60 protein-coding genes, 2 pseudogenes and 1 riboswitch (1 of these 63 cut by a window edge) are annotated in these 57,671 nt (G+C 37.7%); of the genes and pseudogenes, 17 read left to right on the top strand and 45 right to left on the bottom strand.

All coding sequences use genetic code 11. The features are described 5' to 3' along the window. From ABC228_RS06995 to ABC228_RS06985, 3 genes are all read right to left on the bottom strand, one after another. On the bottom strand, positions 1-1,138 hold the 5' portion of the coding sequence (locus ABC228_RS06995) for a malate:quinone oxidoreductase (protein ID WP_345824391.1). It extends 365 nt beyond the left edge of the window; 1,138 of the gene's 1,503 nt are visible here — the first part of the coding sequence; the start codon lies at positions 1,136-1,138; the stop codon falls past the left edge of the window. 270 nt (positions 1,139-1,408) lie between these two features. After that, entirely contained in the window at positions 1,409-2,284 is an 876-nt protein-coding gene (locus ABC228_RS06990; RefSeq protein ID WP_345824390.1) for a hypothetical protein, read from the bottom strand. Positions 2,285-2,421: 137 nt separating this feature from the next. Then, on the bottom strand, positions 2,422-3,069 hold the full coding sequence (locus ABC228_RS06985) for a hypothetical protein (RefSeq protein ID WP_345824389.1): 648 nt from the start codon (positions 3,067-3,069) through the stop codon (positions 2,422-2,424). Between the two features lie 302 nt (positions 3,070-3,371). Between ABC228_RS06985 and ABC228_RS06980 the strand changes: the two genes are divergently transcribed. Continuing rightward, a complete protein-coding gene (locus ABC228_RS06980; protein ID WP_345824388.1) occupies positions 3,372-4,202 on the top strand; it encodes a GNAT family N-acetyltransferase in 831 nt (276 codons plus the stop codon). 20 nt (positions 4,203-4,222) lie between these two features. Here the strand turns inward: ABC228_RS06980 and ABC228_RS06975 are convergent, their stop codons facing one another. The 3 genes from ABC228_RS06975 to ABC228_RS06965 are packed head-to-tail and all read right to left on the bottom strand — an operon-like array spanning position 4,223 to position 6,187. Beyond that, entirely contained in the window at positions 4,223-4,714 is a 492-nt protein-coding gene (locus ABC228_RS06975; protein WP_345824387.1) for a methylated-DNA--[protein]-cysteine S-methyltransferase, read from the bottom strand. Next, positions 4,704-5,615, bottom strand: a complete 912-nt coding sequence (locus ABC228_RS06970; protein ID WP_345824386.1) for a DNA-3-methyladenine glycosylase family protein — start codon at positions 5,613-5,615, stop codon at positions 4,704-4,706. The genes ABC228_RS06975 and ABC228_RS06970 overlap by 11 nt, the downstream gene beginning before the upstream one ends. After that, the gene (locus tag ABC228_RS06965) at positions 5,612-6,187 is read right to left on the bottom strand and encodes a bifunctional transcriptional activator/DNA repair enzyme AdaA (RefSeq protein WP_345824385.1); all 576 of its coding nucleotides are present in this window, start codon (positions 6,185-6,187) and stop codon (positions 5,612-5,614) included. Before ABC228_RS06965 ends, ABC228_RS06970 begins: the two co-directional genes overlap by 4 nt. A gap of 305 nt (positions 6,188-6,492) precedes the next feature. On the opposite strand from ABC228_RS06965, the gene ABC228_RS06960 reads away from it, so the two are divergent. From ABC228_RS06960 to ABC228_RS06940, 5 genes are all read left to right on the top strand, one after another. Then, entirely contained in the window at positions 6,493-7,971 is a 1,479-nt protein-coding gene (locus ABC228_RS06960; RefSeq protein WP_345824384.1) for a methyl-accepting chemotaxis protein, read from the top strand. 554 nt (positions 7,972-8,525) lie between these two features. Next, a complete protein-coding gene (locus tag ABC228_RS06955; protein WP_345824383.1) occupies positions 8,526-9,548 on the top strand; it encodes a serine hydrolase domain-containing protein in 1,023 nt (340 codons plus the stop codon). A gap of 146 nt (positions 9,549-9,694) precedes the next feature. Then, on the top strand, positions 9,695-9,958 hold the full coding sequence (locus ABC228_RS06950; RefSeq protein ID WP_345824382.1) for a hypothetical protein: 264 nt from the start codon (positions 9,695-9,697) through the stop codon (positions 9,956-9,958). A gap of 216 nt (positions 9,959-10,174) precedes the next feature. Then, positions 10,175-10,786 (top strand): YdcF family protein, encoded by a 612-nt coding sequence (locus tag ABC228_RS06945; RefSeq protein WP_345824381.1) that lies wholly within the window; start codon positions 10,175-10,177, stop codon positions 10,784-10,786. A 162-nt stretch (positions 10,787-10,948) separates the two neighbouring features. Continuing rightward, on the top strand, positions 10,949-11,455 hold the full coding sequence (locus ABC228_RS06940) for a hypothetical protein (RefSeq protein ID WP_345824380.1): 507 nt from the start codon (positions 10,949-10,951) through the stop codon (positions 11,453-11,455). A 203-nt stretch (positions 11,456-11,658) separates the two neighbouring features. Here the strand turns inward: ABC228_RS06940 and ABC228_RS06935 are convergent, their stop codons facing one another. Continuing rightward, positions 11,659-12,099 carry a hypothetical protein gene (locus ABC228_RS06935; RefSeq protein WP_345824379.1) on the bottom strand — a complete coding sequence of 147 codons (441 nt, stop codon included), beginning with the start codon at positions 12,097-12,099 and terminating at the stop codon, positions 11,659-11,661. Between the two features lie 3 nt (positions 12,100-12,102). Then, positions 12,103-12,225: pseudogene (locus ABC228_RS19095) on the bottom strand (TetR/AcrR family transcriptional regulator); the annotation flags it as partial. A 433-nt stretch (positions 12,226-12,658) separates the two neighbouring features. Between ABC228_RS19095 and ABC228_RS06930 the strand changes: the two are divergent. The 6 genes from ABC228_RS06930 to ABC228_RS06905 all read left to right on the top strand — a co-directional run bounded on the left by ABC228_RS06930 (position 12,659) and on the right by ABC228_RS06905 (position 16,711). After that, the gene (locus ABC228_RS06930; protein WP_345824378.1) at positions 12,659-13,195 is read left to right on the top strand and encodes an ATP-binding protein; all 537 of its coding nucleotides are present in this window, start codon (positions 12,659-12,661) and stop codon (positions 13,193-13,195) included. A gap of 92 nt (positions 13,196-13,287) precedes the next feature. Further along, positions 13,288-13,662, top strand: a complete 375-nt coding sequence (locus ABC228_RS06925) for a hypothetical protein (protein WP_345824377.1) — start codon at positions 13,288-13,290, stop codon at positions 13,660-13,662. 132 nt (positions 13,663-13,794) lie between these two features. Beyond that, positions 13,795-14,232, top strand: a complete 438-nt coding sequence (locus ABC228_RS06920; RefSeq protein ID WP_345824376.1) for a hypothetical protein — start codon at positions 13,795-13,797, stop codon at positions 14,230-14,232. A gap of 102 nt (positions 14,233-14,334) precedes the next feature. Continuing rightward, positions 14,335-14,745, top strand: coding sequence for a DUF3888 domain-containing protein (locus ABC228_RS06915; protein ID WP_427902212.1), 411 nt, complete (start codon positions 14,335-14,337; stop codon positions 14,743-14,745). A 578-nt stretch (positions 14,746-15,323) separates the two neighbouring features. Then, positions 15,324-15,749, top strand: a complete 426-nt coding sequence (locus tag ABC228_RS06910; RefSeq protein WP_345824374.1) for a hypothetical protein — start codon at positions 15,324-15,326, stop codon at positions 15,747-15,749. A gap of 164 nt (positions 15,750-15,913) precedes the next feature. Continuing rightward, entirely contained in the window at positions 15,914-16,711 is a 798-nt protein-coding gene (locus ABC228_RS06905) for a LysM peptidoglycan-binding domain-containing protein (RefSeq protein WP_345824373.1), read from the top strand. Positions 16,712-16,768: 57 nt separating this feature from the next. On the opposite strand, the gene yeiL is transcribed toward ABC228_RS06905, so the two are convergent. Continuing rightward, positions 16,769-17,440: a transcriptional regulator YeiL gene (gene yeiL, locus ABC228_RS06900; protein ID WP_345824372.1), complete on the bottom strand. Its 672-nt coding sequence runs from the start codon at positions 17,438-17,440 to the stop codon at positions 16,769-16,771. 80 nt (positions 17,441-17,520) lie between these two features. Here yeiL and ABC228_RS06895 point away from each other — a divergent pair, with 80 nt between their 5' ends. Further along, entirely contained in the window at positions 17,521-18,699 is a 1,179-nt protein-coding gene (locus ABC228_RS06895; protein ID WP_345824371.1) for an MFS transporter, read from the top strand. Between the two features lie 89 nt (positions 18,700-18,788). Here the strand turns inward: ABC228_RS06895 and ABC228_RS06890 are convergent, their stop codons facing one another. The 3 genes from ABC228_RS06890 to ABC228_RS06880 form a co-directional block, all read right to left on the bottom strand. Beyond that, positions 18,789-19,424, bottom strand: a complete 636-nt coding sequence (locus ABC228_RS06890; protein ID WP_345824370.1) for a FusB/FusC family EF-G-binding protein — start codon at positions 19,422-19,424, stop codon at positions 18,789-18,791. Positions 19,425-19,595: 171 nt separating this feature from the next. Continuing rightward, the gene (locus ABC228_RS06885; RefSeq protein WP_345824369.1) at positions 19,596-19,859 is read right to left on the bottom strand and encodes a CD3324 family protein; all 264 of its coding nucleotides are present in this window, start codon (positions 19,857-19,859) and stop codon (positions 19,596-19,598) included. 296 nt (positions 19,860-20,155) lie between these two features. Then, the gene (locus ABC228_RS06880) at positions 20,156-21,028 is read right to left on the bottom strand and encodes a TetR/AcrR family transcriptional regulator (RefSeq protein WP_345824368.1); all 873 of its coding nucleotides are present in this window, start codon (positions 21,026-21,028) and stop codon (positions 20,156-20,158) included. A gap of 179 nt (positions 21,029-21,207) precedes the next feature. On the opposite strand from ABC228_RS06880, the gene ABC228_RS06875 reads away from it, so the two are divergent. Both ABC228_RS06875 and ABC228_RS06870 read left to right on the top strand, forming a co-directional pair. Continuing rightward, positions 21,208-22,827, top strand: coding sequence for an MDR family MFS transporter (locus tag ABC228_RS06875; protein ID WP_345824367.1), 1,620 nt, complete (start codon positions 21,208-21,210; stop codon positions 22,825-22,827). A 92-nt stretch (positions 22,828-22,919) separates the two neighbouring features. After that, positions 22,920-23,114 (top strand): hypothetical protein, encoded by a 195-nt coding sequence (locus ABC228_RS06870; RefSeq protein WP_345824366.1) that lies wholly within the window; start codon positions 22,920-22,922, stop codon positions 23,112-23,114. An 84-nt stretch (positions 23,115-23,198) separates the two neighbouring features. Here the strand turns inward: ABC228_RS06870 and ABC228_RS06865 are convergent, their stop codons facing one another. The 5 genes from ABC228_RS06865 to nagA form a co-directional block, all read right to left on the bottom strand. Further along, on the bottom strand, positions 23,199-25,592 hold the full coding sequence (locus ABC228_RS06865; RefSeq protein WP_345824365.1) for a penicillin acylase family protein: 2,394 nt from the start codon (positions 25,590-25,592) through the stop codon (positions 23,199-23,201). A 341-nt stretch (positions 25,593-25,933) separates the two neighbouring features. After that, positions 25,934-26,566, bottom strand: coding sequence for a copper homeostasis protein CutC (locus ABC228_RS06860; protein WP_345824364.1), 633 nt, complete (start codon positions 26,564-26,566; stop codon positions 25,934-25,936). Positions 26,567-26,592: 26 nt separating this feature from the next. Then, on the bottom strand, positions 26,593-27,615 hold the full coding sequence (locus ABC228_RS06855) for an asparaginase (protein WP_345824363.1): 1,023 nt from the start codon (positions 27,613-27,615) through the stop codon (positions 26,593-26,595). A 140-nt stretch (positions 27,616-27,755) separates the two neighbouring features. Next, positions 27,756-28,481 (bottom strand): glucosamine-6-phosphate deaminase, encoded by a 726-nt coding sequence (nagB, locus tag ABC228_RS06850; RefSeq protein ID WP_345824362.1) that lies wholly within the window; start codon positions 28,479-28,481, stop codon positions 27,756-27,758. A 5-nt stretch (positions 28,482-28,486) separates the two neighbouring features. Continuing rightward, entirely contained in the window at positions 28,487-29,656 is a 1,170-nt protein-coding gene (gene nagA / locus ABC228_RS06845) for an N-acetylglucosamine-6-phosphate deacetylase (RefSeq protein ID WP_345824361.1), read from the bottom strand. Positions 29,657-29,777: 121 nt separating this feature from the next. Here nagA and ABC228_RS06840 point away from each other — a divergent pair, with 121 nt between their 5' ends. Next, the gene (locus ABC228_RS06840) at positions 29,778-30,509 is read left to right on the top strand and encodes a GntR family transcriptional regulator (RefSeq protein ID WP_345824360.1); all 732 of its coding nucleotides are present in this window, start codon (positions 29,778-29,780) and stop codon (positions 30,507-30,509) included. Positions 30,510-30,577: 68 nt separating this feature from the next. Here the strand turns inward: ABC228_RS06840 and nagE are convergent, their stop codons facing one another. The 11 genes and pseudogenes from nagE to ABC228_RS06785 all read right to left on the bottom strand — a co-directional run. Continuing rightward, positions 30,578-32,029 (bottom strand): N-acetylglucosamine-specific PTS transporter subunit IIBC, encoded by a 1,452-nt coding sequence (gene nagE, locus ABC228_RS06835; protein WP_345824359.1) that lies wholly within the window; start codon positions 32,027-32,029, stop codon positions 30,578-30,580. 151 nt (positions 32,030-32,180) lie between these two features. Next, positions 32,181-32,909 (bottom strand): SIS domain-containing protein, encoded by a 729-nt coding sequence (locus tag ABC228_RS06830; RefSeq protein ID WP_345824839.1) that lies wholly within the window; start codon positions 32,907-32,909, stop codon positions 32,181-32,183. Between the two features lie 23 nt (positions 32,910-32,932). Next, positions 32,933-33,415 (bottom strand): PTS sugar transporter subunit IIA, encoded by a 483-nt coding sequence (locus tag ABC228_RS06825; RefSeq protein ID WP_345824358.1) that lies wholly within the window; start codon positions 33,413-33,415, stop codon positions 32,933-32,935. A 486-nt stretch (positions 33,416-33,901) separates the two neighbouring features. Continuing rightward, a complete protein-coding gene (locus ABC228_RS06820) occupies positions 33,902-34,285 on the bottom strand; it encodes an immunity 22 family protein (protein WP_345824357.1) in 384 nt (127 codons plus the stop codon). Between the two features lie 5 nt (positions 34,286-34,290). Beyond that, the gene (locus ABC228_RS06815) at positions 34,291-34,932 is read right to left on the bottom strand and encodes a hypothetical protein (RefSeq protein ID WP_345824356.1); all 642 of its coding nucleotides are present in this window, start codon (positions 34,930-34,932) and stop codon (positions 34,291-34,293) included. Continuing rightward, on the bottom strand, positions 34,932-35,099 hold the full coding sequence (locus tag ABC228_RS06810) for a hypothetical protein (RefSeq protein WP_345824355.1): 168 nt from the start codon (positions 35,097-35,099) through the stop codon (positions 34,932-34,934). The genes ABC228_RS06815 and ABC228_RS06810 overlap by 1 nt, the downstream gene beginning before the upstream one ends. A gap of 371 nt (positions 35,100-35,470) precedes the next feature. After that, complete coding sequence (locus ABC228_RS06805; RefSeq protein WP_345824354.1) at positions 35,471-35,980, bottom strand: ankyrin repeat domain-containing protein; 510 nt, start codon at positions 35,978-35,980, stop codon at positions 35,471-35,473. Further along, a complete protein-coding gene (locus ABC228_RS06800) occupies positions 35,973-36,359 on the bottom strand; it encodes an AHH domain-containing protein (RefSeq protein ID WP_345824353.1) in 387 nt (128 codons plus the stop codon). The genes ABC228_RS06805 and ABC228_RS06800 overlap by 8 nt, the downstream gene beginning before the upstream one ends. Positions 36,360-36,723: 364 nt before the next feature. Continuing rightward, positions 36,724-37,332: a hypothetical protein gene (locus ABC228_RS06795; RefSeq protein ID WP_345824352.1), complete on the bottom strand. Its 609-nt coding sequence runs from the start codon at positions 37,330-37,332 to the stop codon at positions 36,724-36,726. A gap of 13 nt (positions 37,333-37,345) precedes the next feature. Beyond that, entirely contained in the window at positions 37,346-38,233 is an 888-nt protein-coding gene (locus ABC228_RS06790; RefSeq protein ID WP_345824351.1) for a TNT domain-containing protein, read from the bottom strand. A 300-nt stretch (positions 38,234-38,533) separates the two neighbouring features. Then, positions 38,534-38,728: pseudogene (locus tag ABC228_RS06785) on the bottom strand (recombinase family protein); the annotation flags it as partial. 164 nt (positions 38,729-38,892) lie between these two features. On the opposite strand from ABC228_RS06785, the gene ABC228_RS06780 reads away from it, so the two are divergent. Then, positions 38,893-39,093, top strand: a complete 201-nt coding sequence (locus tag ABC228_RS06780) for a helix-turn-helix domain-containing protein (RefSeq protein ID WP_026089141.1) — start codon at positions 38,893-38,895, stop codon at positions 39,091-39,093. A 318-nt stretch (positions 39,094-39,411) separates the two neighbouring features. Here the strand turns inward: ABC228_RS06780 and ABC228_RS06775 are convergent, their stop codons facing one another. The 17 genes from ABC228_RS06775 to ABC228_RS06695 form a co-directional block, all read right to left on the bottom strand. After that, complete coding sequence (locus tag ABC228_RS06775; RefSeq protein ID WP_345824350.1) at positions 39,412-39,978, bottom strand: imm11 family protein; 567 nt, start codon at positions 39,976-39,978, stop codon at positions 39,412-39,414. Further along, positions 39,975-41,525 (bottom strand): AHH domain-containing protein, encoded by a 1,551-nt coding sequence (locus tag ABC228_RS06770; protein WP_345824349.1) that lies wholly within the window; start codon positions 41,523-41,525, stop codon positions 39,975-39,977. Before ABC228_RS06770 ends, ABC228_RS06775 begins: the two co-directional genes overlap by 4 nt. A gap of 295 nt (positions 41,526-41,820) precedes the next feature. Beyond that, positions 41,821-42,522: an ECF transporter S component gene (locus ABC228_RS06765; protein ID WP_345824348.1), complete on the bottom strand. Its 702-nt coding sequence runs from the start codon at positions 42,520-42,522 to the stop codon at positions 41,821-41,823. Next, the gene (locus ABC228_RS06760) at positions 42,498-44,180 is read right to left on the bottom strand and encodes an ABC transporter ATP-binding protein (RefSeq protein ID WP_345824347.1); all 1,683 of its coding nucleotides are present in this window, start codon (positions 44,178-44,180) and stop codon (positions 42,498-42,500) included. Before ABC228_RS06760 ends, ABC228_RS06765 begins: the two co-directional genes overlap by 25 nt. Beyond that, on the bottom strand, positions 44,162-45,040 hold the full coding sequence (locus ABC228_RS06755; protein ID WP_345824346.1) for an energy-coupling factor transporter transmembrane component T: 879 nt from the start codon (positions 45,038-45,040) through the stop codon (positions 44,162-44,164). The genes ABC228_RS06760 and ABC228_RS06755 overlap by 19 nt, the downstream gene beginning before the upstream one ends. 74 nt (positions 45,041-45,114) lie before the next feature. Beyond that, positions 45,115-45,957 (bottom strand): DUF4430 domain-containing protein, encoded by an 843-nt coding sequence (locus tag ABC228_RS06750; RefSeq protein WP_345824345.1) that lies wholly within the window; start codon positions 45,955-45,957, stop codon positions 45,115-45,117. 22 nt (positions 45,958-45,979) lie between these two features. Beyond that, positions 45,980-48,817, bottom strand: a complete 2,838-nt coding sequence (locus tag ABC228_RS06745; protein ID WP_345824344.1) for a DUF4430 domain-containing protein — start codon at positions 48,815-48,817, stop codon at positions 45,980-45,982. A 199-nt stretch (positions 48,818-49,016) separates the two neighbouring features. Further along, positions 49,017-49,203: riboswitch (cobalamin riboswitch) on the bottom strand. Positions 49,204-49,336: 133 nt separating this feature from the next. Then, complete coding sequence (locus tag ABC228_RS06740; RefSeq protein ID WP_345824343.1) at positions 49,337-49,783, bottom strand: hypothetical protein; 447 nt, start codon at positions 49,781-49,783, stop codon at positions 49,337-49,339. Between the two features lie 174 nt (positions 49,784-49,957). After that, positions 49,958-51,118 carry a D-alanyl-lipoteichoic acid biosynthesis protein DltD gene (dltD, locus tag ABC228_RS06735; RefSeq protein ID WP_345824342.1) on the bottom strand — a complete coding sequence of 387 codons (1,161 nt, stop codon included), beginning with the start codon at positions 51,116-51,118 and terminating at the stop codon, positions 49,958-49,960. Then, positions 51,118-51,354, bottom strand: a complete 237-nt coding sequence (gene dltC / locus ABC228_RS06730; RefSeq protein WP_042147926.1) for a D-alanine--poly(phosphoribitol) ligase subunit DltC — start codon at positions 51,352-51,354, stop codon at positions 51,118-51,120. The genes dltD and dltC overlap by 1 nt, the downstream gene beginning before the upstream one ends. Positions 51,355-51,369: 15 nt before the next feature. Next, positions 51,370-52,527, bottom strand: a complete 1,158-nt coding sequence (dltB, locus tag ABC228_RS06725) for a D-alanyl-lipoteichoic acid biosynthesis protein DltB (RefSeq protein ID WP_345824341.1) — start codon at positions 52,525-52,527, stop codon at positions 51,370-51,372. Beyond that, positions 52,524-54,026, bottom strand: coding sequence for a D-alanine--poly(phosphoribitol) ligase subunit DltA (dltA, locus tag ABC228_RS06720; RefSeq protein WP_345824340.1), 1,503 nt, complete (start codon positions 54,024-54,026; stop codon positions 52,524-52,526). The genes dltB and dltA overlap by 4 nt, the downstream gene beginning before the upstream one ends. Positions 54,027-54,044: 18 nt before the next feature. Beyond that, positions 54,045-54,191 (bottom strand): teichoic acid D-Ala incorporation-associated protein DltX, encoded by a 147-nt coding sequence (locus tag ABC228_RS06715; protein ID WP_345824339.1) that lies wholly within the window; start codon positions 54,189-54,191, stop codon positions 54,045-54,047. A gap of 13 nt (positions 54,192-54,204) precedes the next feature. Further along, complete coding sequence (locus ABC228_RS06710) at positions 54,205-54,876, bottom strand: response regulator transcription factor (protein WP_345824338.1); 672 nt, start codon at positions 54,874-54,876, stop codon at positions 54,205-54,207. A gap of 73 nt (positions 54,877-54,949) precedes the next feature. Continuing rightward, the gene (locus ABC228_RS06705; protein ID WP_345824337.1) at positions 54,950-56,692 is read right to left on the bottom strand and encodes a sensor histidine kinase; all 1,743 of its coding nucleotides are present in this window, start codon (positions 56,690-56,692) and stop codon (positions 54,950-54,952) included. Positions 56,693-57,002: 310 nt separating this feature from the next. Then, entirely contained in the window at positions 57,003-57,305 is a 303-nt protein-coding gene (locus tag ABC228_RS06700) for a PTS sugar transporter subunit IIB (protein ID WP_345824336.1), read from the bottom strand. Further along, positions 57,302-57,640: a PTS lactose/cellobiose transporter subunit IIA gene (locus ABC228_RS06695; protein WP_345824335.1), complete on the bottom strand. Its 339-nt coding sequence runs from the start codon at positions 57,638-57,640 to the stop codon at positions 57,302-57,304. The genes ABC228_RS06700 and ABC228_RS06695 overlap by 4 nt, the downstream gene beginning before the upstream one ends. Positions 57,641-57,671: the final 31 nt, after the last annotated feature.

Genomic DNA, 57,671 nt, shown 5'->3' with positions numbered 1-57,671 from the left:
TAAACTCACGTAATTCAACCATGCGCTTTTCATTGGATAACAGTACTTGCTGAATCAGATATTTTGTCAGCGACATGTTCTTTACACCCGCTGCTAACATGGTAAAGAGATTATTTGGTTTTACTGAGCGTATTAAGTCAAGATATGATCCTGTTTTAAGAAACTTAGGTGTGAATCCAGCAAACGGACCAAACAGCAATGTTTTTTTGTTGTCGATATATCTAGTATCAAGGTGTGGAACAGACATTGGAGGAGCACCGACCTTGGCTTTTCCGTACACCTTTGCCTGATGCTGCGCTACCACTTCTGGATTGTTACATACCATAAATAAACCACTAACTGGAAACCCGCCGATATGCTTAGACTCTGGGATACCTGTTTTCTGTAGCAATGGAAGACTTCCGCCACCACCACCGATAAAAACAAATTTAGCAGTATGGGTTTCCGTTACACCGCTTTCAATATTACGAACTTTTACTTCCCAAGCTCCATCTTTCGTACGTTTTAAGTTCTTCACACTATGGTTGTAGTTAACCGCAACATCTTGTTTCGTTAAGTGGTCAAATAGCATGCGTGTTAATGCACCAAAGTTTACATCGGTTCCAGAATCAATCTTCGTTGCCGCTATCGGTTCATTTGTATTTCGGTCTTCCATGATAAGCGGAATCCATTCCTTCAGCTTCTCAGGATCCTTCGAATACTCCATCCCTTTGAATAAAGGGTTTATGGATAACGCTTCAAAACGCTTCTTCAAAAAGTCTACATTATCTTCTCCCTGAACTAAACTCATATGAGGCAATGGCATGATAAAGTCCTGTGGGTTTGAAATTAAATTGCTATTGACTAGGAAAGACCAAAATTGTCTAGAAAGCTGAAATTGCTCATTTATTTTGATGGCTTTACTAATATCAAGTGTTCCGTCCGGTTTTTCCGTTGTGTAATTTAATTCGCACAGCGCGGAATGACCTGTACCAGCATTATTCCATTCATTCGAGCTTTCTTCTCCTGGCTGCGGGAGTTTCTCAAATACTTTAATCTCCCATTCCGGTGCCAGTTCCTTCAATAAAGCTCCCAATGTTGCGCTCATGATTCCAGCACCAATTAAAATTACGTCTGTATTACTCTTTGTGTTGTTCACGATATCCTACCCCATCCCTAATATTCCAAACACTGAGAGCACTCCTGCATAGGTAAGCAATCTACCATGGAGGAGTGCACCTTTTTACGCTTATCATAATCATACCATAATCTATTAGAAATATTGATAATATTAAAGTCTACTATTCTATAATTATAAACTAATTATTGTCGATAATAAAATGAGAAATATTTCTAGAAATCTAGAATATACAAAAAAGAGCCATATCTCCGCTTCTCGCAGAAGTTATGGCATTAAGCCTGCTACATGCTATCTCGCTGCCTCCAGCTTAAATTCCTCGTATTTCTGATTAAATTCTTCTTCTGTTACTACTTGAAATAATAACTTCTTGTCTGTCTCCCAAAATGACAATTCGAAGCTAGCTGCAGACTCATGAAAATCCCCTTCTAGCTTAGTTGATTTTCCATCTACAGTCGTATACAACTCTAAGATAACCCCATCTGTAATACCGTTCAGTTCATACGTAGTTTCCTGATAGGGATCACTTTCGTTACCCGTTTCTTCCATGACAAGAAGAGAGCCTGTTACCTCCCCTTCAAGAAGCGCTTCATCCACCTTTAAAAACAGCTGAAACGACGCATCCTCCTCGGAATACAGATACCCATAAGCATGATTAAACGCTGAAAAGAATTCCCTCAGCCGATCCTGTTCCTTTTTCTCTGCATGGTAGATTGCATTTTCGAGATTATCTTGTAATGCTACGATATAGTCATCAAGCTCTTCTTTATTAACAGCCTTAAACAAGAGTCTGTTGTTCTTCTCATGTGTTTGTACATAAAGATCCTTCCCTGAAATCCAGGAATCATAGGTGATCACTTCCCCGTCAATGGTTACCGTTAATTCATACCCATTATCCGTTAATTTCCCCGTAACTGGATAGGTTCTTTCTTCCAAAAACGGTACTCCACCTATTTCTTCGATTATTTCTTGTTGATAGAGCTTCCCTTCCACTTTTCCATTTCGACTTTTTAACTCAAACCAATACAGTGCGCTTTCATCACCGTAAACATATGCATCTGTTTTATTCAGTGGGTCCTTTGAATCTGCTACCTTGGTCGAAATCCACCAAATACTAATCAATACAACTACTAGCACAGCTATATGCCAATATTTTATGCTTCTCAATGTTTCTCCCCTACTTTCAAGTTATTCCAGATAACAAATTTTCACCGAGAAGAGTAAATCAAACTAAATTTAACTTTTACTTAAAATATACCTTCGTTGTATGGATTATGATAGTTATTTTTAACCTGTTTGGTAGGTTATGACTGGTATTCTGTTTCTTCTAAATCAATTAGCACTCCCCAATGATTTCCAATATACCAAGTCGTATCCCCCTGCATTTGATAGAGCTCAAGATCATACCCCACGTTACCGGTTACACCGTCCTCAGTAGTACCTCTCACATTTCCTGTTACCCATACTATTCTCATATCCCCTTCAGGCTTATCATAGTCTGATATATTATAAATCTCTTTATCCGAAGTCACCTTATTTTCAGTAATCTCCCAGTCTTTTAACCCTTCTTGCTTTGCCATTTCTTGGAAGACCAATTCCCTGGCAATCTTCTGGGGTTCTATCTCGTTATCGCTAACAGGCTTTTCTGTTGTTTCTACCTGTTGGTTAGTTGTTTCCACCTGCTCTGTTTGATTGGTAGACTCTTCTTTCTGGTTATCCGTTACATCTTCCTTAATACCTTCATTCTCATTAGGATTATCCATACTGCTTTCTGATTGGTTCATCTCCATCAATGTATTCGTCAAACTCCCTGCTACAAGTAGTAGACTCATGAGGAGTAAACTCACCGATGAAAGTGCAAACGCACGCTTCTTATTCAATAAGACGATGAAAATATAAATGATAAAAATTGCTAATCCTGCTACCAAAAGAATTAATGTTAAATGACTCATTTCGTTCCCTCGCATCCCATGATGTTCTCATATGTTTTTGTCTATTGATTTTACCATAATAAATTCATTGCAATAGATAAAGAAGCATCGAACTAATAAATGTATTCTTTTTGCTACCAGAATTCTTGATACAACCGTGCTGCTAAAACAGAAGTATACTACTAACGTTAAGTCGCCAATCAAGCGACCGCAATATCCATATGACTATTCCACATTTCGACCTTACTATCACGCTAAAACTGATATAATGATTAGCAAGTCAGCCTGGATTAGACAGCAAATCGTTAACCAGAGGTGATAACATGTTAAGCGGTAAAGAATTGCATGCAATCAAAACATTAAAGGAAATTTGCGAGAAGGAGGATGGTTTCGACCTGAAGTTGAATTTCGATATGCTTGAAAATCGAACGGAAGGTCTAAAGGAGGATTTTTTCCATTATGAGGAGGAGAGACTTGTAGGCTTTTTGGGAAGCTACCGTTTTGGCAGTAAAGTAGAGCTATGTGGCATGGTACATCCAAATTACCGGAGAAAAGGTATTTTTACGAAGCTGCTACAATCGGCTTTAGAAGAAATGAATAAACAAACGGTCGAAACAATCTTATTAAACGCTCCAACAGGCTCTACATCTGCAAAAGGATTTTTAAAATCGATTCCATGTGAATTTTCATTCGCTGAATACCAAATGAAATGGTTGGAGACTTCCTTGACAGAAAATCCAACTGTCATCATTCGTCCAGCACGTTCAAAGGAGGACATAGAAGCTGTCATACAGCTTGAAGTACTGGGTTTTGGTCTTCCAGAAGAAGATGTACGAATGATGAATCAAATGATCAAGGAGACACATAATGATCGCACTTTTTTAATTGAAGTTGATGGAGATATTGCAGGAAAAATACGGGTATCCGAATCAGATGGTGAGGCATGGATTTATGGATTTGCTGTTTATCCAGAGCTTCGTGGAAGAGGGATTGGAAGAAACGCATTGTCTAATGTGGTTAAAATGGAACATGAAAAAGGCTTTTCCGTCTTCTTAGAGGTTGAAGCCAAGAACAAAAGAGCGTTACAGCTTTATGAATCATGTGGGTTTCAAAGCTATCATTCGCAGGATTATTATACGTATCATAGGGAATAGACTAGCTGGACTATAGAACTTTAATCTATAGTCCTTTTATACGTCCTCTCGTGGTTTAACAGCCATTCCTTTCTCCATAAACCTCCTGCATAACCGGTTAACTTTCCATTGGAGCCAATTATTCGATGGCAAGGGATTACAATACTCAACCTATTTTTACCATTTGCGCTCCCGACAGCTCTAATGGCCTTTTCATTCCCTATGGAAACCGCAATATCCTTATAAGAACCTATTTCAGCATAAGGAATCCCCTTTAATGCGTTCCATACTGTTTTTTGGAATTCTGTCCCTTGAAGTTCAATTGGAAATGTAAATTCATACCGCTTCCCATTAAAATACTGATCAAGTTGTTCTGCGCATTGTCTTAAAACCAATGGCGTTTCATCTTGGATCGGATTGACTATCTGATCTTGCTCAGCGAACATAATGGAGCAAATGACATCTTCTGTTCCCATTATTTCTAATACGCCAATTGGTGATTCGTAATTTAGCTTATATATTCTACCACTCATACAAGGACCTCCATAGATAGAAGGTAGCATATGCTTGCCAACCTTCCCAATATATTGACATCTCTTCTATTTCTGCTATTGTCGGCTTCCGTTCAAGTCCTAATTGATGCTTTATTGCCTGGTGAAGCCCGACATCCGCTATTGGAAATGCATTGGGATAATGTAAGCATTTCATCATGACATAATCTGCCGTCCATGCTCCCACACCTCTGATTGCCATTAACGAATCATGCACCTGCTGATAGTCTTGCTGATGAAGCAATGCTTCCTTCGTTAGCTGTCCACTCTCCATCGCTTTCGCAACACCAATCACATACTCTGCTTTTCGTTTGCTAAACTGAAGCTTCAATAATTCATCTTTATCTATTTTGGCAATTGTTTCTGGTTCAGGGAATAACCAGAAGGTGTTCCCTTCATAGGTAAGACTCTCCCCATATTGCTCCACAAAGCGCTTCTTTAACGTATAAGCAAAGGTTAGATTGATTTGCTGACCGATTATCGCCCAAGCCATCGCCTGAAATAACTCAGGAATACCAATGATACGTAACCCAAAGTGGTTGTGAACAATATCCTTCAAAAGCTTATCCTTATTAGCCATATCATAGAACCCTTCCAGCTCCTGATCCAAATCAAACCATTTCCAAATGTAGGCGGCTGCCTGTTCCTTTATGCTTTGTGCTGGAGTTCTGATTGGAAATTCCACTTGAATGGATTGCTCGTTTTCTCCAATCTTTAATAAAACGAATTCTCCATTAATTTTTAGCAACTTGTAGAGATAATCACCCATTATATGATGTAGTATTTCTTGATCGGACCTGGCTAAAAACACGAGACACTCTTGGAAGTTGAAATCTAATGGTGGAAAGATTTTAATAGATGAACCTTGATCATCCCATTTCATTGTTTCATCTCCTTTTTCATCACCCTTCGATATTCACTTGGCGAACAATTTTTTATACGACGAAACACTTTATAAAAATTAGAAGGACTTTGATACCCAACTTCATAACAAATCTCAAGGTTGGTTCGATTGGTGTTTTTTAGTAGATGGGCCGCTTTATCAATTCGAACCTTTTCCAAATAGGTACGAGGGGTTTCTGAAGTCTCCTGCTTAAACAACCGCTCTAGATAATAGGGACTTACACCTACATTAGTGGCTATATCGTGTAATACTAACTTCTGATTGTATTGGTTCACTAAGAGGGCGATGACCTTTCTAACAAGCTCTATCTGTGGCGAATATTCAGCCTCTGGCTGGCATCTCTTACAAGCACGATAGCCTGCTTTTTCTACTTCTTCGATGTCATGAAAGAATTCAACGTTTATTTTCTTTGGCTTTCTTGATCTACAGGAAGGTCGGCAATAGATTTTGGTCGTTTTTACTGCCGTAAAAAATACTCCATCATATTTACTGTCACATGCCATTATTTTTTCCCACATTTCTTCAAACGTAAAATGAATACTCGCTACCATTTATGGTCTCACCCTTCCTAGTTTCAGTTTTCGCGGGATGCTTTCCTAATCCTTTATTCCAACTAAATCTAAACGAACATTGCCCCATTGAACACCCCTTAATTTTACAAGGTATCTACACCTGTTTCGACCTCATTCTTGCTCTTATGGTCTATGGAGAAAAGGGAAGTTATCTAAATATCCTGATACCGCTTTAATTTTTCCAATATTTTCATTAAAATGCAATCTATTCATTTGTCGAAACTTGTAGTAATATGGAAGTAGGTAGAATTGTAACAAAATTCATACAAGGGGGTAATCGTATCATGTTTAATAAAAAACTACTAGATTCAAAGCTTAGCCCACAAGAAATAGATATGGTAAAACGAAACAGCGCAGTAAATATTACGTTAACCATCGTAACCCTTCTAGTGATGACCGCAATCGCTTCAAGTATTACGTTGGACTCATTAATCATCGTAGGAATTCAATTACTTATTTGGGTACCGTTCTTCATCTTACACGTAAGCAGAAAATGGATTTTTCAAATTAAATATATCGCGATAATTGGTACAGCCCTTTCTACTACATACAGCATGCTGACAACACCAGATTCCACCAATATTATTACACTATTTTACCTTGTAATTTTAACGCTTATCTATATGAATCTGAAATTATCAATCTTTGTTAATGTGTATGGTCTTTTATTAATTGGTTATATGATGTTCTTCCAATCAGAGATTTTTAGTGCTAAAGAAGGCTCAGAGATAACCTATTTAATCTATTATGCGCTAATCATGATTGTTACCTTCTCTCTATTAAAGGTTTCCGATTATATGATGAAGCAGATTGAAACTTCTAGATCCGAAGCAGAGTCGTTCTACAAAGATCAGGAAAAGCAAAAGGAAGCGTTACAAGCGCTTATTTCAACGGTTACAGAAAAAATGGAAAGCATCACGCAAAATAGTGAACAAAGTAATATTGCATTCAGAGAAATGAGTGCTACATTCCAGGAAATCTCAACTGGAGCAAGTTCCCAGGCTGATTCAACACAGAATATTAATGAATCGGTAACTAGCATGAATACCATGTTAGATGAGATGGATACAACTGTAAAAACCCTAACCGATGCTTCCCTTAACACCAAGAAGCTATCTGAATCAGGTCACGATCAAATTGTTTCGTTAGCCACCATCATTGAAGATTTCAAAAAAGATGTTGATGGCATGTCCGAAGAAATCAGCTTATTAATCACGAATCTTAACGAAACACATCAAATCAGTAACACCATCAAAGAAATTGCGAACCAGACAAACCTATTATCTTTAAATGCTAGCATTGAAGCAGCTCGAGCAGGTGAGCATGGAAAAGGGTTTGCTGTCGTTGCTGATGAAATTCGTAATCTTGCGGAGATGTCTAGTGATTCTGCTGAAAAAATCTCTGAGCAATTAACTGCATTTTCAACGCAATCAGACGGTACGCGCAATAAAATGGTTAAAGTTGCAGAACGTATGGTAGAGAGCTACGAAATGACGGAAGGCACCAAGAATTCATTCAAAGAGATTAATACTGGTGTTATTCAACTAGACGAACTTTCTGTTACAATTGATAACTTAATGAAATCCATTCATGACTTGAATAAAACTGTAAGTGGTGCAACAGAAGAACTAGCAGCATTTAGTGAGGAATCGAGTGCATCACTAGAACAAGTCACAACCTCACTAGACAATTGCTTAGAAAGTAATGAAGACGTCTTAAATAATTTAAAAGAGCTAGAAACAAGTCTCCTAAAGAGTAAGTAATGGGCCTCCAGAAAGTTAGTTAAATCTGACTTTCTGGTTAGCCTTTTTTTATTGGTATTATTCTCTTAAATGGATAGTCAGGGTAATGTGAGTGAGCTATTGACTAATCAACAAGCACATAACTTTCTAGGAATGTCTGCATTTGAGGAGATTGTATAAAAAAAATACTCTAGTTGCTTTCGAAAGTGTAATGAACAGTGAGAAACACCCCCTTGAATCGTAGTTCAAGAGGTGTTTTTCATTTTATTGAGTGAAGTTGCTATACGCTAGTTGGGATTCATCCTTTCTAGGAAAAATGGAGAAAATTAAACTCTTTTTGCAACTGTTATCAAACTTACATTACTATACATTACATTTACGGCAATCGGCTTGGTTATGTAAAAAGGTTCAAAACTTTAAAAAGGTGTTCAAAAAAGGTCACCTTATTCTTATGTGAAATTTCTAATATTATAGTTGGAATATTATGTTAGTATTGTGATGAAAGTTATTATACTAAAGAGGCAGGTTAGTGGAATAACAAGAGAACTTGTATCAAAAAAGGGATGGATTAAGGGATGAATAAAACTTTTAAAAAAGACGCTTTTAAAAATCTCACCAGATATATTGAAAAAGTTCGAAGAGATACGAAAGCATCAGGTTCTACGGTGGTTATTATGAAAGATAATAAAATAGTACACGAATGGTATTCCGGAGAGCATCATTTTGAGCAAGGGGCAAAAAAGATAAATTATGATTCAAGATTTAATGTTTATTCGGTTAGAGTTACTTATGTTGGACTTGCAATTGCAATAGCTATAAATGAAGGCATATTAAACCTGGATGATAGATTAAGTGACTATATAAAGGAATATAATAAAGAAACTCTTGGAGAGACAACAATTAGACATCTATTAACAAGGTGTACGGGTCTAAAATTTAAAAATGGTAACGTTTATCGTACCTTTAATTTAGGAACTGATATCGAGGGAAAGAAACCAGAAATATTGGCGGAAATCTTATATAAAGTTACTGGCAAAACTGTAAACGACATCCTTTCAAAGAGAGTGTTTAATCCTTTGAATTGGACAAACACTGGATGGGTTACTGAAGGAGACAACAATTTAGTTTGTGATATAGATTTATCTAAGAGTTATCCTATATTGAGATTAGGTTCAAATATAGGTGATGAAAGAAATCTATATGTAAGTGCCAGAGAACTAGCATATTGGGGGAATTTACATTTAAACAAAGGGGTACTTGAAGGTAGATCAATACTTCCACAAGAGATATTTGAACTAACTACTTCTGTTCAAAGCCCCAATTCCTTACCCCATCAACTTCCAAAGTTCGGGTTTTTATGGTGGGTTAAGGATGGAGATGTGTCTGTTAGTTACAATGAATTAGGTTCAGAATTACCAGATGGTTCTTATCAAATACTTGGAGCGTCCGGATGTTCTTGTACAGTTATTCCCGAATATAATGCAGTGGCTGTTAGAATGTCCAATAGTTTAAACGCCTACGAGAACTTAGGTTTCGATTATATTAAAGATATTCAAATGTTTGGGAATCTGGTAATTTCAAGTTTTAAAAATTCATAGTGTAGAGTTTCTACGTTCTTATAAGAAGCCATTCGTTGGCAGATTCTATATTGCCTTAATGGGTACTTTACTTCATTAGGAAGAGGACTTTTTATTGCGTCATCTGGGAAAGCTTTAGTTTAAGAAGGTGAAGGGGTGAAAGAAATTTGAAAGATATAAGATGGATTTCCATATTACCAATATCATTCGGTATTATTTTTATTTTCTTTGGCTGGACTCAAACTTGGGAGTATAGATATGATGGAACTAATGATTACATTTTTACGATTAGAACAATTAGAGCCTATGTATTTATAGTAGGTGGGTTAGTTATCCTATTTGTTGGAATATTACTTCGAGAAGTAAGAAAATATGTTGATTCGTTGGAAGTTAAGATTTACCAATTAAAAAGAGAAATTGAAAAGAAATAAAACTTTTTTATCTATAAATGTTGAGCTAACGGGTTCAAAACTTTAAAAAGGTGATCCAAGATGAACTGGACCCTAGTTGTTAGACACAAATAACAATCAGAAAGATCGCCTTTTTCTTATGGGAAATTTCTAATATTATATTTGAAATATTATGTTAGTATCGATATAGATAGTGTGCTGACGGGGCAGGATAGTTTAGCAAAATAGAGGTGAAAAATGTATATTTCTCAATTAAATTTTGAAGAATTAACAAGAAAACAAATAACTAACCTTATATTTACAGATATTGAGGATGACTGTAATACTGGGGAGTGTATCTTGGTTGTAGGGAGTAAAACAGCAGTGCATTGGAGATTGCCAGCAGCAATCGAATTATATAAACAAGGCAGAGCAAAAAAAATATTGTTTTCTGGTGGAATGCAATTTGAGGGAAGTGAATTGACTGAAGCCGCATTATTAAAAGAGGAAGCATTGGCTCTAGGAGTTCTTGAAGAAGATATTATTACGGAAGAAATATCTTTAAATACCTTAGAAAATGTATTAGCTTCTTTATTGGTACTACAAAGAGAATTTGAATTACACAACATAAATAGAATTTTAGTAGTAACAAACTCTTTTCATATGAAGAGGTTAGACATGACATTAAAAACATATATGCCAAGTTGGTTCAAATTCACTTTGTGTCCAACACATGATGGCGTAACCCGAAAGAATAATTGGCATTTAAGTGAAAAGGGTAGAATTCGTGTTGAAACTGAAGCGGAAAAAATCATTAAATATGTTAAACAAGGTTCTATTAAAGACGAAAAATTAAAGTTTACACTTTAAATTTTGTAAATGAACTATGATTTTGTAGTAATTAGGTTTGTTCAGTAAATACAAATATCTTTACTGTTTTAACGGGGGCATTACTTCAAGAAGGATAGTTGCACTCGTTATTATACTATCGCGATGAGTTAGTGGAAGAGTGTTGTATTAGGAGATGAAATGATGGGACAAAATTATTTCAAATTACAAGCTGATAACTATAAAGAGTTCCAAATAGAATTCGGCAAAGTACAGTGGATGTACTATGATATGATTACAAGTTACGGCGGATTCGGTCATAATATTGATTATGAACATTTTGAGTATGAGAGATTTCTCTTTGCTACTACTGACAAAGAGATGGAGTGGTATCAAAGACACTTGGAAATCGTAAAACAAGGTTCATTAGTAGCATTAGGATGTGAAGTAGTCAACCTTCTTGATGATGAGTGTAGAAATAGCAAGGTATATAAATTCATTACAACCGCATTGTTAAATCCAACAATAGAGGATTTACCATTTGAAAAAGAAGTACTGTTATCAATGAAGAACGCACTAGATGAAGAAATTAATTTTGCATGGACAGCACTCCCCAATGGTTCAATACTTACAGATAAACTGGAAGAAGTTTACAAAAGATATGTATTGCAATACTTCCAGGTTATGTTCGAAGAAGGGAAAAAATCGTGATTTTTTTACTGTACTGAGGGGTACAAGAGTGAAGCAAGGGTTCATCAAATTGATGGTCTTTATTTCTTGGATAACTGTTTAGAAAATTATATAAATATCAAAGTACAAAGTTGTTGTACTAACGAGGCAGGATTGTGCAAAAGGAACAACAAAGGATTTCCATTAACATTGATAACAAAAAGAGGAGTCAATAATATAAAATCTTATATATCTCCATCCTTTATTAATCCTAACGTTTTCGCAGGACCTTCTAAAACAATATTGAACAACAAATTTGCTGATTTCTCAATATTAATAGGTGTTTCTGATTGATAGGCGTATTCTGCCAAGCTTAATGAAATAGATGTAAAAGCTATAGTAAATAAATCAGTTGGGATTTCATATTCTAACTCTCCTAGTATAGGAAAAATCAAATTGGTAAACACAAGCTTTAGTTTATTTCTTAGTTTTGTTTGAAAGGAAGAATAACTAGATTTTAAGAGAAACTGAAGTAGTTCTTTATTCTCTTCATAGCATGTTAAAATTTGTACAGTTGTATCATAGCTAGATTGAATAAAAAGTTGATCAGATCGCTCCTTCGGTAAGTTGTTCACAATGACCTCTTCAATTTTTTCAATCATTTCATTTTCAAAGCTGTCCAGCATATCGTATTTATCTACGAAGTGTAGATAAAATGTTCCTCGATTAATATCTGCTCGTTGCGCAATCTCATTAATGGTGATTTTTTGAAAGTCCTTTTCTTGTATGAGAGCTATACATGTATTGAGTATAACTGTTCGTGTTTTTCTTTGTCTTCTGTCCTTTTTTTCTCCTCATTTATCAACTTTTATTTTGTTTTAATCAACATCATTTAGTTGTTTGTTGAGTAATCAATAAACTGGCTAATATTGATGATGGTAGTCTCTCCTCAGGGGTTGAAAATGGTTACCATTAACTCAAATAGAGGAAATTCAACTATACGCAAATATTGGAGAGCAAATTAAAGATTATGCAATAAATAAGAGAAATATTGATTTATTCGAAGAGCATAAACTTTAGGACTTTTAGTGCAACCGTTATTGAGCTAACGGGGCCAAAGTAAAACAACAAGATTCATAATCAACATAATAATCCCTAATAATTTTTTGTCGAACTTTTTGGACAGAAGAGTGGAAGAAGCATGAGAAATTTCAGGTTATGAAAAAGTTTCTAAGGAGGAGAGTTATGATAGAAAAAATTCACATAATGGGAGCTTCCGGGGCTGGAACTTCAACACTTGGTTCTTCATTATCAAAGTTTCTGCCTCATACATTTCTTGATACCGATGATTACTTTTGGACAACTAAATTCACTAAGCAAAGAGAAGTGCCTGAAAGAAGACAGTTGCTTGAAAAAGATTTTTCACTTAATGAAAACATTATCCTTTCTGGTGCAGTCTGTGGTTGGGGGGATAACTTTAAAAGTTATTTTGACCTTGTTATATTCTTATGGATTCCGCAGGATATAAGGATTGAAAGGTTAAAACAGAGGGAATTTCAGCGTTATGGAAAAGAAATATTAGCTGGTGGTAGTAAATATGAACAATCGAAAACATTCTTAGAGTGGGCCTCTTTATATGATACTGCTGGAATGGAAGTTAGAAGTAAATCTTTACATGAACATTGGTTGGCAGACTTATCTTGTCCAATATTAAAAATTGAAGGGGATTATTCAGTCAATGAAAGAGTTGATATTGTCTTAGATTATCTAAATACTAATTGAACTAATGGGGGCGATAGTCTAAGAATAATTATCGCTTTTTGTTACTGTATTAACGGTACAGAAGAGTTGAATAAGCAAAGGGGGAGAAAATTGTGGTCAAAAAGAAATTAAAAGATTGGATTACTTTATTAGTCTTAGCATTAATAATAATTGGCGGTTCGTTGTATTACGTGTATTTCTTTACACCTAAAAACTCACTTGAATTATATCAAGAATTGACAGTTGCAGAGAGTTTTGAGGAAGTGCAAGAACTAATCTTAGATGGTTATAAGGGTAATTTTGCAGAAGAAGATTTTAACTATATTCAAGCTAACACAGCGAATAAGATAGAACAATTCACTCTTATTGATTATAACGATAAGTCTTATGTAATTATGACTTCTCCTGGAACTGAGAGATTAAAGGTTCTTGCAGTAGAAGAATTACCAGATGATATTAGGGAATTCTTTTTGGAATTATCAAAGTAAGAGTTTACTAAACGAACGGGTGCAATAGTTCAAAAAGGAATTTCGCTTTTGTGTAGAAGTTATTCCACGAAAGGTGCAGCATAATTGAATAAGCACAGAGGGTGTTGGGATATTAGTACAGAGGTGAAGTTTATGAAAAGATTTGGTGTAATAGCAATGCTAATAACTTTTATTATCTTTGTACCAAGCAATATTTATGCACAACCAAATGTTGAATGCCCGAAACTAAAACACTTAGAGGAAACATCTATTAAAGATAAGGATGAACTATTAAATGCACTTAGTTCAATTGTTCCTAATACTTACGAAAAAGGTGAGTATGGAGAACTATTTTCTGAGTGGGATATAGTAACTGCTCTCCCTTTTCCTAAAACAGTTAGACAAGTAAATGATGAAGTTTATTATGGAATGGCAAAAAACTTTTGTGGAGAAGCGGTTGCTAATAAATCTTGGTTAGTAAGATTGTATTTTCCTAAATGGGAAGGAAAAAGTGCCAGTGCGTTAGAAGGTCAAATCTTTTTATCAAAAAGCAAGGGAAAAGGATGGTTTGTTTGGTTTAGATATCACTAATATCTTGTGATAAAAGGTCGATTGCGAAATAAGCAGTCGCATTTTTACTATAGAAGCAGAATACTTGAATAAGACCAGTTTAGATTCTAATACTAAACTGAGGTGAAGTTTTTGAAAAAGCTAACTTTAAGCCTTACTTTAATAATATTTCTAGTAAGCTATAACACCCCAGTATTTTCACAAACGATAAATGAAGCTGATACGGAAATATGCGAAACACTTAAATATGCATTAATTAATAGCCTAAGAGACCCAGTTGATAAAGCAATATCTGAAATTTATAAAGATGATGAAGAAGCACCAGAAGGTCTTATATGGGCTTCATACGATACGGAGATATTAAAGATCAAGCAGTTATCTGGTGTAGGTGGAGCATATGAAATCACGTTAAAAGTACAGCCTTATTATCGTGCTCATATTACTTATGGCGAAGATATAATTGTAGTAAGTGCAGATGGTAAGTTAATTGATTATGAACATCTAAAAACTTATCCAAGAGTGGACTTTAACTAACAAATAGTCTACTCACTTATTCCATTAACGGTTTGCGTTAATTCTCGTTAATTCAGTAAGGATTAACGCTATTTTTGTAGTACTAATCGTCTAATAAAAAATTGAATAAAGCAAAACTATTTTTCGCTAACAGGATCGATTAATTAAATTACCCTATTGAAGATATACATAATTGAAAGGAATAACCTCTTCTAAATTGAGATATTAAGAGCAAAAAGAGGTGTTAAATAGTGAAACAGTATCTTACTGTAGCAATTGTTATATTTTCTATGTTTATTCTTTGTCCGAATAATACTCACGCTAAAGCCCCTATGCTCTCCGATGTTTGTGTAAATGAAGTAAAACTCAATGCTATGAAGATTTTAGCATAGAAAGAATTCTTTTTGATTATTTTAAATGACAAAATTAAGTTGTTTGCAAATAGTTCTACACTGAGTGAGCAATAAAATTGTGAAATAATATACTTGAACAAACTGATGCTTTAGTAGAAAAAGAGCTTGTGTGCTTATACCAAGCAGATCTGGATAAAACAAATGAAGATGTCGCATTCTAATGATAAATATATTGGACTGAGCATCTTGAAGAAACTGACTGTTTTATTTACGATTCTAATGTTATTTGCTACAAATTACTACTTAGTTAATGCTAAATCTCAAGAACAAAAGGAAATTAAACCCTATGCTGAAGACTGGTATGTTACACCTGAAGATATTATTTGGGATATTATTTATCCAACTATTGATAAAAGGGTAATAAAAGAGTATGGAGGTAAAGAAAGTTCTGGTTTTGGGTGGAGGAAACAAAGGATTGTCAATATTGTTTATAACAACAACCATTCTTATGATATTTCTATAAGGATTCAAGTACCTAACAATAATCCACTTAAATATGTAGAAGACTTGGTTAAAGTAAGGGTATCTCCACCTTGTGATAGCCCTAAAATTAGTTGTAAACATAGTTTTACTGTAGAAGTGTTAGAGTACAAACATTTAACACAAGAATAAATCACAAATGGTGTTTAGCTGAGTGGGCAGAACCTTATTATTTCTCTAAGTTTTATAATATAATCCATCATCCCCTATTATTGATAAACCTCCCTTTCAATCACCGATTGCTACCTAGACGAATACCATGATTAGGAATATGAATACAGCCTAGGAGTGATTGAATGCCAATTGTTGATGGTACTTCTCTTATTTATACAGTAAAACAGGGAGATACATTGTTTTCGATTGCCTCAAGCATAGGAGGAACAGTCCCTCTTCTTGTCGAATCAAATGCCATCTATCCTCCTGTAACCGATCCCTATCTTATCTATCCTGGTCAAGTACTCGTTATTTCAATGCCCGGAAACAGACAGGTAAATCACATCGTAAGTGCTGGAGAAACACTAAACGAGCTTGCAGGACGCTATCAAACAACGATAGACTTACTGCAAGGAATAAATAATCAGATCATGGACCCTAATCAAATATACCAAAACCAGGTACTTCAAGTTCCTGCTCTTATTTACTTAGTGGAGCAAGGAGATTCCTTAAATAAAATCGCGAAACGCTTCGGAATTTCTTTATCTGCTTTACTTGAAGCGAATCGCCATCGTCCAGGAATTTCACCGGATGTGATTTACCCTGGATATCAGCTTATTGTTCCACTTCCAACTTCGAGTAACATCGTTGTTCTTCAGCCGCTTCCAGGAACAAGAATTCAGGATGGGCAAAGCCTTGAGGGATTTGCTCGTGCATTTGAAGGAACTATACTCTATCGTATTGTTGACCTGAATAATCAAATTGTATCAGGCGAAAAGCCCATACAAACAACAGCAGGCGCTCCCGCATATGGCTCCTTTTCTACTTCCATCACATTGGATCAACAACCGACTACACAATCAGGTGAGTTATGGGTCTATACCCGCAGTCCACGAGATGGAAGCATGCAAGACTTGGTTCAATTACCGGTGCTATTTTAAGCTGTTAATACAAGAAATCGGCTACGTAACAGCCGATTTCTTTTTACTTGTTGACAACTACTCATTTCTCAACACCTTCGCAAGCTCGTGCAAGGATTGGTACTGCTTCACGTAATAGTTCCGTCCTTCTTTATGTAAATATCCTCTCTCACAAAACTGTGTCAGTACATGCAGCAAGTGCCGATAGGATACGCCTAAATAATCACAGACTGTCACATGCTTTTCCTTATATACACCTTCATCGGATGTTTGCAAAATAAAGTCAGCCAACCGATTTTCTAATGGAAAGGCCTGACTCTGTGTATACTTAGCTGCCATCGTGGTTGCCTTTAGACTCAAAAACTTGGTTAATTCACGTAGAAATTTGGCATCCTCCAATAATCGCTTACGGTAGTAATAAATAGGAAGCGCAAAACAAATTGTTTTCGTGGAGGCTTGTATCCCTTTTGTATAGTACACATCATGCAATAATTCCATTTCCCCAATGTATTCATTTTCGTTAATAAAATTGATTAACGATACTTTTCCGTTTTGATGTGTGATATAAATCTTTGCTTTTCCTTCTATGACATAAAATAGATAATCAGGTCTTGTATCCTCTTGAATAATCCAATCATCACGTTCATATTCATGGATCTCCATAAACTCCTCTACCGGAAAGGAGAACAAGTGTCCAATCGAGTTCGTTTCCAAATACAGCTGCTTTTTTGCACCTTTATAAATTTTCATGATTCACCTCAAAATGTGAGATATCTCCTATTATTTCTATCTATTTCCATGATACCATGCAATCGATGAGGGGGATAATCATGAACACACAACGATGGATGAGTAGACAGTTTTTTAGTTTCTTTCTGACATGGGGTATTTTTCTACCTTACTGGTCAGGCTGGATGATCTATACAAAAGGAATTACCGTTTCAGAGGCTAGTTTGATTATGAGCTTAGGCTTGCTCGCAAGAGGGCTTTCTACGTTATTTGCTTTTCCGTATTTATCAGGAAGGATTAGCAGCAAAATGCTATTAAATATAGCAGGGGTCGGCTCATTAGTTGCGCTTCTTGGTTATATTCCAGCAAATTCCTTTGGCAGTTTACTAGTCGTGACAATTGCTTTACATCTATTTTACCCAACCCTAATGCCTGCACTAGATAGCGCCGCTGGTGTTCTAGTGCAAAGTAAACAATTGAAGCATTATGGTAGAAGTCGACAGTGGGGATCCATTGGATTTGTTTCAGTCGGGATGGTGTTAACGATTTTCACCGGAATGTTCGGTGATGAAATCATTCTATGGGCATTATTACTAGGGGTACTCGGAGTTGTTGCTCTTGGGTTAATGCGTGCACCTGTCATTTTATCTAAAAAGCCACAAGTAGATCAAACAGAAAAGGTTGGGTTATTACAGTTATTCCGCATTAAACACTTTAGTTTAGTGCTTATGATAGTCATTCTACTGCAAGCAGCACATGCTACGTATTATAATTATGGCTATATTTTTCTACAAGACATTGATGCACCAGTATACTTAATTGGTCTCATTATTAATATTGCGGTGATTGCTGAAATCATCTTCTTCTCTATTGCAGATAGAAGATTTAATCATTTCTCAGTAGGATCTTTACTGACTTTAGCAGCAATTGGTTCATCTATCAGATGGATCGTCGTATTTGCCTTTCCAAATGTTATTGTTTTCTGTCTAGCACAGTCATTGCATGCATTCTCGTTTGCCATGGCACATTATGCCTTTATGAAATACTTAATTAAGCATATTCCACACACACAGATACCAAAAGCACAGGGAGTGTATTCAGCGTTAGCACTCAGCTGGAGTACTGCAGTATTTACTATTTTCGGTGGCTACTTATACGAAATTGAGCCAAGATATGCTTTTATTGGAATGATTGCTTGTACCATTCCATCTATGCTGCTTGCCATCGTGTATCGGAAATTGGAGGTTAAGAACACAGAGGTTGCAGTAAGTGTAGGGTAATGACGGTCTATCAACAGCGATTGTGTTAAACAAGCAAGGCTTACCCATATTGGATAAGCCTTGCTTTAACTAAAAAATAGAATCAATTATCAAGCTTTTATACGATCTACAAATTCTTGTAAATTATCTAGTGAGGTAATGTTCTGATTACAAACTTCACTATCCCGGCAAATATAATTCCCTTTCTTTGTAAAAGTACCTTGTACTTTACCCTTCTTCTCTGCCAAGAACATCCCTACTTCCTCATAACCATTACAAATCGCACAGATGCCTTTTTGTTTTAGTGAATCATATGAACCGTATATTCCCGTTAACTTTCCGTTCGAATGCATGACGATAAATTTTTTATTGGAACTGTAGTCAATCCAGCTTAGATAACATAACGCTTGCAAATCTAAATCCTCTATAGCAGGAGCTTTTAGCTTTTTCACTTTTGGAAATAACTTCTTAATCCCTTGTTCTGTAACCTTAAATGGAATCACATAAGGCTTTAGCTGTGATAAAAACCGTTCCGCTTTTTCGGTATCATCTACCGATACAATCGGCATAAGTAGCTGCTCTTGTTCCTCGGTTATATTCGGGAATAATGCAAGTACCCGTTCATTTGCCAACGATATAACAACTTTCACTACTCCTTCATCATTGGAAGTTGCATGTGCATTCACAAGATTTCGTGCCTGTCTTCCGATAAAATTATATTGATCCACTCGAATGAAAGGTTCCATACCTTTCCCTCCAATCATTGAAAATCTCAGGATACTTCTCATTATAATGAAAAACCCACTTCGTTCATATGTAAAAAACGGTTAGAAAACAATTTATACATAAGAAAGGAAAATTATGTTGGCATATAAAAAGCACTGAAAATCCATTTTCGATTCCCAGTGCGATATTAACTATCTAGAATAAATAATTTTTTTAATCGTATCTGCTGATAAGTAATACTCTTCCATTAAGTCATGGACGGAATATCCATTTTGATAAGCCTTTTTAATCGATAGGTTCCGTTCCGAAATTGATTTTCTAGCTCCAGAGCATGTACCCCATTTTTGATAGCTAGCTTTCGTTTTCGGTATATAAATGGTTTCCCCTTGAATATACTTTTGAATTTCTTTAATTAGCTCTTCCGGTAAAATCGAATTCGCTTTGACATAGCTCATTATAGACAGCTCCTTATCCTTAATCTGATCAATAAGGTGCAAAGCCTATAATTACTAGACGAATATTATTTTTACTAACCTCATGCAAAGATTCGCCTATTCATTATTAGACTTTGCATGAGAAGCTGCAATATCAGACACGTTACATGTCATTGCTATCACCTTCTTCTTAATACGCTTCATTAACCTACCTCTTTACTGTAATAAAAATCCATTTTATTTTCAATGGTAATTCAATATTGCTGTATTTATCGAATAAAAAACCACTTCCTTTTTAGGAAAGCGGTTAGGTTGGATTAATCAATCTTTAGTATTTTTTTAATTTTACTTAAAGGCTGAGCTAGCTCTTGAACGGTTCCCAATTCATGCATAACCCCTTTTAAAATCATATTTCTTGGCTCTTTTTGGGTTGCTTCTTCTCTCAAGAAATCGATTGTCTTAAGATAATCTTCTTTTTTCGTTTCTGCGAGGTCAAGGTCATGAATAATTGTTACCATTTGTTTTAGTTGATAAGCAAGCTCTTTATTGGACGATGACAGGCGAATGTAATCAAAGAAGTCCTCTTTATAGTTCGAGGGAAATAAAGGCTCCCACTCTTCTTCAAGCGTAATCTTAACCATCGCATCAAATCGGCTAATAATAAAGTCTGATAGGTCTTCAATTGAAATAACATCAGCTTTAACAGATATAATCCGCAGGAATCCTGAAACAATGCTATCTAATAATGCGGATAAGTCAAAGCAGTGCTTTTCAACATGCTTACCATAGATATGAATAAACCCTTGCGCCATCCAACGCAGCTTATCCTCCTGCATTGCTAGAAATGCTTCTTTTATCTGCTTGCTTGAATTTAAGGTTTGCTCACGGTGTTGAATCATAAAAAAGTCTTTATATTTCAAGCGTTCTTCCATGGATGCTTCGATTTGTTTTTTAAATTTTTCTTTTGCAGATAGGGATGATGAATTAATTTGCTCTAGCTTCTGTTTGGTTTCCTCATGGCAATAGTTAATAATTGATAATAATAGCTCGTCCTTCGAATGAAAGTACGAATAAATCGTGCCTTTCGCAATGTTACTTTCTGCTGCTATATTTTGCATTGATGTTTCATGATATCCTTTTGTTGCGAATAGATTAATGGCTGCTAATAATATTGATGTACGTCTATCCATTATCATTTTCTCCTTTGAATGACCGGTCGGTTCAATTATAATCTTAATTAGATTTTACCGGTATTTTATTGAGATGTAAACATAAAATCATTGAATATATATTAATTATTTGTTATTATTTCGAATGCATAGTAAAAATTGAACCGAACAGTCATTTTTATAAAAGGGGGATATAATAGATGGCTTCTAAAACGAATATACAAACAACGAACCAGATTACTGGTAAGCAAAAAGGGTGGGCATTAGCTACTGTATTAATGACCATGTTTTTTGCTTCGATGAACCAAACCGTAGTTTCTACAGCAATACCAACCATCATAAGTGATTTAGAAGGATTTGAATTATATTCATGGATATTTAGTGCTTTCATGATTACTTCTGCTATTTCAGTACCGATTTACGGAAAACTATCCGATGTATATGGTCGTAGACCTTTCTACATTTTCGGATTACTAGTCTTTGCAATCGGCTCGGTATTATCAGGGTTTTCGCAATCCATTGAATGGTTAATTATCGCAAGAGCCATCCAAGGGATTGGCGCCGGCGCGATGATGAGTATGCCACGTGCAACCATTGGGGATATTTTTAATCCGAAAGAGCGCGGACGCTGGATGGGAGTAATTGGTGCAGTCTTCGGCGTATCGAGTATCTTAGGTCCAACTATCGGTGGTTGGATTACAGAAAATATTGGATGGGAATGGGTTTTCTTTGTGAATCTTCCATTTGCCGTATTAGCATTAATCGGTGTGTTTTACGCCCTTCCTAAAGTTAAAACAGAACAACGAACCAAGGTTGACTGGATTGGTTCGATTCTTCTAACCATCGGATTACTTCCAATTATGTTTGGATTCACTTGGGCAGGGGACAAATACGCATGGTCAGACTGGCAAACAATCACCTTATTCGGAAGTGGATTGATCGTCTTAGTATTCTTTATGCTCTATGAAAGAAAGCGTAAAGATCCAGTTATTGAAGTTTCCTTTTTCCAAAATAAATTATTTGCTATTACGCTCATTTTGGCCGTGTTTGTTACGATGGCGATGTTTGGCGCGTTAATGTTCTTACCGTTATATATTCAAGGTGTACTCGGAATGAGTGTCCAAAATAGTGGTTTAGTAATGGCACCGATGATGATTAGCTTCATTGCAGGCTCGGTCATTGCCGGTCAGTATATGACCCGAACAGGAAAATACAAAATGATAGCGCATATCAGCGCGGTGTTTATGGTAGTAGGATTAATCCTATTTTCATTAGTAGATGTTGATACAACATATCCAACCGTCATACTAGATATGGTTATTCTAGGAATTGGAATTGGCTCACTTATGCCAATCTTTAATGTATCGGTCCAAAATATTTTCCCATACAAGCAAATGGGTAGTGTCAATGCCACACAGCAATTCGTTCGTTCCTTGGGCGGTGTAATTGCGGCACCAATATTTGGCTCGTTATTAAACAGTGGATTCTCTGACAAGATGAAAGAAACGATGCCAAGTGAATTAGCCAATTTACAGCAAAGTGCTGGTACAGAACTAGCCAACATGAATCCGCAAGCATTACTAACACAGGAAGCGCAACAAGGCTTACAAGAGGCTTTTGCAAAAATGGGAGATAAAGGAATAGAGCTATTTGAACAATTTTTACATGCAGTTAAAGTTTCCTTATCCTCCGGTATTCATAGTCTTTTCATAGTTGGCCTAGGCTTCGCTATCTTAACATTAATTGGAACCTTCTTTATGCCTGAGCATGACTTGCAAGGGGATGAATATTACGAGAAGGAAGCTGATGGTAAAGCTTAATACAAATGATGACAGCCAGTTACGATAACTGGCTGTTTTTTTGCCGCTGTGCATATTTCTACGACCCTAAACATGTAGAAACACAGGAGCAAATGCATACTGTCGCAAGTAAAATGGATGAAAATATTGAGGGAACGGTCAAGAACCAATCAATCTTTGAATCAATTCAACAGTCGATCGATCATTTAAAAGAGAAGGTTCAATCACAAACTGACAATAAGGAACAGTTTGCCCAATTAATACAAGATACAAATAAAGCTATACAAATCCTGGCTAACCTATTTTAAAAAACTCGCTAATTGCGAGTTTATTAATCCTTTGGTGAAGGCCACATAAAAATGGGAGGTGAATTTGCACCTCCCAATCATCTACTACTTTCCTGGAGTGAGTGTTAGCTTCTGCCCCTCTGTTTCATCTAGCCTAGTTGTATGATAATCACCTTCCACCCAATCGTCCATTTGGTCGTGATACCATTCACTCTTGAAATGGCCAGCCTGACCTGGTCCAACTATATGGTACCCTGTATTCATATCACTTGTATCGATAACAAATCGCCAGGATGCACCATGGTCGACCTCACCAGTCTCAGCATCATAACTAGCTGCCATCGGTGTTACACTACTACCCCCAACAGGAAGTGGGTCTTCCTTATTAAAGAACAAGTCCAAAAATGGGCTAGCACTCGATAACGGATGATTAAATTGGACCTGATGATAATCTCCCCATTCCCAAGCTGTTAAATCATTCCCATATTCCTCGGTCAACTCGCTTATCGCATTTTCAAGAGAAGTTTTCAACACCGTTTCCATTCCACCATTTTCACGCATCCATATTGTTTCTTCACCACTTGCAGCCTTACGTAATAGGTTTTCTGCAGCTTGCCCTTGAATATGGAAAAGCTCCATCATCGTTTCTGGAATCTCATCCTCATAGAAGATATCCTGGATTTCCATCATCCAATACTCAAAAATTAAGGATTGCGGCTTCTCTTCTGCAGCAATATAATCCCAATCAGTCAGCAATTCCATCGCTTCAGCTTCTTTTTCACCAAGTTCAGACTCAGCTAATACATCTTGAAAAATTGGTACAAATTCACGAGCTCTCAGATCGGTCTGATCCATCTGTAATGCTTGCATGTCACTGGCAGTAAAATCATCACCGGATTCTAGAACTTCCTCTATCCGTTCATAGCGATAGGGCTGTGCCCAAACATTACTAATATGATAGGGATAACTGTCTGGGGCGATCTTATTATTTGCGGTAGCAATAAAGCCTTTCTCTGGATCGACCACTCTCGGCAACTCATCATATGGTATAAATCCCTTCCACTCATAGGCACTATCCCATCCCGGAAGTGGTACTAAAGCATCCGCGGCCTTTTCATAGATTGGAATTTTTCCATTTGCTTTGTAAGCAATCGTGCCATCCGTAGAGGCAAAAACAAAGTTCTGTGCCGGTGCAAGGAATTTCTCCAACCCTTTCTCAAATTCCTCCCAGTTTTTTGCCTGATTAATTTCTAGAATAGCTTCCAGCTCTGTAGTCGCATCAAGAGCAGTCCACCTCAAGGAAAGTACCGTATCTTTTCCAGTATCCTCGGCAAATTCGGAAACAACTGGACCATGTCTTGTTTCGACCACTTGATAATCAATCGTCTCGCCATCCTTTACTTTAATCGGCTCATCAATAACAGTTGCCGCTTCCCATTCTTCCTCATATAGAAATTCATTCGCATTATCCGGATTTCGTTTTTCAATATATAATTGCTGTACATCTGGCCCTGTATTCGTAACGCCCCAGGCTATATTCTCGTTATGCCCAAGAATAATTCCTGGAACACCAGCAAAAATAACCCCACTAACGTTCATATCAGCTGCTTCTAAATGCATCTGCAGCCAAATCGATGGCGTTGCAAGTCCAAGATGCGGATCATCCGCTAATAGAGGCATACCTGACTCGGTTTTGTCACCACTAACCACCCAGTTATTACTCCCATTAAACGCATGCGGTATGACCGCGTGTTCGAAGCTTGTCGCAATATCAAGCTCCCCTTCTTTAATAATGGTTGGTTTATTTTCCGGATAAGTCGGAAATAATTCATATGCCTTTTCCTCTTCAAAGTTGTTTAGCAAGTAATAATTAAATGCCTGCTGTTCCCAGTGTCCTCCAAGGTCAAATGCCATATACTTTCCAATTGTTAAGGAATCAATTGGCGTCCATTCATTTGGTTCAAACCCCAATAATGTAAATTCAATTGGTAGACTGTTATTCGCCTTTGCATCCTTTATGTACGCATTAACCCCAGAGGCAAACAACTCCAAAACCTCAATCGATTCATCCGAATAGATGTCATAGGATTTCTCAGCAGCACGGCGAAGTCCAAGCGTCCGGAAATACTTGTCCTGATTAACCGCCTTTTCCCCAACAACCTCACTTAATGTACCAGATGCCTGTCTTCTGGAAAGCTCCATCTGAAACATACGCTGCTGTGCTTGGATGTAGCCTTGCGCAATGTACAAATCATGGAGATTCTCCGCTTTAATATGTGGGACACCACTCTCATCGGTAATAACCTTCACCTCATCCTGCAGTATGGATAGCTCAATTGTTCCCTCCAGCTGTGGAAGTGATTTATTTATGTATCCGTTTACAAAAAAGAATGCACCAATACCTAGGCTTACGAGAACACCAACTATCCCTAGTAAAAGCTTCTTTTTACTTCGCTTTTTCTTTTTCGGTGTTATTGGTATCTCCTGCATTTCTTCCATTTACTTTCTCCCTCCTTAACCGAATTTTACATCAATTCAGATAAAAAAATCATAGCATGTATTACCGTAAAGTCAAGGAAGGGAAACGAGATGAATAGTTTGCCCAATCGGCTATAGAAGCGTCTATTATACAAGGTTTCTCTATATTTTTTGAAATAGCAGTCCATCACCAGGAAGATGTGTCCCCAATATCAATAAAAAAACGATTCCTGAAAAGGTTGTCTAAATGTGATAGAAGCATAGAAAATATCCACATCTATAGAACTAGATGTGGACATTTTTTCATGATCGTTAACTCCATTCTAATAGTAGCTACTATTAAATACAAAAACAGTTAGTTCTTAACCAACTACTCTTGTCCCATGCACTTCACTAACAGTTAAGTTCTTAGTAATAGATTCTAGATTTTGATTTGTAATGCCACCACCTGGAAGAATGATTATTCTACCAGCAGCATAGTCTACATACTCTTGAATTCTAGCTACATTATCTTCAATCTTAGTATTCGCGGGCCCTCCATGCGTTAGTATTCGATTGACACCATGTTCCACGAGCCAATCAATTGCTTGAAACTGCTTTTCATAAGGAATTTGATCAAATGCCATGTGGAAGGTTATAGCGAGCCCCTCTGCCAGTTCCAATAAGGAATGCATTGCCGCTTCATCAATCCAGTTCCGATCATTTAAACAACCAAACACCACACCATCCGTGCCTAATTGCTTTAGATAAATGAGATCCTGTTTCATCATTTCTAATTCTTCACGACGATAAATGAAGTCTCCACCCCTTGGTCGAATCATGGACATGACCTTCACATTTTTACGGTGGCAGTAGTTTATCGTAACAGTCGCGACACCTGGACTTACGGTGGTTCCACCAACTGCGAGGTTATCACATAGCTCAATACGATCTGCCCCTCTGTCAATAACAGCAGGGACCACTGTAAAGTTCTCCACACAGGCTTCCTTTAGCATGAATATTCACCTTCTGTCTATAATATTTACGAGGTTGACTCTTCCATTCCCACTAACCGGAATCGCTCAGCTATTTCCCCAACCTTATCGCCTGCATCATTCCATATGATGGAAGGCTTCAAAGCTCGTAACCTAGCAATGGTTTCATGGTTTTCATAGTTAATCTGCTCCAGAATACTAGCTATTATTACTGGCCAGACATCCTCAGAGCCATTTAGTACCTTTAACGCAAATCCAATTCTTTCATTTTTCAAACCGAAGCAATAGACTCCCTGTGCGCCACCCTTTGCAACAATATTCTTATCTTTCAGCAACTCCGTACAAATAAAGTCGTCGGAGGCTACCATACGTGGGTGTTCATGCATCAGACTAGTCATTTGTTTAACAGCTTTTTGCATGGAGATATCCGTTATTAACGCTGGGCAGGCTAACTTTAAATAGGTTAGTGCCATATTCTTTAAAGGAATTGCAAAAACAGGCACGCCACAGCCATCCATGCCGATTTCAATCTGTGATACTGGCACATCCGAAAGCACGGAAAGAATCTCTAATAGCTGCTGTTGAAGTGGATGTTCGATTTTCCAATATCCCTCTACCGGATAGCCCAGCTCACGGCAAACAGCAATGAACCCCATATGCTTTGCGGAACAATTATGATATAGCCTTCTCTTTTCTTTATTTTCCCAGAGCATTTTTTCTTTAGGCTGGCGATTTAATGGATAAGCAGCCGGACAGAATAATTCCTCTTCACGGACCGGTAACTTCTGTAGCATCGATTCAAGCGCATCGATATGATAGGGCTCTCCTCGGTGTGAAGCTGTAAATAAGGTCACCTCTTCATTCGTCAACCCATATTTCGTAATGATATTGGATAAAAACACAGGCAAGGCTTGAATTGGTTTTGCAGCGGAGCGGTAAAAGGTATGATGTGTAGCATCACCCACATGATAGAGACTGTCTAATTTCTCATTGACGCCACATATCATTCCAATATGGACATTCTCTACTAAACCCGCTCTTGTTTCTTCCACTAAGGTTACCGACTTCATTTTTACAGCTCCTTCGATAGAATCTCTGTTTACCATTACTATAAGCGAAAGATAAGAATGCAGGCTAGTATTTTTTCCTTCATGTAATGGATACAAAAAAAGCCTGAATCCTTTACAAACGATTCAAGCTCCCCGATCCTTTATAGCTTCGCCATGGCACCTTCATCCACAATGACAGTTACATTTGGATGATTACGTAAAATGGAAGCTGGGAAGTCTTCGGATATTTCCCCTTCAGCTAAACGGGCGATCGCTTCAGCCTTTTGTTTTCCAGAAACCAACAGTAGTACTTCTTTGCTTTCCATAATGGTTTCAATTCCCATTGTAAGTGCTTGTGTTGGTACATCATCAATTGATGGGAAAAATCTTGAGTTTGCCTCTCTAGTAGATGGTGCTAAGTCCACAATATGTGTGCTACTATGAAATGATGTTCCTGGCTCATTAAAGCCAATATGACCATTAATACCCATACCTAAAATCTGCAAATCAATCTTTCCTGCCTGTTGAATTTGTTTTTCATAATGTTGGCATTCTGCCTCCAGATCGTGTGCCGTACCATTTGGCAAATGAACACGTTCCATCGCAATATCGATATGATTAAATAGCTTCTCCTTCATGTAGCGATAATAGCTATTCACATCTTCTCTGTCCAATCCTACATACTCATCGAGGTTGAATGTCGTGACATGTTTAAAGGAAACCTGCCCTTGGTTATACTTCTCGATGAGGTTTTGATACAAGCCCTCTGGAGTTGATCCCGTTGCCAATCCAAGTACAGGCTGCTCAATTTGATTGATTTTGTCTATCATGATATTGCATGCTTGATCACTCATCTCTTGATAGTTCTTTACTTTAATGAATTCCATGTGTGCTACTCTCCTTTAAATGCAATTTCTCCACGACAAATGGTGTATGTGATGTTTAACTGGTCATCGACAAGTAAAAGGTCAGCGTCCTTGCCAATCGCAATGCTTCCTTTACGGTCATATACACCGACCTGCTTAGCAGGATTACTGGAAGCCATTTTTACAATATCGGCGAGTGTCACACCGTCAATTTCTAGCATATTTACAGCACCGTCTCGCATCTTTACAATACTTCCGGCTAACGTGCCATCCTCCAGAACTGCACGATCCTCCGTAACTGTTACAGGCTGTCCGCCAAGCTCATAATCACCTGCAGGTAAACCTTTTGCACGCATCGCATCGGTAATTAAGATAAGTCGATCACTGCCAACATTCCGATAAATAAGTGCTAGCATATCGGGTGCAACATGAATTCCATCTGCAATGAGCTCCGCATGTAAATCCTCTAGTTGAAATGCCGCTCCAACTGCACCAATATCTCGATGGTGAATCCCGTTCATTGCATTACATAAATGTGTTAGTTGATGAACGCCTTGTTCCACTGCTTTTTTGATTTCAGCAAACCCAGCATCCGTATGCCCTGCTGAAATATTTATACCAGCTTCATTTAATGCTTTGATAAATGTACCGTCTTCATCAAATTCTGGTGCCATGGTAATCGTACGAATTTGGTTACCAGAAAGCTGTTGCCATTTATTAAATTGTGCTAAATCTGGCTTTGTAATGTATTGGACAGGCTGTGCTCCTGCTTTGACTTTGTTCACAAACGGTCCTTCTAAATGAATCCCAATCATTTCTGCATAACCAGGTTTATTCCGGTAGCTTGCAGCATTTTCAAGTGCTTTTTCAATGTTTTCAGGTGATTGGGTAATAGTGGTAGCCAAAAAGCTAGTGGTACCCTCCTGAGGCAGAAGGATAGCCATATCATCCAATGCTTTTTCCGTTGCATCCATCACATCCGCACCATTTGCTCCGTGAATATGTGCATCAATGAATCCTGGAATTAAATTAAGATTCGTCCCATCGATTACTTGAACATGGTCACCAGCATGTTCCATACGTTGTTCCGATATCGCTTTAATTTTTCCATTTTCAATCCATACAGAACCATGATGAATCGTTTTATCTTCTGCGAATACTTTTGCATTGTTAATGACGATACTTTGCGTATTCATTGCTGTTCATCCTCTCGATTTCCTATAAGTATAGTTGTCTATACCAGTTTATATGTGTACAGGCTTTCATTCTTTTGATAAACTTTATATTATCTTAATTTCGCAAAAAGGAGGTTTTTCCTTGATTGATAAACAATCTCCTATACCTATATATTACCAATTAGAAGAAGAAATAAAAAGTATGATTCACACAAAACAATTAAAACCTGGAGATCTTTTACCTTCTGAGCGCGAATTTGCCGAGAAATATGCGATCAGTCGTATGACTGTTCGGCAAGCTATCAATAATTTAGTAAAAGAAGGACTTATTTATCGTCAAAAAGGAAAAGGTACATATGTTGCTGATAAGAAATTTGAACAGGATTTATCCGGTCTGACAAGCTTCAGTGAAGATATGCGGAACCGCGGTCTAACCCCTTCCAGCAATTTAATTAGCTTTGAATTTATCCAAGCAAATGAACAGCTTGCTTCCATTCTTTCAATCGCTCCAACAGACATAGTTTGCAGGATTAAACGGGTTCGTTTAGCGGATGATGAACCAGTTGCTGTAGAAACTGTTTATTCTCCACAAAAGCTCGTTGGTGATATGAATTATCTAGATTTCTCCGATTCCTTTTATGACTATGTGGAGAAAAAGCTACATCATAAGATTGGATTTGGCTATCAAACCATTGAAGCTGCACCTGCTAGCGACGAGGAAGTAAAGCACTTAAACATTCCAAAGGATAGCCCTGTCTTAGTTATGCAGCGTACTTCTTTTTTACAAAACAAAGACCAAACACCGATTGAATTTGCAACCTCTGCTTATCGTGCAGATAAATATAAATTCAAAATGAAAATGAAACGTGATTAAACTTTATTTCTATTTTTCCCCAAGAAGAAGGCTAGTATCCATCGATGCATACTAGCCTTTTCTCTACCTTAATCCTCTTTACGGATATTTTTCATTTCATCTGCTACTGCTTGAACCTGAGTCCCAACAATTACTTGGATATTATGTTTTCCTACCACATTAATTCCTGGAACACCTGTTGTTTTGATTTTTTTTTGATCAACGACGTCCATATCTTTTACTTCGACACGAAGACGTGTTGCACAGTTATCAATGGAAATAACGTTGCTATCGCCACCAAGTCCTGCATAAATCGTTTCCGCCATCATTCCAAAACGATCCTTTGAACCCGCTTGTGCGATTTCTTCATTTGTTTCAACATCATCATCTTCACGTCCAGGAGTCTTGAAGTTGAACTTCACAATTAGGAAGCGGAAGATAACATAGTAAATTACTGCAAATACTAACCCTTGAACAATTAACATAAATGGTTGATTTGCTAATGGTAGCTGTGAGCTTAATACAAAGTCAATTAGACCGGCACTAAATCCGAATCCAGCTGTCCACTCAAATAATGCTGCAATAAATAAGGAAATACCCGTTAACACAGCATGCACTAAATATAGTACTGGAGCTAAGAACATGAATGAGAATTCAAGTGGTTCTGTTACCCCTGTTAAGAACGCTGCAATACCACCAGCGAGTAGTAAGGATGCCGCTTGCTTTTTACGCTTTGTTTTCGCTGTATGATACATTGCAAGTGCAGCTGCTGGTAAACCAAACATCATGATTGGGAAGAATCCAGCTTGATACCTTCCTGTTATCCCTTTCACACCTTCACTTGCCCAGAAGTTACCGATATCATTAATTCCTGCTACATCAAACCAGAATACGTTGTTTAATGCATGGTGTAGTCCTGTTGGAATTAATAGACGGTTAAAGAATCCATATAACCCTGCACCCGTTGCACCTAATTCACTAATCGCTTCACCGAATGAAATTAGTCCTGAATAGACAACTGGCCAAATAAATAGCATCACCATGGATACAATTAGCATCACAAAAGCGGTTAAAATTGGAACTAAACGTTTACCACTAAAGAATGCTAACGCATCTGGCAGCTTCACATGACTGAAACGATTGTATAGTACCGCAGAAATACAACCAGCAAGAATACCTATAAAGACATTTTGAATACCCTCAAAGGCAATATTAACTTCTTCCACTGGAATTTGTTTTAAATTCGCAACAGAACCCGTTGAAAGTAACTTCGTGATAACAAGGTAACCCACTAGACCACTTAATGCTGCTGGGCCATCCTTTGCCTTCGTCATACCAATTGCAACCCCAACCGCAAATAGAATTGGAATAAAGTCTAAAATCGATTGACCTGCCCCTATGAAAAAGGCAGCAACTGGGTTTCCAGAACCCCAACCCTCATGGTCGATTGCATACCCGATACCCATTAACAGGGCAGCAGCAGGCAATACCGCAACCGGTAACATTAGGGACTTACCAAGATTTTGTAAATACTTCATCATGGTAAAAAAACCTCCTCTTTAATTATGTTTAGTTTGTACAATTTAAAACAATAATTGCAAGAACCGTTTGAAAACGCATTCAAACGATTATCTTGTTTTGATTATAGCATCGACTAATATAGTTGTCTATACCACTTAATCGAAAAAAATATTACAGTTTAATTCGATTTTGATATTTTTTAATCAGTAATTCATTATGGTCATCTGCCCCGTCCACATTTCCACTTAATAAGATAGGTGGTTCATAGCCATTAGCTGCCATTAGGGAAATAGATTGTGCCAGCATGCTATTTACAATGGCTGTACCAATTACGGAAGATCCCGGCGCAAATTTAATCGCAACCCGCTCATCCGCCAATAGGGCATCACCAACTGGTATATGATTGTCAATTGCTACATCAGCCGCTTCATGTAAGAATCTCCCACTTGGATGTCTAGAGGTTTGCTGCTGTGCATAGATTTTAGAAGAAATGCTTATCACAAATGCGCCTTTTTCTTTCGCGAAATCCACAGCATCGATTGGTACCGGATTTCTCCCAGAAGTTGACACAACAATGAGAACATCATTAGCACTGATATCTTGATCATTCATAAAGCCTTGCGCATAATCTACTTTTCGTTCTAGTTCGGACGATTTTCTTGCATGTTCATGAAGCATGAGCGGTTCATGAAAAATTGGATTGATCGGTACTAATCCCCCAGCACGGTAAAACACTTCTTCTGCCAGCATATGAGAATGACCACAACCAAAGACATGGATAATACCACCCGCTTGAATGGATTCCGCAATCTTGCTTGCTGCTTGGTTAATTGTCCCCGTTTCTTGTTCTTCTACCGTGTGAAGCAATTGGTTTATTTCTTGAAAATAATTTCGAATCATCATGTATGACTCCTTCTGATTTATTATTTTGCCTCAATGATGACTGTTTCCCCAGCAGTGGCTTGCTGTTCGCTTGTAAAAGTGAAGGACTTTCCACTAGTTCCGCTATTGGTAATCACAATCGGCGTCACACTACTTTTCGCATTGGCTTCAATATGAGCCACGTCAAATTCCATTAGAAGTTGTCCAACCGAAACCGTATCTCCTACTTGAATATGAGGTTGGAATCCCTCTCCTTTTAATTCCACTGTTTCTAAGCCAATATGAATCAGTATTTCATTTCCATGATTATCTTCAATACCAATGGCATGCTTCGAATCCATTAGCTGTACAATTTTCCCATCGACTGGCGATAATACTTTCCCTTCCTCAGGTTGAATTGCCATTCCCTCACCCATCATTTTTTGACTAAATACTGGATCTGGAACATCCTCTAGCTTAACGATTTTACCGTTAATGGGTGCATAGATTTTTTCTTCTTTTTTCTTAAATAAGGATTTTAGCATTGTCAGATTCCTTTCACTAGTTATTTCAATGCTATGGTATCACTGTTGGTTTGGGAGTGCAATTTGGAGGATGTGAGTTGGGGGATTAACTTTATTTATCGTTTAAGGTGACGAAGAATTTATGTGATGCTTTACAAACGAATAGCGAGTATTTTACGACCGTCTTTAGTGAAAATACAGCATAAAGTTTATTTAGCCAAAACAAAGAATGAACATCTTTTTACGTTACTATTGTTTAGGCCAGGGACTTTGTCATTCTTGTTATTTTGTAAGCTATGCCATGTCATAACTACCCCTGCCATGAAAAATGTCATCTCGCCTATTTTTCGTTCTTATTCCGTTCCTCAAAGTGTTAAAACAATACTTCATGAGTTATGAATTTCCATTAAGCATCATCAATGTCATTCAGAGTATAACTTTATAACAAAAACAAAAGCACCCGTTGCCTTTTTGACAATCAAGTGCCCTACTCTATACTGGAACAATTTAGTCTATATACTCTGCTGTACCTATAAAATCTAATTTGTATGCATTTTTATTTACTGAAGATACAGGCCTTCCACCTTTATAATAATTATAATTATAAATTAAAATAATGGTATTATATTTAGAGTTTAACTTAACATCGATAAACTGCTTTATTAACTGATCATCATATGAAAAATCCACTAGAAGCTCTTTTATATCATCTTCAGTATCCTGTACCCAATCCTTTTCAATTAAGTCTCTATCATAATAACCCAATTTAAATTCTCTCTCAAAAACAGAAGGAATACTATCTCCATCTTCATCATAAACTATTTCAGTGTATTTTTCGACCTCATCAAAATTGCTGAAGTTTCCCAACCACAAAGAAACATCATTTTTCAATGTTTTTACCTCCTTAGACCTTCTGGTAAATCCAGAACTCCATTTTTCATTCTTTTACTAGCCCATTCATTTAACTCTCTAACAAAGCTTTCATAATCAGGTGCAGAATCAATTATTTTTAAAATCTCATTATGTGCTTTTGTAGAGCCACGTCTCCCATGACGTCCGGGAGGATTTACAAATTCAACATCTTTAGTTAGGGTCCTCATGTCTTTTATATCATCCATGCTTACACCCCACTGCTTAAATTTAGGTGTTCTTGCTACAAGGTGCCATTCATGGTATCCCCCTGGACGTCTTATCCTATCTTCAATCTTACTTCTCAAATGTGGAACACTCCACATTTCCTCAAATTTATCAACTGATAAATTATCAAACCACTTATTAAATTCGTTATTTCTAACTGAAGGAATCTGCATATCCTTACCCGTAACCTTAACCCCAACACCAACCACGTCATCTGATACACCCATCATATCACTAATTTTATTCGCAAAATAGTGTGTATTTTCTGCTGGTATATGCACGTTTCCGATGTCATCAATTGCCATGACCTTACGAGTGGAAGGGATGTTTTTTGCTGAGGTAATGACCGAATCAACTGCTTTTCCAGCAGCTACGGCACCATTTGCTAGTCTACCTTTCACTACCTACTTGCGTCCTTTATTGCGCCTCCTGCATTACGCAAACGAGCTTCTGTTTGTTTTCCTGCAGCTACTACCATATCTCCTACATGCTTCATTTCTTGTTGTATACTGCTTTTCACACCTGCTTTCAAGCCCATCTGCCCCAGACTAGCTGTTCGATCGGCCAATCGAACTGCATTACTGAATCGCTTAATGGCAGAATTTGAATTCTCTATTACTTTATCGCCGCGAGCTTTGTCATTCTCGTTAGTTTTTTAGCCATTCCCTGTCATAACTACCCCTGCCATATAAAATGTCATCTCGCCTAATTATTGTACTTATTTTCACAAACCAAGTATTAAAACATAATGCCTTGATGGTATAACCATCATGAGTTATGAAATTCATACTGTCTTTTTTATGTTGACTAAAGTACACAACTTTATAAAAACAGCACTTGTTGCCTAAAAGACAAACAAGTGCTACATAGTTTGTTAATTAACTTAGAAAAGTGAGATTATAAATTACTTGATTTCAGACTCTTTTAAAGAACTCTTTATTATTCATTTCCGTTCATTTCTTGCTTTAAATATTCAGCAATTTCCGTTTGTCCTCTTTCTACGGCAAATGCATAGGCATCCATATCTTTCATGGTTTCACCAGAGTATTTTATAGATATATCAATATTACTCTCAACTAACAATTTAACAATCTCTAAATGTCCACCATATATTGCAGCAAATAGAGGATTTCTATCTGGTTCACTAATATCAAATTCCACATTCTTACTAATTAGATATTTAGCAATATCTAAATGTCCTTTTGCAGTCGCTCGTTCAAGAGCATTTGTAGAAAAAGTTCCACCTTTTACATTAATATCTAATCCAGCATTAATAAGATATTCTACTATCTCTAAATGTCCATGTGCTGAAGCTACATGTAACCATGTACCAAAAGGTGTCATCCATGTTAACATGTCTGGTTCTTTTTCAAGTAAATCTTTTACAGTATCCGTTTGCCCATTTTTTATGGCACTTCTAATATCTTTAGCATATTGAGCCTTATCCATAATAAATTCTCCTTTCACCTCTATTTTCTAGAGCTGCAATACTATGTTGTCCGGCGACTCTATTTGGTGCCCAAACTAGATTTTCTTTACCAATTACTGGGTCAATACCATATTTTCTTAATATTTCTTGACCTTCTTGAACGAGTTTTTGTTGAGCCTCACCTAAACCCTTTTTAAATAATATATGATGTGCATGTGGATCAATCATAGCTGTAGGTGGATCACCTATTAATCCTCTGAGATACTTACCAAAATCCATTTTAATTAATGCTTCATCATATTCTTTACTAGTGCCTAATTCAGACATCTTTTTTCTAAGCTCAGATAACTCTTCTACACTAAAAGTATTATTCTGAACAGCATTCTTAAGCTTATTCATCGTAGTTACATCAACATTCCCATTCACAATTATATCATCAATATAATCATTAACAGTATTACCCGTACCCTTAATATATTTCTAAAACTATTCTACGCTTCCCGCTTTTCTTTCTAAAACAAAAAACAGGCCAATCATAGTGGTTATCTGACTATAATTGACCTGTATAACGTAATATTACTGTATGAAAATAGTTTCTACAACTCTTTTTAAAAACCAGTGTTTATCCTATTCGTGTCTAAAACATCGAAAATACCTTTCCAAAGCATTCATTTCATCTAAGGAATTTTCAATAGAATATGTTTTACCCTTACTAGCTCTCTCAGGGCTGGCTCTATCTATGAAAAGGCAACAACCTGCTTTTTCAACCCAAAAGATATAATTCTTTTAGAGTATCTATAAAATCAGAATCCGTCTTTACTTCAATTACATTAATCAGATCATAAAATTGGCTTAGTTTAAAAGAAAAATTATATAGAACACCCGCGGCACTATTTAACTTTCTAGATTTATCTATATAAATCTTAGAATCACCTTTTCCTAAAAATAAAACATTATATCTATCATTTGTGCTTTTTTCTAAAATTATTCTATCTGGCTTAAGTGCATAGAAAGAATAATACTGTTCATCTGAAAAAGTTTTGAATACCCTTTGAATATTACTTAATGATGTTGCATTTTTAATCTCATTTTGAACATTTTCATCATATTTTCTTACCTCTAACTTACTTTTCGAAAAAACATATAAAGCCACTGCTGATTTATATTTATCTGAAAATACATCTACTTTGTATTCTTTTCCTCTAACAACTTCAAAAAGTTCATACTGATTATTTACTTCATTGAACGATAACTTAACAATATTTTCAGGATAATCTTCTCCACTTACTGGTGCAACATAAATAATATTTTTTTCCCCTTTAATCACTTTAAATTCGGTTTCAATTAAATTGTATATACCAATTAAGTCCATATTTCACACTCCATTATGGGTATATTTGTTTAATAACTTCAAGCTCTATTAATTCTTCTATAGAGTATGGTCGACCATTAGATTTATATTTAATAATTTGTGTCCCTCCACCTGGCTGATCAAACCAAGGAGCGATTTTCCCTGAAGTTACTTCGAAGTCATCAATAACTTCATAAACATAATAAGGCGCTTGTTCACTATGCAGAGCCAAAGCTCTACTTGGGAACGAATCGCTTTCAGGAGATAAAAAGGAACCTTTCGGTTTACCATATCTATCTAATCTGGTTCCAGGTTGTAATATTTCCACGTTTTGAGTTCCCGAAACAAATCCATGATTAGGTGGCCATTGAATTTGTCCTGTTTTTTGATCATAATATTTTGGATTCTTATATACATTCTCATATTTCTTAAATAATTCGTCACTAGGTGGATAATCCCATTTCTTCATATTTTCAGGGATTTTCACGTTCTCTACATTTTTGCCAGCTTCACTAGCTTCCTTACCAATATTTCCAGTACCCTTAACCCCAACACCAACCACGTCATCTGATACACCCATCATATCACTAATTTTATTCGCAAAATAGTGTGTATTTTCTGCTGGTATATGCACATTTCCGATGTCATCAATTGCCATGACCTTACGAGTGGTTGGGATGTTTTTGGCTGAGGTAATAACCGAATCAACTGCTTTTCCAGCAGCTACGGCACCATTTGCTAGTCTACCTTTCACTACCCTACTTGCGTCCTTTATTGCGCCTCCTGCATTACGCAAACGAGCTTCTGTTTGTTTTCCTGCAGCTACTACCATATCTCCTACATGCTTCATTTCCTGTTGTATACTGGTTTTCACACCTGCTTTTAAGCCCATCTGCCCCAGACTAGCTGTTCGATCGGCCAATCGAACTGCATTACTGAATCGCTTAATGGCAGAATTTGAATTCTCTATTACTTTATCGCCGCGAGCTTTGTCATTCTTATTGTAAATTTATATCTAGTAGTTTATAGGTAGTAGTAATCTTTTCTAATCTTGAAATTTTTAATTTTTGGGCCATAAAAATGCTCCTCCTTGGAGTAAACAGTTTTTTATTTTAACTGTCTACCACAAGGGGAGCACATCATAACCTCTGCGATTTTGTAATAACGTATACAATTTTGGTTTCTAGCCAAGCGAAATTTCAAAGTTTGCTGTTAGTAGCTAAAAGCCTATTCTATCCACTTCTAATGCTTCTTCGTCTACCTTAGCCCCACTGATACCCTCGTCTTTAAACAAGCGTAAAAGCGTATATCCTTGAGCCTGACAATATGCTTTGATTTCATCTTCTTGGTATGCAAGGCTGTATCCATCCCTTGCTTGTCCTTGTGTGGATACTCGAATATATCCGATAACTTTCATGGTATTTTCCCCCTCCGTTACTCTAATTGAGATTAACGTAACGCTTAGCCACTATATTTAATATAAATTCATTGTATGCGGCTTTAGCGATACAATCAACCCCTTTACCGATACAAAATTATTGTGTATCGTAAAAGTAACATGAAAAGAGGAAGGGAATTATCATGCCTATATCAATTAAGCTAAAGGAAATTCTTAAAGAACGTGACCTATCTCAACGTGAATTAGCACGAATGACAGGGTTGCGACCAAATACAATAAGTCATCTTTGTTCAGACAATGTGGACAGGGTTTATCTATCAACATTAGAAACGGTATGCAAAGTGTTAGACATCGACATTCAGGAGTTAATTGAGGTGGAGTAGCCTCTTGTTCTAGTAATCGTTCTATGTACGTAAAAGTTGCTAAAAAATTTAATTTGCTGGGAGAAAGCGAAGGTATAGCTTTGGAGAATAGAAATGGTGGTAACTGATGATATTATGGTTATTTGCTTAATAAAATAAAGAGTAGATAGGGCATACGTTTTAAAGATATTGTACGTACTAATGAATTTGTTAAAAAATCATATAGTGCTTACAAGTGTTATCTCTATTCTCAAAATTAAAAGGAGTTTATTCGGCACTGGGTAGCCCCCACAAAAAGAAACCTTAAAGGTTATCCCTCTAAGGTTTCCTGAAAAATTATTAGATATTTCTTATTTCTAGAAATTCACAACCAGTAATATTACTTTCTTCAACTAATTGCTTAAAAGTTTCTGACACGAATAATGGAATTTCATCTCCCTTTAATTTGAATAAATTTTTGTTATTAATTTTGTCTTCTGATACTGCATATTTTCTTACCGAATATATTTTTTCACCGTCTAAATCCATAACACTATAATCAGAGTTTTCTAGGTTTAATGCGTCAACTATCCCTAATACATTTGCAACAAAATATTCATCATTCTCTATTTTATATTTACTTTCAAAATCAACAACATTTACAGGTAGAAATTGGACATCTTCTTCAATTTTTTTTATTAAATCCTTAAACTTTTTTGATACAATGAACCAGCCTAAATTATTTGCTAAATAGTCAGTAAATCTATTTCCATCATGTAGATTAAAATAAAAAGTGATATTGTCATTCCAATTCTCTAAAAAATTCCCTTCCTTTAACTCATACTGCTCAAATCCATGTGTATCCTCACAACGAACAACTACATCATTATCGTTGCTGTCATCTAAAATTAGTTTAAAATATTTCATTTTGACCTCCAATACTCTTTATAAAGCATATCTGGATTATCCCTTACTTCCTGCTTTAACCCTTCATACAATTTAAGAAATTTCTCCCTATCTCCTTTAGCTAATCTATCATAGGTACTCAGTTTATCTAATACATAATCATGGTATGCATTTGGATGTCTCCCTTGATGAGGTAATAATTCCTTATTCCATTCATCATCTAAATCTAAACCATACTTTTTTGTTATATTCTCCATTTGAGGAGTATATTTCTTACTTTTATTTGTTGCATAGTGGTGTTTTTGTAAAGGTTTAGTAGTACCCTTAACACCAACCACGTCATCTGATACACCCATCATATCACTAATTTTATTCGCAAAATAGTGTGTATTTTCTGCTGGTATATGCACGTTTCCGATGTCATCAATTGCCATGACCTTACGAGTGGTGGGGATATTTTTTGCCGAGGTAACGACCGAATCAACTGCTTTTCCAGCAGCTACGGCACCATTTGCTAGTCTACCTTTCACTACCCTACTTGCGTCCTTTATTGCGCCTCCTGCATTACGCAAACGAGCTTCTGTTTGTTTTCCTGCAGCTACTACCATATCTCCTACATGCTTCATTTCCTGTTGTATACTGGTTTTCACACCTGCTTTTAAGCCCATCTGCCCCAGACTAGCTGTTCGATCGGCCAATCGAACTGCATTACTGAATCGCTTAATGACTGCAACACCTGGGACAATATCTAAGAAAGCGAATAAACCTCGAGTAACGCGTTCCCCAGTACCTACTTCACGGTCAGAAATCCAGTCCTTCCCAGTGATCGAAGTTTTGGCCTCTAATCCTGCAATGGTCGTACCCAACGCAACTCCAGCTAGCGGACAAACAAGCGATACTCCCGCAATAACCACTAATGTAGCAAGACTCACCCAGAATTCTTTCATGATTTGCTGATCCTTAATCGATTCATATTCAAATGCGCGCATGTTGACAGCGGCCATCCGAAACTCTTCCTGCGAGAAGTCTTGATCAGGATTCTCTGCTTTCCACATATCGTATTGGATTTTCAGCTCTTCGGCATAATAATTATCACCGCTTAATAAATCATCTAAGCTGACTTCTGTTTTCGGAATCTTTCGAGTCTGTCGTGATCCTGCACCACCATAACCATATTGAATGGTTTGTTCTTCTGTCGCCCCAATTCGATTCTCGGTTGTGTAAATCGATATTGTAGCATTACGCATCGCTTCGACGAAAGCATCGATATCCTCGTAGAATGGTTCGTCAATGACACGTTCTACAATATCACCTACTTTTCCTGTGAATTTATGTAATACCTTGAAGTCTTCAAATAAGGCTTGATAGGTGTTTTCCCGATCTTTATGACTGAAGGAGATTACGCCGTCACTATCATACTTTTCAATATCAGATTGTGCATCTTCCAGGTTTTCCGTAATATCCTTTAAATCATCAATTATTTCTTTTCCATAGGGACCTATTCCAATTAGATCACCTATGCTTGATTTCATCTTCTCCCAATCTGCCGGGATGTATCTTACATCCATTTATCAGACCTCCACATATGAAATAATTAATCTACATAGCTACCTGTTATAAATCTACGTATCTAGCTTGGTTGACTTTCTCTCTGGAACAGTTCATACAGGCATGTTCATGGGGTGGGATCGTGCTCCATTGTTGGTTGTCAAATTTTTCTATCATTATTCTACCAAACATTTACAAAATTTACTAATTTACTTTTATAAAATTTAGCTGAATTACCATGTGTTCTCAGACTTTCTATTCATCTCTTCATCGGTCCCCTACATCAGCTATGGGAATAGATGTTTATTTTTCTAGTTAACTAGCGATATCATGACGAAGTAATCCATACTTCCGCTTAAAGCGATTCAATATTCTTATCCAACTCGCTCCAAAAATGATTAAAAAGAATACATTTGACAATGCATGCGCGAGATCATGTGTGAAGCTGGATACATAAACCCCCATTAGAAAATTCCATGTCAGGTTTTCCACATTGCCAACGACAATCCATAAATTCATGAACCAACCAAACAAGAATCCCCAGATAAAACCATAGACACATTTGCCCCACATTTTTTTCATCCACCATGTATTCCGTAATAGACCAGCTGTCATACCGATCATGCCCCATGCATACATTTGCCAAGGGGTCCAAGGTCCTTGACCAAGAAAGAAATTCGATACTAATGCTGCAACTGCCCCAACAATAAACCCTGACTCCGCACCAAACACGAGTCCCGTGACAATAATGACAAATGAGGTTGGTTGTACACTCGGTAATCCAGCAAAAGGCACACGGGATACGGCAGCAATTGCAGCTAATACCGCTAGAATAACAACCTCCCTACCCGTAATGCTTCGGATTTCAAAGCGGGCAAAGAAAGGAAGCATGATTAAAGCAATAATAACCAGGCTCAATAATAAATAGGCCTGATAATTCAGCAAAACAAACGCTAAAACGATAATGAAAAAAATAGAAACAGAAATAATTGCTAAATATGCACGGGATTTGGCCATTCGGAAAGTGCCTCCTCTAATGTAAGTGATTCTCTAACATGACTTGCACGAGTTGCTCGATTTATGGAAGTCGTATAAAAATAATTTCCTTTTAGGAGTTCATCCGGCGTTCCTTCCGTCGTAATCGTCCCATCGAACATCATGGCACAGCGTTCCGCATGCTTGGCAGCAAACTCGATATCATGTGTCACCATGATAATCGTTAGACCCGCTTCATGAAGCTGGTGAAGAATCTGAGCAAAATTTTGTTTCGACATTGGGTCTAGTCCCTTCGTAGGCTCATCAATAAACAATATTTCAGGATTACCTAATAACATACAAGCAAGAGCCGCTTTCTGCATTTCTCCTCCCGAACAATCATATGGATGACGATTCCGTATATGCTGTATACCGAAAATATCTAACACCTCCGTCATTCTTGCTGTGTCATCTGGTAGCTGTTGACGCTTTAACACTTCCTGCATTTCTTTTTCCACCGTGTCTTGAATAAAATACGTTCTCGGATTTTGTGGCAAATAAGCAATTTTATGATAAAGTTCTTTCCCTTTTAACTTATAGGTATCCTTGCCTCCCATATATGCTCGTCCGCGTTGAGGCTTGAGATTTCCGATGCACGCTTTCAACAACGTACTCTTCCCGGAACCATTTCCGCCAATAATGGTAAAGAATTCTCCTTTCGTTACCTGTAAGGAGATATTCTTCAAAACGAATGGTGTTGTTTTCGTATATTGGAAATAGACATTTTGTACGGAAAGGATTGGCTTTTCCTTATTTGAAGTTGATTCGATTGGTGCTTGGTTCGCTTCAGTAGAAGCATGATTGGGCTGTGCTGCCAGCCATTGCTTACATTCTTTTACCGTTAATGGTATAGCTGATTTTTCAAGTGTATCGGTTCGCTGAATATAAAGCTGGGAAATAGATGGAACATATTGCATGAATGCCTGATCATTTTTTTGAAAAATATCATAGATTACCTCTCTACTCGTTCCTTCATACACGACTTTTCCTTTATCCATCATGATCACATGCTCGGCAATCGCAAATAACTCTTCCAGACGATGCTCCACTAGAATGATGGTTATTCCCATCTCTTTATTCAGTCTATCCAGCATCACGATTAAATCCTTGGCGGCAACTGGGTCTAATTGTGATGTCGGTTCATCAAGCAGCAATACTTTAGGCTTCAATAGAAGAACAGAGAGCAGATTTAATAATTGCTTTTGACCACCAGATAGCTCGGAGGGTTTAGCATGTAACAGTTCTTCCATTCCAAAAAAATGGACTAATTCCGCTACTCGCTTCCGCATTTCCATATTGGAATAGCCGAGGTTCTCCATGCCAAAGACAATCTCTTGCATGACATCATCCATAATGATTTGATTCTCAGGGTCTTGAAAAACAAAGCCGATATCCTCAATCATTGTCCGATCATCCCAGTCCATGATTGGCTTTCCGGCATAGCTTATTTCTCCTGTACAGCTGCCTACTGGGGCAAGGTCCTTCTTTAATAAGCGAAGTAGCGTAGATTTCCCACACCCACTTGGCCCACATACCACCGTAAATTCCCCTTCTTTTAGTTGAATAGCGAGATGACTAAGTGCTTCCTCCTCCGCATCTGGATAGCGAAAAGAAAGATCATCTATTTTAAAGATATCCATTTCAATTGCTCCCTCCCCTCCACAATCAGTGGAAATGAATACAGAATAATCATGCAGCCATATAATACCCAGTCAAGTAAGTAAAATTGAAGTGTCCCTAACTCCGGATAGATAATAATCTTGCCATAGCCTAAAAAACCACCAGCAAGACAAATCAAAAAAAGCAATGCTAAAGCAAGAAGCCAGCTCCAGTCACGTTTTTCCATCCGAAACGGAATATAGGCCGTTTTTTTACCAATTCCATAGCCTCTTGCTTTCATGGAATCAGCAGTTTGAATGGCTTCTTCTAAGGACCATGTTAATAAAATCTGGGTTGTTAACATACCTGCTTTCGCACGCGCTCTGATGCTTCCTTCGGTCACACTTACTCCCCGAATTCGTTGAACGGCATTTATTTCGGAAAGTCTCCTTCGTAACAGCGGAACAAACCGAATGGATAACATCATTAAGAAAGCCGTACGTGGTAATATTCTTGAAAATATGTATAAAAAACGATTCCCATTTAAAATAAGATTAAAGGAAATAAACATGATTAATATGATAGCGATGGATAAAGCCATCACGATACCATACATGGTTGCCTCTAAGGTTACTTGCTTTCCTCGAAAATAAAACAAAATATTTGTGCCACGGGATACTAGAAAGGGATTTAAAACAATAATGAATACACTCATCACTAGTAGCCCAGGAATCCATTGTCTTAGTGCTTTTCCGTAATCATGTGTCAAATTCACGAAGACCACTAACAAGCAGGCTGTTGCTAAAAAAATTGGATGCTTAAAGTAAAAAGCCAACGTACCAACGCATATGTAATAAAAGAATTGAACAAAGGGATGATAGCCGCGAAAGCCATTTTCCATCCATACACACCTGCCTTTAAATAATTGAAAGGCTGGCCTGCTGAACAAACAAGCCAGCCTTTTTTAGAAAAGAATTATCTACGGAAAGGCTGTAGATTCGCACCTAGGTCTCTACCTAGATCCGTTGTATATAGCCATTCGACTCGATCACCAGGTAATAACGGTACAATACCTGCACTACGATCTGGAAAAATTCCGTTTACTCGATACATCCAGCCACTACCTTGACCACGGTCAAATTCATACACATTCGCTATTCCCTCCACATAGGCTGAGGCACCTTGGCCACCACGATAGTCCATTTGAATCTTCTTTTCTTGTGTGATACGAATTAAGGCATCTAACACGGTATCACCTTCAAAGACTTCCATTTCAGTTGGAGGTAAAGGAATCTCCGTATCCGAGATGACAATGGAATAGACAATGGTATCGGCTGTTTTCTCCTCTTTCGGTTCTTCTTCTGATTCCGGTTTTGTTTCCTTTTTAGGCTCTGTTTCTTTTGTGCTATCCGATTTACTTGGTTGTTCTTTCTTTGGCTGTGCGCTTTTCTCGGAATTACCATCACCGCTCTTGTTTACTGTGCCTGATTCCGCTTGTTTATCACTGGTAGTAGAATCAGCTGAACCTTCATCGACCGCTCCATTAGTAGGCTTGGAGGAATCTTGGTCACGATCCTTTTCATTCGCTTCGGATGTGGTGTCATTCTTATCTTCCGCTACGGAGTCAGCTTCTGTATTCCCTTCTGTCTCCTCTATCTCCTCTTTTTCAACCGTTGTCTGTTCATCTTCACTTACCTGCTGTGCTTCCGAATTTTCTTCTAAGCCAGTTGGTTTTGCCAAGGATGACCCACAAGCACTTAAGGTCACTACCAATAGTATTGCTAGGAAAAGGGATGTAACTAGCTTTGCAAATCGCATTAGGATAAACCCTCCCTTCACTTTATTTACTTAACGCACGTCTTTTCTGAACAAGAAGCATAACGCCACCAATTGCTAACAGGAGCACACCAATTAGTAAGTAGTTATAGATGTTTGTAGCTGTATTCGGTAGTTGATGACCTGTTTTCCCGTCTGTTGAATTTCCATCACCTTTATCCGTGCCGCTTCCAGAATTTCCTTGTTCATCGTTTGCAGCTTCTTTTTCCTTTGTACGTACGGAAATCTTTCCTTCAGTTGAGTTATTTCCTACATAATCAACCGCGACAACTGTATACTGATAGACCTGATTCGCTTTTAGCGCTGTATCAACATATTCAGCATCTGTACCCGGAACAACCGCTACCTGTTTTCCATCACGATAAATGATATATTCTTTAATCCCTGATGGATCATCTGCTGATAAGCCTAATGAAATACTATCGGAAGTCTTGCTCTTCTCCGTTACCTGAGGCTCGGATGGGCCTTCCGTGTCTGTGAATACACCATAGGTTGAAAAATGGTCAACCTGAACCGTTATGACTTCATCTTTCGCATCTCCCCAGCCACCAACGTATTCCCACGCTTCTGTTTGTTCATTCAAGTAATAGATACCTGTCTTACTTAGGTCAACACCGGAGTTAACACCCATCGTTAATTGGTAGCTACCCTTCGGCTGCTTACCATCTGGAAATTGGAATTCAAAATTAAATACATCGCCAGCCTTTTCTAATCCAGGTGATTGCTTCGTAATCTCCCGAACGATTAGCTTGGTTCCTTCTGGTAAATCATCTGGCATCACTACTTGTGTCTTGCTTCCCTTTATTTTAACTACTTGATTCTTCGTTACATCTACCTGTTCATTCAGGTTGATTACTTTTTCAACTGGATCACTAGATTGCGGGAATTGATAGAGACTTCCGCCATCATGTTGATACAGCTGATACGCTACTAATGCTTGGTAGGCTTGCTCTGTAGCCATCGAATTGGACATGGAGTCCCCACTTGTATGCTGAAACCCACCATCAGCTAATTGAAAACTTAGTAAATGATCAACTAAATTGTTTCCATTTTTCGTAAAATCACTGCCCGTCGGGTCGATACCATAGGCTGTTAGACCAATAATAACCTGAGAGGTTGCTTCACTAGTCACCCCGCCTACAAACGATCCGCCATCAAATCCACCTTCATCAGTTTGAACAGATGATAAGTAATCTACCGCTTTATCTAAAGCTTCTTTAACAGGTGCTTGATCTTTATATGGACTAAGTCCTGTTATTGCCATTGCTGTAATATCAATACTTGGTGAGCTGAAATATTCATTTAGATTCCAGCTTCCATCCTCATTTTGCGTACGTAATAATTCCGCTATTAATCGTTGACGATTCCATTTTGCATCACTTGGTACTGTATACGCATTTGAATCCAAGGCAATCAAGGCAAAAATTGGACCATTATTTCCTTGAAACGTCATCGTGTCATAGCCACCACGACGTTCAGGGCTATTATAAATTAACTCGATTAAGTCTAACCCATTGATATCTTGAGGGTCCTTACCTAAAGCAACCGCAGCAATTGCTAGTCTTTCAATATCGGTAATTTTGACGCGTTGACTTTCCAACTGCTCGACAATTTGACTTTGAATAGCTTCATCAAAGATTTGAAGATACTCATTCGGAATTGAAACGCCAGCTCTAGCTAAGCCAATCGCTTGCCACTCACTAATAATCCCCTCATGTAGCATGTGGTTACTAGCTTTTTTCATCGCATCTTCGATATTATAGTTTGTCGTTTTCTTTGATTGATAGGTTACGTTATAGCTTTTCGTTACTTTGTTCTGGTTACTATCGACAGCAGTAACCTGGATAACGTTCTTTCCCTCAAGTAGACTTGCTTTAAATTGTCCATCCTGTTGAGGATTTAATTTCGTATCGTTTAGTTTAATGGTTGGTGTAATGCTGCCATCTATTTCGTCGGTTGCACTCGCACGAAAGGTAAGCTCTGGTTCTTCTACTACCATTCCATCTGTTAAAGTATCCACCGTGACGCTTGGTGGTGTCGTATCTTCTGGTGGTGCCTCTTCAACCGTAATTTGTGCATATGGTCTTGAAATATTGGTTAATTCACCACTTTTTCGTTCCGCTGAAAGGGTATATGTCCCAGCCTCATCAAATGTTACTGTTGCCATTCCATTTTCATCCGTTACAACGGCATTACCACCCTGTAGATAAGGATCGTTATTCACAAGAATGGTGGAGCCCTCAACTGGACCTGTTGTTTGTTCATTTGTCCAAGTGTCATACACCAATCCATTTTGTTTAATCGAAATTGGTTCTCCAACCTCGGCCGTAATATGTTCCTGGTCAAACCAGCTGTACGTATTGTCATTGTAATTATCTACATAGAAAACAACGATTGACTCACCATCGGTTATTTTTCTATCTAACACACCCACTGGTACGAATTGATTATCAATATAGTACATCCAGCCACTAAATCCGCCTCTATCAAACTCCCATAGACCATCAATACCTGCAATGTAATTCCCACCATAACCTAGGTCGAACTCATTCTTATCGAGTGTATTAATACCTGCAGACTCTAGCGCTCGAATAATCGCATGTATGGCACGCGGATCCTCTGTCGTAATTGGTGAAGTACCACCAACATATTGTTGCAAGTCAAATGATCCCACCTCTACCTCGGTAGGTTCCACAATCGTTCTATTATATGCCTCTACTCGTACATTCACTGATACTGTATCACTAGATGCTTCTGCTGCATTGATGAAGGATTCTTTTGGAGGTATGTTAAATACGATTAAAACTGCGATTAATAAGGTACTAAGAATTCTTTTAAACACATGTAACGCTCCTTCCCCAAATGTATACGCTTACTTTTTTTCAGCGATAAAAACTAGATTTTTCATTCTCTCAATCTACTAAGACCATTAAAAAATGCATCTCTAATAGAAAGAGATGCATCCTTATCTTACTGTTAACTAGGTATGTATAAACCTAGTATAAAACCCGCGCAAGCGCACCCCCTATCCTCGTAGGTTGAATGGCGTAAAAGATAAGGCAGGTCTCCTGGCTCATGATCAACATTATCTATCACCTTCCCATCCGAAGACAGTGGTATATGATATAGATAACTCCCATTTACAGTGGCGGGACCGCGCCGGATTCTCACCGGTCTTCCCTTTTAATGATTTCTACAAAGAAATCAACCAAATCTTCTTCGTATTCAATTATCTTAATTTTAGATAATAATGGGAATAGAGTCAAAGGATTTCTGGATGTGGATTTACATGTCTTTAATTAATTTTAGATAAATTGAAAACCCACTCCAAAATGGGAGTAGGTTTTTATTAAATGTATATTTATTTTCCTCCATATAAGGAAGTAAAATAATTAAATACCTCATTATCTTCATCTAAAACTTTGTAATTTCCATCAAACGTTTTTATATAGTCCTCCGCAATCGTATATCTATGTATCGAGCCATAAAAATGAATGTATAAATCGTACTCAGCTTTACTTTCTTTATACTTGCCGCCTTTATCGATATGGAGTTCATTTCCAAGCAAATCAGAAATCACATCTTTATCATCAATTTCAATTTCATCACCTGTAGGACCTTCTATGCTTATTTGATGGATTCTATCATAATCTAAGTTAGTTATTGTTAGTTGTTCATCTTGTCTTATTTGTTCTTCTAGCATTTCTTTAAATGTAGTAGATTTTGACGTCATATTTAAAAACCAAATAGCCAAAACAACAATTATTATCATACTAAGTGCAATGTATAAGAATTTATTTTTATTCAAAAGAGCGCTCCATTCTAACTATAATTTTCGATTTGTTCCATATTTTCTATATAGTTATCTAGCATTTTAATCTGTTCTTTAAAACAAAACAATCCCTATTAAAAATAATCCCTCCAAAAATGGAAGGATTATTCTTGTTTTTATTAACCTAAGGTGGATTAACTTGATTCCTAGTTATTCAAGGAACTTCTCTATATCCTCATTTAAATAAACCCAGCCTTTCCAGCCAATATGAATCGTGTCACGCATAAAATAAGGATCATATTCATGGTCGGAATAATCGGCGTACGGAAAGCCGTTATCACTAATCTGCTGTTTTATACGAGTATAGTAGTCCTGCCGTCCTTCTACAGGGAAGCCTGTGTAGTCATAATACGCCCCATTCACAGGGATAATGACAAAAAGTGGTTCAGCTTCCGCTTCCTTGAGAATATCAAGCATCAGTTGGAAATCGTCGTACTCCAGCGATTCTGCATAGGAATGGTCTGTGTTCTTTCCTTCCATTCCCTTGATGTAGTCCTCTTTACGCTTATATACGCTGTCTTCAATATAAAACCGGGAATTCTGTGCTCGTTGCTCGCCGTAAGCATCGGCTTGTGCCCGCAGTTCCTCCCATGTCTTGTCCTTCACTTCATCTGACTGATGACGATTCGTTGGGTCATCCTTCATAATAGTGAAATACAGATCCTTTTTCTGGAGGATGGATATATAAGTCTTTGCAGGAACGGATAGCATATTAAACTGTACCTTTTTATCATTCAGATAAGCATCGTAAAGCTGATAAAGCACCATATCGTTCTTGACAGCATCATACGTCATCAGGCGTTCCATTAACTTTCGCTTCAACTGCTCATCCACTTCCTTATTGTAAGGAAGCTGGTACGCTTGCAGTGCAGAATAGTTTGGTGCAAAATGCTGCTCGTCTGTACCATGCTTAACAAACCATTGCGGTGATACGATGATGACCATCTTCTTGTCCTTCAATTGATCGGCATGCGTTGCAAAATTTAAATCATGAATAATAGAAGTCATTCCGCCTTTTCCTACTAAATAAGGTGTAAAGTCAGCATCATTCGTTTCGAAATAATTCGATGGATGGAATGGATCCCAGCGCGACAATTCAGAAGAACCATAGATTGGAACATAGGTTGGATCTTCGAGCATTTCACTTTGCAAATATGTTCCTTGGAACATATTTGGCTCCAGACTTATAGCCGAGTCCTCTAAGCGATCTGCTGGAATTAACTTAGCCAGCCATGATTCGGGTACTACGATGAGCCCGGCAAACAGGACCAATGCAAGAATGACTGGTCCAAACAAATACCTCTTCTTCATTATTTCAGCTCATTTAGACGATCTACGATAGCATTTGGTGTATTCCATGTATCTCGATCGAACTCTGTTATCGGTACATTAATATCAAGCTGCTCCTCGAATTGAACCAGTAATTCCACTGTCGCAAACGAATCAATTAATCCCGCTTCAAATATATCCAAATCATGCTCTTCTTTTACAACATCATCTTCACAAACTTCTGCAATAACTTGTAGTACTTTTTCTTTAAAATCCATCATTAAATTCCCCTTTTATTGAAATGGTTTGCCGGAAAACAGATAAAAACCGAAGCATACGACATGGAAAGTGATGACGATAGACACCACTGTCATTGCTTTTCCTGTTGGCCAGCGTTTATGTTTTTTGTTCCAGTTCTCGAAGTAATTAAATCCAGCCATCATCAAGGCATGATAGGCGCCATAAACGATGTACTGAATCGCTAATCCATGCCATACTCCCATCAGCAGGAACAGCAGGATATAGCCTAAATTTGATACGAGCATTTTATTCTGTATCCATTTTTTCTTCTTCATCAGAAAGACGAAGCGCATGAACACATAATCACGGAACCAGAACGACAGTGACATATGCCATCGGTTCCAGAAATCCTTGATGTTGCGGCTAATAAATGGCTTATTAAAGTTCTCCGGTGACCGGATTCCCATTATATAACTGACTCCGACTGCGAACGCCGTATATCCGGCAAAGTCAAAGAATAAATACAAGCTATAGCTGTACATGTACAACAGATGATTGGAAAACGCGCCATCCGCTATATGATGTAAATTCATAATGAAATACGTATTAATGCTATAACCGATTATAAATTTATATAAGAAACCTACGAAGATTTTATTTATCCCTTTATAAAGCAATTCCTTGTATTCTTCCGGTTCCCAACGCTTTTCTTCATCCTTTTGGAATCGGCGGAAGCGATCAATCGGACCGGATGAAATTGTCGGATAAAACAGCATAAAATTGACAAGCTGAAAAATCGAGAGCTGCTCCTTTATCAAGCCATCTCGTGTTTCAATAATGATTTGAACCGCACGGAATGTCAGATAGGAGATACCTAGAAAGCTTGCCCAGTTATCTACTGCCAAAACCGGCAATATCTTGGATAAAATCAAAGGCAGGATCGACAGAAAACTAATGATATAGAATACGAGACTGCTATTCTTTGCTTGTCGATACGTAATATAGCCTTTGACCAGTATAACCTGTAGGATGGTGAATGCTACTAACGAGTAGAAGCCTTGGTCCCCTCCTGAAAAGATAAGAGCCAATACAATAACGGATACGAACACATTATAATAACGCAGGCGCTTGCCCATTACACCGAGAATCATCGTCGGCAATAGCAAGACACCTAGAATGATAAAGAAAAGGAAAGAGCTATACGGGGTCATACGAGTACCTCTTCCTTCATTTTCTTACGGTCAACTTTTCCATTCGTCGTCATTGGAATAGCCGCATGATACGTAAACTTACGCGGGATCATATATGCTGGTAATCGCAAAGCAAGATCTTTTCGAATAGCAGCTGTCAATTTGTATTCCTTGTCAAAGCTATGATCCGCAGGTACCACTGCCGCAATCAAGTATTCAATTTCCTCATTTGGTGCATAAGGAATAATAATGGCAGTCTTAATATACGTAGACTGATTCAGGTGGAACTCAATTTCTTCCAGCTCCATCCGGTAGCCATGTAGCTTGATTTGATAATCCAGTCTGCCCTGGCAGTATACCAACCCGTCCTGAATAATGCCGGCATCTCCAGTACGATAGCTATTCATTCCATTGATAATGCCGAATGCATTTTCTGTTAGTAGCGGTTCACCCAGATAGCCTTTTGATACACTTGGACCCGATAGGATAAGCTCCCCTTTTTCACCATCAGGAAGCGGCATACCCAATTCGTCCACAACGAAAATATGCATATCGGATTTTGGATAGCCCACTGGCAATGCCTTCTCTTTTGCGAGCAAGTCCTCCGTAATTTCAATAGACGTCACAGCAACGGTTGCTTCTGTAGGCCCATAGGTATTAAAAATCCTTGCATTTGGAAAACGTTCCTTCAGCTCTTGGGCTACTGCTAGCGGTAATACTTCACCACAGAAAAGGAATACCGCAAGCTCCGGAAGCATTGTTTGATTAAAGTCCGGATTTGGAAAACACATTTGCACGAAAGATGGCGTGGATGTCCATACTTGCAATCCAGATTGACTCAAGTTTTCAAATAAATGCTTCGGCTTATTGATTACTTCTTTCTCCAATGCATGAATGGTACCCCCACTCTGTAGAGCTGGGTAAAAGTCCATCACAGACAAATCGAATGAAAAAGGTGCTTGATTCAAGAACACCTTTCCTTGACCTAACGGAAAGTCACCTGTCATCCAGTCGGTAAAAGATTGCAAATTTTCTGCAGTTATTTGCACGCCTTTTGGATTTCCAGTACTTCCAGATGTGTAAATAATATAAAAGACTTCTTCAGGCTTGACCCAGTATTCTTCACCAATAAGCTCTCCTTGTTCCAGCTGGAGTGCTTGCGAATTTATAACAGTGACATGATCAATATCCAGATTGGTATCGGTTGTATTAATGACCAATTCCGCACCAGATTTTTCAATGATAAGACGAACCCGTTCCATTGGGATGGATATATCTACCGGTATATAAGGGTTGCTGGCCTTTACACAAGCAAGGAACGATACTGGCATATCAATTCCCATATGACCGTACACGACAACTGGCTTCTGTCGCGCGATTCCGGTATCCAGTATGAGGCTTGCTAGTCTACTAGATCTATTCCATAGCCCGCTATAGTTCAGTGCCTGGTTCTCTGTACGAAATGCTATTTGTTCAGGGTTACTTGCAGCATGCTGTGCAATACGTGTTAATAGTTTCATGTTATTTATCTTCTCCATTTAAAAATCATTATAAATATAGTTGCCTGTATTGGCTGTATGGAAGCCATACATCAAGAACAAGGTAATCAGGATTGCCAGATAAAAACTAGTATGCAAAGCAAACCGGACACCATTTTTACTATATAGTGTTTTAAGCTTTTTCATCTTTATTCTTCCTTTATTCAAATTTATAGCCGGTCCCAATAACCGTTCGGATATGATGGGATTCACAGCCTAATTTAGCTCTCAGCTTTTTAATATGGGTATCCACAACTCGAATATCTCCATCAAAGTCGAGTCCCCATACGTGATTCAAAATGGTCTCACGCGAAAGGACGTTATTTTTATGCTGAAGCAGGAATACCAATACTTCATATTCTTTTGGTGTCAATTCGACTTGCTGCCCCTCCAGCTGAAGCTGATGGGACTTCGTATTGACAATTGCTTCACCGAAGCTGAGCATATGGCCAGTCGGTAGGTAATGCTCTGTTGCACGTTTCATTAACGAATTCGCACGTGCTACTAACACCCTTGGGCTGAATGGCTTCGTGACATAATCATCAGCACCAAGTTCAAACCCATGAATTTTATCATCATCACTGGATTTTGCTGTCAGCAGAATAATTGGGACACCAGATCTCATTCGAACCTGCTTGATAACTGCAAATCCATCCATTTTTGGCATCATAATATCGAGTATGACTAAATCCGGAAAAGTGGCATCAAACCAGTCGATACCGCTGCTGCCATTATCCGTTTCATACACTTCCCAGCCGTCCTTTTTGAAATAATCCGCTACCACTTCGCGGATTCTCACTTCATCCTCGACAAGCAATACTTTCTTCCCCATCGTGAATCTTCCTTCCAATCTATATTAGCAAGGCAATATGTCTTTCGTGTGTCCTGATAAGCAATTAGTCCTATTATTGAAAACGAACATAGAAGCGCACACCGTCAGGCACGTTTTCCACTCCGTATTGAAATTCATGCAAATCTAGTATTTGTTTAACAATCGCCAATCCTAATCCTGTACCACCCGTCATTCGACTTCGAGAGGATTCGGTCCGATAGAAACGTCGCCAGATTTTATCTAGTTGTTCTTCCGGTATTTGTGTCCCTTTATTTTCAATTGTGAACACACTATCGCCATTTTCCTGATCCAATTCGATTCGAATCACAATAACAGAATCGGGATCACTGTGCCGGACCGCATTCACAAGAAGATTTTGCATGACTCGTTCCAGCCATTCATAATCCGCCAAAATATGCTGTTCATTCTTCGGCATGATTTCAATGGCGACTTCTTTCTCTTTCGCGATACAGAATAGTTTATCTGCCAAACTCTCAATCATTTCGCTGAGTAAAAAGGATGTTTTTCGTAGTTTAATAGCGCCGTTCTCCAGCTTAGCCAAATCCAGCATATCGGTGATCAGCCCTTCCATCTTTGCTGACTCCTCGATAATTACTTCGACATAGTGGTCTTGCTTATCCGGACTAACACCATCCTGCAGCCCTTCCGCGAAGCTCTTGACAATGCTAAGCGGTGTCTTCAGTTCATGTGAGGCATGCTCGAAAAACTCACGCTGCTCCTTTTCCATCTGCACACGTTTTTCCATATCCTGCTTTAGCTTGCCATTGGCTTGCTTTAAATCACTTAATGCCACATCCAGGTTTTTCGCCATCACAAGCATATTATTGGAAAGGCTCCCCAGCTCATCCTTCTGCTTAATCGGCTTCGTCGAAGAGAAGTCTAGATGCACCATTTTCTTCGCCATTTCATTCAGCTTAATCAGTGGTCTACTAACAACTCGGGAGAAGAATAACGACAGCAATAGAATCAGAACAAAGCCTGCTATTCCGATATAGACATAAAATAGTTGAAGTGCTTCATTGGTATCTCTGATTTCTTGTAGTGATGTGACAGATACCATGAATTGCATTTCGCCATCTTTCTTGAATGGCTCAATTAGTACTAAATTATGCTTTCCACTCCAGGACTCCACCCAATCCAGCTGTAGACTGTTTCCTTTAGAAAGCTGCTTTAACTGCTCCTCCTCTAGTGGGAACCATTCCAATAGCGCATCATAGAGAATTCCTAGTCCTCTATCGATTATCCCAACCTTAGGCAGCGAGATGCTTTTTACTTCCCCGACAATTGTTATTTCATTCTCGCCCAGACCTTCACCGACACTAGACGCATCCTTCGTCATAACAGATGGATAAATGACCGTAGGAACCTCCGCATCAAACTCTCCTTGGACAATCAATGTATCTCCCTTTTTGATATCCAATGCTCGAATCTGTTTCCCGTAGCTTGTGACAAGTAAGGAAAGCGAGACTTCTACAACATTGCCATCTCCTATATCCAGCATGATATGAAACGGATCCTGAACTAACTGATAGCCTTCTGCATCCACAATCGTCAACGGACTTTTGGTCTCCCTTATATAAGCGAGTGTCTGTTTCGTCAGTTCCGCTTCACTCCATGAATTATTCTCATAGCCTTCTGCTAATTGATTTATGTGCTCTGCTGCTTCTTTCGTTTTATAATGCTGATAAAAACGATCAAAGAATAACAGCTGAAATATCATGATCATGGCATAAAACGCCAAAAAGAATAAAGCTGTAACAGCAAATAATTTAACGGTAATACCGCGTTTTCTCATCTTATACTCCTCTAATTCATACGACAGTTTACTCATTACTTTAATCGATGAGTATGTTTTTTATGTGTCCACATACAACCCTTTTATCGTAACCGTTTTTTACGAGTTTTGGAACCTTTTTTTAGATGGGGATATTAACCAAAAAGAAGATTATTATGAGGAAAAATGTCTGTTTTTTCTCTGTGAAATGCCTTATGCACAATCTCTATATAAAATACTTCCAATTCTAGGTTTGGGTGGGGAGATTTTCTGGAAAATAAAAAGGCTATCGAGAGTTACTCAATAGCCTAAAAAGTCTTCATAGCTTTATTTAGTTCTTCATCGCAATTGCTTGATCTAAAACCTTATCTCCTTGAATCATACCATAGGCCATCTGGTCAATGATATCGACCTTAATTCCCTTTGGCTCTACGGAGCTTCTTATTTTCTTTTCAAGGTATCGAACCTGTGGACCTATTAGTATAACATCAGTTTCTTCTAAATGATTCATTAATTGGGACTCTGCGACTGCATCTATTTCTACCTCGAGATTTCGTTCGGTAGCGGCGTCTCGCATCTTTTTCACGAGCATGGATGTGGACATACCAGCTGAACATACTAGGATGATTTTCATTGTTTTCCCCCCTCCAATTGTTGCATTCTTTCATACATAGTAATCATTTCATTTGCTAAATCTTTTACCGTTAGCGCTGTCATTAAATGATCTTGTGCATGAACTAATATGACCGTGACCTCATGTTTCTTACCACTAGCTTCAAGTTGCAAAAGATCGGTTTGTACATGATGCGCTTCAACGAAGGCTTCTTCTGCTTCCTTTATTTTTTCTCTCGCTGCTGAGAAGTTATAGTCCTTTGCATAGGAAATCGCTTCCATTGCACTTGAACGAGCATTTCCTGCATGAAGTATGATCGTAAAGGATAATGCTTGGATATCTTCGATTGATTGCATGCTCATTCCCTCCAATCCTAAACCGAGTTGT

Source organism: Ornithinibacillus xuwenensis (genome assembly GCF_039614845.1).
GTDB lineage: Bacteria > Bacillota > Bacilli > Bacillales > Amphibacillaceae > Ornithinibacillus > Ornithinibacillus xuwenensis.
This window is presented reverse-complemented; position numbering and strand designations above follow the sequence as displayed.

Excerpts from the sequence above, each read along its gene's own strand:
- ABC228_RS06980 (WP_345824388.1), top strand. The coding sequence starts at position 3,372 with ATGTTAAGCGGTAAAGAATTGCATGCAATCAAAACATTAAAGGAAATT.
- ABC228_RS06705 (WP_345824337.1), bottom strand. The coding sequence starts at position 56,692 with ATGAGAAAACGCGGTATTACCGTTAAATTATTTGCTGTTACAGCTTTA.
- ABC228_RS06875 (WP_345824367.1), top strand. The coding sequence starts at position 21,208 with ATGGCTTCTAAAACGAATATACAAACAACGAACCAGATTACTGGTAAG.
- ABC228_RS06945 (WP_345824381.1), top strand. The coding sequence starts at position 10,175 with ATGTATATTTCTCAATTAAATTTTGAAGAATTAACAAGAAAACAAATA.
- ABC228_RS06700 (WP_345824336.1), bottom strand. The coding sequence starts at position 57,305 with ATGAAAATCATCCTAGTATGTTCAGCTGGTATGTCCACATCCATGCTC.
- ABC228_RS06885 (WP_345824369.1), bottom strand. The coding sequence starts at position 19,859 with ATGAGCTATGTCAAAGCGAATTCGATTTTACCGGAAGAGCTAATTAAA.
- nagA (WP_345824361.1), bottom strand. The coding sequence starts at position 29,656 with ATGAATACGCAAAGTATCGTCATTAACAATGCAAAAGTATTCGCAGAA.
- ABC228_RS06935 (WP_345824379.1), bottom strand. The coding sequence starts at position 12,099 with ATGCTGGACAGCTTTGAAAATGAAATGATTGAAAAAATTGAAGAGGTC.
- ABC228_RS06870 (WP_345824366.1), top strand. The coding sequence starts at position 22,920 with ATGCATACTGTCGCAAGTAAAATGGATGAAAATATTGAGGGAACGGTC.
- dltC (WP_042147926.1), bottom strand. The coding sequence starts at position 51,354 with ATGGATTTTAAAGAAAAAGTACTACAAGTTATTGCAGAAGTTTGTGAA.
- ABC228_RS06860 (WP_345824364.1), bottom strand. The coding sequence starts at position 26,566 with ATGCTAAAGGAAGCCTGTGTGGAGAACTTTACAGTGGTCCCTGCTGTT.
- yeiL (WP_345824372.1), bottom strand. The coding sequence starts at position 17,440 with ATGAAAATTTATAAAGGTGCAAAAAAGCAGCTGTATTTGGAAACGAAC.
- ABC228_RS06830 (WP_345824839.1), bottom strand. The coding sequence starts at position 32,909 with ATGATTCGAAATTATTTTCAAGAAATAAACCAATTGCTTCACACGGTA.
- ABC228_RS06865 (WP_345824365.1), bottom strand. The coding sequence starts at position 25,592 with ATGGAAGAAATGCAGGAGATACCAATAACACCGAAAAAGAAAAAGCGA.
- ABC228_RS06855 (WP_345824363.1), bottom strand. The coding sequence starts at position 27,615 with ATGAAGTCGGTAACCTTAGTGGAAGAAACAAGAGCGGGTTTAGTAGAG.
- dltB (WP_345824341.1), bottom strand. The coding sequence starts at position 52,527 with ATGACCCCGTATAGCTCTTTCCTTTTCTTTATCATTCTAGGTGTCTTG.
- ABC228_RS06975 (WP_345824387.1), bottom strand. The coding sequence starts at position 4,714 with ATGAGTGGTAGAATATATAAGCTAAATTACGAATCACCAATTGGCGTA.
- ABC228_RS06955 (WP_345824383.1), top strand. The coding sequence starts at position 8,526 with ATGAATAAAACTTTTAAAAAAGACGCTTTTAAAAATCTCACCAGATAT.
- ABC228_RS06775 (WP_345824350.1), bottom strand. The coding sequence starts at position 39,978 with ATGAAATATTTTAAACTAATTTTAGATGACAGCAACGATAATGATGTA.
- nagB (WP_345824362.1), bottom strand. The coding sequence starts at position 28,481 with ATGGAATTCATTAAAGTAAAGAACTATCAAGAGATGAGTGATCAAGCA.
- ABC228_RS06780 (WP_026089141.1), top strand. The coding sequence starts at position 38,893 with ATGCCTATATCAATTAAGCTAAAGGAAATTCTTAAAGAACGTGACCTA.
- ABC228_RS06890 (WP_345824370.1), bottom strand. The coding sequence starts at position 19,424 with ATGGAACCTTTCATTCGAGTGGATCAATATAATTTTATCGGAAGACAG.
- ABC228_RS06710 (WP_345824338.1), bottom strand. The coding sequence starts at position 54,876 with ATGGGGAAGAAAGTATTGCTTGTCGAGGATGAAGTGAGAATCCGCGAA.
- ABC228_RS06750 (WP_345824345.1), bottom strand. The coding sequence starts at position 45,957 with ATGCGATTTGCAAAGCTAGTTACATCCCTTTTCCTAGCAATACTATTG.
- ABC228_RS06905 (WP_345824373.1), top strand. The coding sequence starts at position 15,914 with ATGCCAATTGTTGATGGTACTTCTCTTATTTATACAGTAAAACAGGGA.
- ABC228_RS06760 (WP_345824347.1), bottom strand. The coding sequence starts at position 44,180 with ATGGATATCTTTAAAATAGATGATCTTTCTTTTCGCTATCCAGATGCG.
- dltD (WP_345824342.1), bottom strand. The coding sequence starts at position 51,118 with ATGAAGAAGAGGTATTTGTTTGGACCAGTCATTCTTGCATTGGTCCTG.
- ABC228_RS06970 (WP_345824386.1), bottom strand. The coding sequence starts at position 5,615 with ATGAAATGGGATGATCAAGGTTCATCTATTAAAATCTTTCCACCATTA.
- ABC228_RS06695 (WP_345824335.1), bottom strand. The coding sequence starts at position 57,640 with ATGCAATCAATCGAAGATATCCAAGCATTATCCTTTACGATCATACTT.
- ABC228_RS06805 (WP_345824354.1), bottom strand. The coding sequence starts at position 35,980 with ATGGATAAGGCTCAATATGCTAAAGATATTAGAAGTGCCATAAAAAAT.
- ABC228_RS06985 (WP_345824389.1), bottom strand. The coding sequence starts at position 3,069 with ATGAGTCATTTAACATTAATTCTTTTGGTAGCAGGATTAGCAATTTTT.
- ABC228_RS06930 (WP_345824378.1), top strand. The coding sequence starts at position 12,659 with ATGATAGAAAAAATTCACATAATGGGAGCTTCCGGGGCTGGAACTTCA.
- ABC228_RS06770 (WP_345824349.1), bottom strand. The coding sequence starts at position 41,525 with ATGGATGTAAGATACATCCCGGCAGATTGGGAGAAGATGAAATCAAGC.
- ABC228_RS06715 (WP_345824339.1), bottom strand. The coding sequence starts at position 54,191 with ATGAAAAAGCTTAAAACACTATATAGTAAAAATGGTGTCCGGTTTGCT.
- ABC228_RS06960 (WP_345824384.1), top strand. The coding sequence starts at position 6,493 with ATGTTTAATAAAAAACTACTAGATTCAAAGCTTAGCCCACAAGAAATA.
- nagE (WP_345824359.1), bottom strand. The coding sequence starts at position 32,029 with ATGATGAAGTATTTACAAAATCTTGGTAAGTCCCTAATGTTACCGGTT.
- ABC228_RS06755 (WP_345824346.1), bottom strand. The coding sequence starts at position 45,040 with ATGGAAAATGGCTTTCGCGGCTATCATCCCTTTGTTCAATTCTTTTAT.
- ABC228_RS06795 (WP_345824352.1), bottom strand. The coding sequence starts at position 37,332 with ATGGACTTAATTGGTATATACAATTTAATTGAAACCGAATTTAAAGTG.
- ABC228_RS06825 (WP_345824358.1), bottom strand. The coding sequence starts at position 33,415 with ATGCTAAAATCCTTATTTAAGAAAAAAGAAGAAAAAATCTATGCACCC.
- dltA (WP_345824340.1), bottom strand. The coding sequence starts at position 54,026 with ATGAAACTATTAACACGTATTGCACAGCATGCTGCAAGTAACCCTGAA.
- ABC228_RS06940 (WP_345824380.1), top strand. The coding sequence starts at position 10,949 with ATGGGACAAAATTATTTCAAATTACAAGCTGATAACTATAAAGAGTTC.
- ABC228_RS06965 (WP_345824385.1), bottom strand. The coding sequence starts at position 6,187 with ATGGTAGCGAGTATTCATTTTACGTTTGAAGAAATGTGGGAAAAAATA.
- ABC228_RS06880 (WP_345824368.1), bottom strand. The coding sequence starts at position 21,028 with ATGGATAGACGTACATCAATATTATTAGCAGCCATTAATCTATTCGCA.
- ABC228_RS06920 (WP_345824376.1), top strand. The coding sequence starts at position 13,795 with ATGAAAAGATTTGGTGTAATAGCAATGCTAATAACTTTTATTATCTTT.
- ABC228_RS06765 (WP_345824348.1), bottom strand. The coding sequence starts at position 42,522 with ATGGCCAAATCCCGTGCATATTTAGCAATTATTTCTGTTTCTATTTTT.
- ABC228_RS06800 (WP_345824353.1), bottom strand. The coding sequence starts at position 36,359 with ATGAATAAGCTTAAGAATGCTGTTCAGAATAATACTTTTAGTGTAGAA.
- ABC228_RS06895 (WP_345824371.1), top strand. The coding sequence starts at position 17,521 with ATGAACACACAACGATGGATGAGTAGACAGTTTTTTAGTTTCTTTCTG.